This is a genomic window from Achromobacter sp. Root170, assembly GCF_001428165.1.
GTDB classification, from domain to species: domain Bacteria; phylum Pseudomonadota; class Gammaproteobacteria; order Burkholderiales; family Burkholderiaceae_B; genus Achromobacter; species Achromobacter mucicolens.
Map to the genome: position 1 here is coordinate 53,801 of NZ_LMHN01000018.1, position 57,035 is coordinate 110,835.

The 57,035-nt window shown below is 64.2% G+C and carries 53 protein-coding genes (2 of these 53 running past the window's edge); 41 read left to right on the forward strand and 12 right to left on the reverse strand.

The genetic code is table 11. The features are described 5' to 3' along the window. The 3 genes in view from ASD87_RS23315 to ASD87_RS23325 are tightly spaced (each overlapping or abutting the next) and all read left to right on the forward strand, a layout consistent with a single transcriptional unit that may run on beyond the window. Positions 1-1,365 carry the 3' portion of a flippase gene (locus ASD87_RS23315; RefSeq protein ID WP_056327104.1) on the forward strand. It extends 81 nt beyond the left edge of the window, so the window shows 1,365 of its 1,446 coding nt (coding positions 82-1,446); the start codon falls outside the window, past its left edge; the stop codon is at positions 1,363-1,365. Next, entirely contained in the window at positions 1,362-2,684 is a 1,323-nt protein-coding gene (locus tag ASD87_RS23320) for an O-antigen ligase (protein ID WP_056327106.1), read from the forward strand. The genes ASD87_RS23315 and ASD87_RS23320 overlap by 4 nt, the downstream gene beginning before the upstream one ends. After that, entirely contained in the window at positions 2,590-3,771 is a 1,182-nt protein-coding gene (locus tag ASD87_RS23325; RefSeq protein ID WP_162256805.1) for a glycosyltransferase, read from the forward strand. Before ASD87_RS23320 ends, ASD87_RS23325 begins: the two co-directional genes overlap by 95 nt. Before the next feature lie 27 nt (positions 3,772-3,798). On the opposite strand, the gene ASD87_RS23330 is transcribed toward ASD87_RS23325, so the two are convergent. Next, positions 3,799-4,728 (reverse strand): LysR substrate-binding domain-containing protein, encoded by a 930-nt coding sequence (locus ASD87_RS23330; protein ID WP_056327110.1) that lies wholly within the window; start codon positions 4,726-4,728, stop codon positions 3,799-3,801. A gap of 95 nt (positions 4,729-4,823) precedes the next feature. Here ASD87_RS23330 and ASD87_RS23335 point away from each other — a divergent pair, with 95 nt between their 5' ends. The 5 genes from ASD87_RS23335 to ASD87_RS23355 all read left to right on the forward strand — a co-directional run bounded on the left by ASD87_RS23335 (position 4,824) and on the right by ASD87_RS23355 (position 8,130). After that, the gene (locus tag ASD87_RS23335; protein ID WP_056327112.1) at positions 4,824-5,990 is read left to right on the forward strand and encodes a mandelate racemase/muconate lactonizing enzyme family protein; all 1,167 of its coding nucleotides are present in this window, start codon (positions 4,824-4,826) and stop codon (positions 5,988-5,990) included. Between the two features lie 303 nt (positions 5,991-6,293). Further along, positions 6,294-6,599, forward strand: coding sequence for a DUF4148 domain-containing protein (locus ASD87_RS23340; protein ID WP_056327114.1), 306 nt, complete (start codon positions 6,294-6,296; stop codon positions 6,597-6,599). An 85-nt stretch (positions 6,600-6,684) separates the two neighbouring features. After that, positions 6,685-6,990, forward strand: a complete 306-nt coding sequence (locus ASD87_RS23345; RefSeq protein WP_056327115.1) for a DUF4148 domain-containing protein — start codon at positions 6,685-6,687, stop codon at positions 6,988-6,990. Positions 6,991-7,074: 84 nt separating this feature from the next. Further along, complete coding sequence (locus ASD87_RS23350) at positions 7,075-7,380, forward strand: DUF4148 domain-containing protein (RefSeq protein ID WP_056327117.1); 306 nt, start codon at positions 7,075-7,077, stop codon at positions 7,378-7,380. 150 nt (positions 7,381-7,530) lie between these two features. Continuing rightward, complete coding sequence (locus tag ASD87_RS23355; protein ID WP_056327119.1) at positions 7,531-8,130, forward strand: TetR/AcrR family transcriptional regulator; 600 nt, start codon at positions 7,531-7,533, stop codon at positions 8,128-8,130. A gap of 97 nt (positions 8,131-8,227) precedes the next feature. On the opposite strand, the gene ASD87_RS23360 is transcribed toward ASD87_RS23355, so the two are convergent. From ASD87_RS23360 to ASD87_RS23370, 3 genes are all read right to left on the reverse strand, one after another. Next, positions 8,228-9,082 (reverse strand): hypothetical protein, encoded by an 855-nt coding sequence (locus tag ASD87_RS23360; RefSeq protein WP_056327121.1) that lies wholly within the window; start codon positions 9,080-9,082, stop codon positions 8,228-8,230. Between the two features lie 243 nt (positions 9,083-9,325). Continuing rightward, the gene (locus tag ASD87_RS23365; protein WP_056327123.1) at positions 9,326-9,943 is read right to left on the reverse strand and encodes a TetR/AcrR family transcriptional regulator; all 618 of its coding nucleotides are present in this window, start codon (positions 9,941-9,943) and stop codon (positions 9,326-9,328) included. A gap of 163 nt (positions 9,944-10,106) precedes the next feature. After that, entirely contained in the window at positions 10,107-12,281 is a 2,175-nt protein-coding gene (locus ASD87_RS23370) for a malate synthase G (RefSeq protein WP_056327125.1), read from the reverse strand. A gap of 237 nt (positions 12,282-12,518) precedes the next feature. Here ASD87_RS23370 and glcC point away from each other — a divergent pair, with 237 nt between their 5' ends. Then, complete coding sequence (gene glcC / locus ASD87_RS23375; protein ID WP_056327127.1) at positions 12,519-13,283, forward strand: transcriptional regulator GlcC; 765 nt, start codon at positions 12,519-12,521, stop codon at positions 13,281-13,283. Positions 13,284-13,329: 46 nt separating this feature from the next. Here glcC and ASD87_RS23380 read toward each other — a convergent pair whose 3' ends face one another. The 5 genes from ASD87_RS23380 to ASD87_RS23400 form a co-directional block, all read right to left on the reverse strand. Then, entirely contained in the window at positions 13,330-14,448 is a 1,119-nt protein-coding gene (locus ASD87_RS23380; protein WP_056327129.1) for a saccharopine dehydrogenase family protein, read from the reverse strand. 204 nt (positions 14,449-14,652) lie between these two features. After that, positions 14,653-15,048, reverse strand: coding sequence for a DUF4148 domain-containing protein (locus ASD87_RS23385; RefSeq protein WP_082586414.1), 396 nt, complete (start codon positions 15,046-15,048; stop codon positions 14,653-14,655). A 360-nt stretch (positions 15,049-15,408) separates the two neighbouring features. Beyond that, entirely contained in the window at positions 15,409-15,813 is a 405-nt protein-coding gene (locus tag ASD87_RS23390) for a DUF1090 domain-containing protein (protein WP_056327133.1), read from the reverse strand. 115 nt (positions 15,814-15,928) lie between these two features. After that, on the reverse strand, positions 15,929-16,855 hold the full coding sequence (gene ubiA / locus ASD87_RS23395; protein ID WP_056327135.1) for a 4-hydroxybenzoate octaprenyltransferase: 927 nt from the start codon (positions 16,853-16,855) through the stop codon (positions 15,929-15,931). Positions 16,856-16,974: 119 nt separating this feature from the next. Further along, complete coding sequence (locus ASD87_RS23400; protein WP_056327137.1) at positions 16,975-18,171, reverse strand: PLP-dependent aminotransferase family protein; 1,197 nt, start codon at positions 18,169-18,171, stop codon at positions 16,975-16,977. A 143-nt stretch (positions 18,172-18,314) separates the two neighbouring features. Here ASD87_RS23400 and ASD87_RS23405 point away from each other — a divergent pair, with 143 nt between their 5' ends. The 15 genes from ASD87_RS23405 (at position 18,315) to rfbC (ending at position 34,034) form a co-directional block, all read left to right on the forward strand. Beyond that, positions 18,315-18,800, forward strand: coding sequence for a GAF domain-containing protein (locus ASD87_RS23405; RefSeq protein WP_056327139.1), 486 nt, complete (start codon positions 18,315-18,317; stop codon positions 18,798-18,800). A 344-nt stretch (positions 18,801-19,144) separates the two neighbouring features. Then, positions 19,145-20,059, forward strand: coding sequence for a 4-hydroxy-tetrahydrodipicolinate synthase (gene dapA, locus ASD87_RS23410; RefSeq protein ID WP_056327142.1), 915 nt, complete (start codon positions 19,145-19,147; stop codon positions 20,057-20,059). Between the two features lie 101 nt (positions 20,060-20,160). Continuing rightward, positions 20,161-20,946: a sterol desaturase family protein gene (locus tag ASD87_RS23415; RefSeq protein WP_056327145.1), complete on the forward strand. Its 786-nt coding sequence runs from the start codon at positions 20,161-20,163 to the stop codon at positions 20,944-20,946. Continuing rightward, complete coding sequence (locus tag ASD87_RS23420) at positions 20,946-21,854, forward strand: fatty acid desaturase (protein ID WP_056327146.1); 909 nt, start codon at positions 20,946-20,948, stop codon at positions 21,852-21,854. Before ASD87_RS23415 ends, ASD87_RS23420 begins: the two co-directional genes overlap by 1 nt. Before the next feature lie 35 nt (positions 21,855-21,889). Continuing rightward, positions 21,890-23,815 (forward strand): StlD/DarB family beta-ketosynthase, encoded by a 1,926-nt coding sequence (locus tag ASD87_RS23425; protein ID WP_056327148.1) that lies wholly within the window; start codon positions 21,890-21,892, stop codon positions 23,813-23,815. After that, complete coding sequence (locus ASD87_RS23430; protein WP_056327150.1) at positions 23,812-24,708, forward strand: hypothetical protein; 897 nt, start codon at positions 23,812-23,814, stop codon at positions 24,706-24,708. The genes ASD87_RS23425 and ASD87_RS23430 overlap by 4 nt, the downstream gene beginning before the upstream one ends. A 124-nt stretch (positions 24,709-24,832) precedes the next feature. Further along, positions 24,833-26,116, forward strand: coding sequence for a putative Na+/H+ antiporter (locus ASD87_RS23435; protein ID WP_056327152.1), 1,284 nt, complete (start codon positions 24,833-24,835; stop codon positions 26,114-26,116). A 205-nt stretch (positions 26,117-26,321) separates the two neighbouring features. Beyond that, entirely contained in the window at positions 26,322-26,645 is a 324-nt protein-coding gene (locus tag ASD87_RS23440; protein ID WP_056327154.1) for an FmdB family zinc ribbon protein, read from the forward strand. A gap of 16 nt (positions 26,646-26,661) precedes the next feature. Then, the gene (locus ASD87_RS23445; RefSeq protein ID WP_056327155.1) at positions 26,662-27,327 is read left to right on the forward strand and encodes a DUF502 domain-containing protein; all 666 of its coding nucleotides are present in this window, start codon (positions 26,662-26,664) and stop codon (positions 27,325-27,327) included. A 36-nt stretch (positions 27,328-27,363) separates the two neighbouring features. After that, entirely contained in the window at positions 27,364-29,151 is a 1,788-nt protein-coding gene (gene aspS / locus ASD87_RS23450; RefSeq protein WP_056327158.1) for an aspartate--tRNA ligase, read from the forward strand. Positions 29,152-29,397: 246 nt separating this feature from the next. Further along, complete coding sequence (locus ASD87_RS23455; RefSeq protein ID WP_056327159.1) at positions 29,398-30,261, forward strand: endonuclease/exonuclease/phosphatase family protein; 864 nt, start codon at positions 29,398-29,400, stop codon at positions 30,259-30,261. After that, the gene (clsB, locus tag ASD87_RS23460) at positions 30,258-31,469 is read left to right on the forward strand and encodes a cardiolipin synthase ClsB (protein WP_056327161.1); all 1,212 of its coding nucleotides are present in this window, start codon (positions 30,258-30,260) and stop codon (positions 31,467-31,469) included. Before ASD87_RS23455 ends, clsB begins: the two co-directional genes overlap by 4 nt. 71 nt (positions 31,470-31,540) lie before the next feature. Then, positions 31,541-32,593 (forward strand): dTDP-glucose 4,6-dehydratase, encoded by a 1,053-nt coding sequence (gene rfbB, locus ASD87_RS23465; protein WP_056327162.1) that lies wholly within the window; start codon positions 31,541-31,543, stop codon positions 32,591-32,593. Then, entirely contained in the window at positions 32,590-33,483 is an 894-nt protein-coding gene (gene rfbA / locus ASD87_RS23470; RefSeq protein ID WP_056327164.1) for a glucose-1-phosphate thymidylyltransferase RfbA, read from the forward strand. Before rfbB ends, rfbA begins: the two co-directional genes overlap by 4 nt. Then, positions 33,483-34,034 carry a dTDP-4-dehydrorhamnose 3,5-epimerase gene (gene rfbC / locus ASD87_RS23475; RefSeq protein WP_056327166.1) on the forward strand — a complete coding sequence of 184 codons (552 nt, stop codon included), beginning with the start codon at positions 33,483-33,485 and terminating at the stop codon, positions 34,032-34,034. The genes rfbA and rfbC overlap by 1 nt, the downstream gene beginning before the upstream one ends. 8 nt (positions 34,035-34,042) lie before the next feature. Here rfbC and ASD87_RS23480 read toward each other — a convergent pair whose 3' ends face one another. The 3 genes from ASD87_RS23480 to ASD87_RS23490 all read right to left on the reverse strand — a co-directional run bounded on the left by ASD87_RS23480 (position 34,043) and on the right by ASD87_RS23490 (position 36,959). Beyond that, positions 34,043-34,918, reverse strand: a complete 876-nt coding sequence (locus ASD87_RS23480; protein ID WP_056327168.1) for a DMT family transporter — start codon at positions 34,916-34,918, stop codon at positions 34,043-34,045. 13 nt (positions 34,919-34,931) lie between these two features. Further along, entirely contained in the window at positions 34,932-36,290 is a 1,359-nt protein-coding gene (locus tag ASD87_RS23485) for an MFS transporter (protein ID WP_056327170.1), read from the reverse strand. A 99-nt stretch (positions 36,291-36,389) separates the two neighbouring features. Beyond that, a complete protein-coding gene (locus tag ASD87_RS23490) occupies positions 36,390-36,959 on the reverse strand; it encodes a carbon monoxide dehydrogenase subunit G (RefSeq protein WP_056327172.1) in 570 nt (189 codons plus the stop codon). A 507-nt stretch (positions 36,960-37,466) separates the two neighbouring features. Here ASD87_RS23490 and ASD87_RS23495 point away from each other — a divergent pair. From ASD87_RS23495 to ASD87_RS23575, 17 genes are all read left to right on the forward strand, one after another. After that, positions 37,467-38,258 (forward strand): ABC transporter permease, encoded by a 792-nt coding sequence (locus ASD87_RS23495; protein ID WP_056327174.1) that lies wholly within the window; start codon positions 37,467-37,469, stop codon positions 38,256-38,258. After that, the gene (locus ASD87_RS23500) at positions 38,248-39,636 is read left to right on the forward strand and encodes an ABC transporter ATP-binding protein (RefSeq protein ID WP_056327176.1); all 1,389 of its coding nucleotides are present in this window, start codon (positions 38,248-38,250) and stop codon (positions 39,634-39,636) included. The genes ASD87_RS23495 and ASD87_RS23500 overlap by 11 nt, the downstream gene beginning before the upstream one ends. Positions 39,637-39,667: 31 nt before the next feature. Then, complete coding sequence (locus ASD87_RS23505) at positions 39,668-41,554, forward strand: bifunctional 2-polyprenyl-6-hydroxyphenol methylase/3-demethylubiquinol 3-O-methyltransferase UbiG (RefSeq protein WP_056327178.1); 1,887 nt, start codon at positions 39,668-39,670, stop codon at positions 41,552-41,554. Between the two features lie 754 nt (positions 41,555-42,308). After that, positions 42,309-42,953 (forward strand): glycosyltransferase, encoded by a 645-nt coding sequence (locus ASD87_RS27685; RefSeq protein WP_369818590.1) that lies wholly within the window; start codon positions 42,309-42,311, stop codon positions 42,951-42,953. Positions 42,954-42,967: 14 nt separating this feature from the next. Continuing rightward, positions 42,968-44,026, forward strand: coding sequence for an acyltransferase (locus tag ASD87_RS23515; RefSeq protein WP_162256806.1), 1,059 nt, complete (start codon positions 42,968-42,970; stop codon positions 44,024-44,026). Then, positions 44,013-45,275 carry a hypothetical protein gene (locus ASD87_RS23520; RefSeq protein ID WP_056327184.1) on the forward strand — a complete coding sequence of 421 codons (1,263 nt, stop codon included), beginning with the start codon at positions 44,013-44,015 and terminating at the stop codon, positions 45,273-45,275. Before ASD87_RS23515 ends, ASD87_RS23520 begins: the two co-directional genes overlap by 14 nt. A 63-nt stretch (positions 45,276-45,338) precedes the next feature. Then, positions 45,339-46,400 (forward strand): glycosyltransferase, encoded by a 1,062-nt coding sequence (locus ASD87_RS23525; protein WP_082586417.1) that lies wholly within the window; start codon positions 45,339-45,341, stop codon positions 46,398-46,400. Then, on the forward strand, positions 46,397-47,638 hold the full coding sequence (locus tag ASD87_RS23530) for a glycosyltransferase family 4 protein (protein ID WP_056327188.1): 1,242 nt from the start codon (positions 46,397-46,399) through the stop codon (positions 47,636-47,638). The genes ASD87_RS23525 and ASD87_RS23530 overlap by 4 nt, the downstream gene beginning before the upstream one ends. 1 nt (position 47,639) lies before the next feature. Beyond that, positions 47,640-48,506 (forward strand): SDR family oxidoreductase, encoded by an 867-nt coding sequence (locus ASD87_RS23535; RefSeq protein WP_056327190.1) that lies wholly within the window; start codon positions 47,640-47,642, stop codon positions 48,504-48,506. Positions 48,507-48,525: 19 nt separating this feature from the next. Beyond that, complete coding sequence (locus tag ASD87_RS23540; protein ID WP_056327192.1) at positions 48,526-49,536, forward strand: polysaccharide biosynthesis protein; 1,011 nt, start codon at positions 48,526-48,528, stop codon at positions 49,534-49,536. After that, positions 49,529-50,656: a non-hydrolyzing UDP-N-acetylglucosamine 2-epimerase gene (wecB, locus tag ASD87_RS23545; protein WP_056327194.1), complete on the forward strand. Its 1,128-nt coding sequence runs from the start codon at positions 49,529-49,531 to the stop codon at positions 50,654-50,656. The genes ASD87_RS23540 and wecB overlap by 8 nt, the downstream gene beginning before the upstream one ends. 22 nt (positions 50,657-50,678) lie before the next feature. After that, positions 50,679-51,728 (forward strand): glycosyltransferase family 4 protein, encoded by a 1,050-nt coding sequence (locus ASD87_RS23550; protein WP_056327195.1) that lies wholly within the window; start codon positions 50,679-50,681, stop codon positions 51,726-51,728. Positions 51,729-51,913: 185 nt separating this feature from the next. Then, a complete protein-coding gene (locus tag ASD87_RS23555) occupies positions 51,914-52,516 on the forward strand; it encodes an acetyltransferase (RefSeq protein WP_056327197.1) in 603 nt (200 codons plus the stop codon). 87 nt (positions 52,517-52,603) lie between these two features. After that, positions 52,604-54,463 carry a nucleoside-diphosphate sugar epimerase/dehydratase gene (locus ASD87_RS23560; RefSeq protein ID WP_056327199.1) on the forward strand — a complete coding sequence of 620 codons (1,860 nt, stop codon included), beginning with the start codon at positions 52,604-52,606 and terminating at the stop codon, positions 54,461-54,463. Next, positions 54,460-55,332 carry an NAD-dependent epimerase/dehydratase family protein gene (locus ASD87_RS23565; RefSeq protein WP_200952227.1) on the forward strand — a complete coding sequence of 291 codons (873 nt, stop codon included), beginning with the start codon at positions 54,460-54,462 and terminating at the stop codon, positions 55,330-55,332. Before ASD87_RS23560 ends, ASD87_RS23565 begins: the two co-directional genes overlap by 4 nt. A 137-nt stretch (positions 55,333-55,469) precedes the next feature. Continuing rightward, positions 55,470-56,507: a lipopolysaccharide heptosyltransferase I gene (gene waaC / locus ASD87_RS23570; protein ID WP_056327202.1), complete on the forward strand. Its 1,038-nt coding sequence runs from the start codon at positions 55,470-55,472 to the stop codon at positions 56,505-56,507. Position 56,508: 1 nt separating this feature from the next. Continuing rightward, positions 56,509-57,035, forward strand: the 5' portion of a protein-coding gene (locus tag ASD87_RS23575; protein ID WP_056327204.1) for a 3-deoxy-D-manno-octulosonic acid transferase. Its footprint extends 763 nt past the window's final position; only the first 527 of its 1,290 coding nucleotides appear in the window; it begins with the start codon at positions 56,509-56,511; the stop codon falls past the right edge of the window.

Genomic DNA, 57,035 nt, shown 5'->3' on the forward strand with positions numbered 1-57,035 from the left:
CTCATCCGCGAGTTGGGGGATGCCCGGTTTGGGCTGTTGACGCTGATCTGGGCAGTCGTCAGCTACTTGAGCCTGTTTGACCTGGGACTCGGCCGTGCGTTGACGCAGCATCTTGCAGTGATGCTCGAAGGCAAGGAGCGTCGGCGCGTGGGCGCTCTGGTTGTTACCGCAATCTCAGTGATCGCGCTCTTCAGCATCGTTGCGGGCGCATTGATGGCTGCGGTGGGCCCCTGGGGGCTGGGATTCATCAGCGCCGTGCCTGACCAGGCGGAAGTGCTCAATGCCATCTGGATCATGGCGCTGGCCATGCCCGCTGTCGTGTTGACCGCGGGCTTTCGAGGGATTCTGGAGGCCAGGCACGCGTTCGCGATCATCAATCTGATCAGGCTGCCGATGGGCCTGTTGACCTTTTTGGGGCCGCTGGTCGTGGTGCTTTATGGCCCGCCCCGGCTGGACGTGATAACGATGGTTCTGGCCGGTGGGCGCGTGGTGACGTGCGCATTGCATGCGTGGTACGCGAAGCGCTACCTGCCGGACGATGTGGGGCCCTTCAAATTCGACAAGTCACTGATTCGGCCGCTATGCAGTTCAGGGGGGTGGATGACAATCAGCAATATCGTCAGTCCCGTCATGAGTTACGCTGATCGGTTCATTGTGGGCGCTGTTATCTCGTCGGCGGCCGTTGCTTATTATGTTACGCCGCAAGAGTTGATCACCAAATTGTCGATCCTGCCAGGCGCCTTGACGGCCGTGTTGTTCCCGGCCTTGGCGGCGCAGATTGCCCGGCAGGACAAAGCGGTAATGCCGTTGATAAACAAGGCAGTGGGCTGGATTTTCCTGACCCTGTTGCCCATTACGGTGGCCATCGCGATTTTTGCCAAAGAACTTTTGACGTTGTGGGTGGGCGAGTCCTTTGCGTCGCAAAGCTATGTGTTGCTGCAGATATTCTCGGCGGGCATGTTCATTACCTGTATTGCTCAAATTCCCTTCACCGTCATCCAAGGCGCCGGAAAATCGCACTTGACAGCCATATTTCATCTGATCGAGGTGCCGCTATTTCTGGGAGCGCTGCTTCTTCTCTCGCGAAATTATGGTCTGACGGGAGCCGCCATTGCGTGGTTTCTCCGTGTCGCGGTTGACGCCGCTTTGATGTTCTGGGGCGTCAAGCTCGTGCTGAACCGGTCGATGTTCACCAGTGCGAAGCTTCGACTGCTTTCAATTTCGGGCCTGGCGGTAGTGGGGTTTGTGGGAGCGCTCGTGCCCAGTCCATCCGTCCGTGCCGCCTGGCTGGTTGCGATTGTCGCATTGGTGCTATTGATTGCTGTGCGCGGCAGCGCGCGTTTCGGCCGTGGGAGCAGGGCATGACTCAGGATATGGCGTTGCCTTACCGTTTCGACACGCGGCTTGCGTTGTTTGTCATCCTGCTTCCGTTCTTTCTGTTGTTTGTCGGCGATATACAGGTGCCCGTCGGCGTAAGCACGATGACCGTCCCGATGGGATTATTCATTGTCCTTCCGCTGCTGCTCACCGCAATTGCGCTTCCCCGGATTGTGATTCCCACGCCCGCCATATTGCTGGCGGGAACGGTATTTTTTGGGGCGGTTGGCGTGGCGATGACGCCCGAGGGCGCATATATGCGGGCGGCCGCCGGTGCCTTGCCGATGATCTATGCAATTTGCACGTTGATCTTTTACGCGCAGTTTCATCAGTACATCAAGCAGGATTGGATCGTGCGCATGATGCTGGCCGGAGGCGTCGTGCTGGCACTCGCCGTCATCGTGCTGTTCTACATCGCTGCGTATAGTCCGGGCGATTATTACGCGCGTAAGTTGTTCATCGCGACGCCGCTTGGCAGATCGAATTATCTTGCCGCCTTTCTCGTATTTTTGTTTGCACTTGCGTCGGCTAGAATGCGCGTGCTGCGGTGGCTTTTTGCGATCGCCATTTTGTGCACGATGTCCCGCGGCGGTGCCATCATATTGGCGTTGTACCTCGTTGCGCTACTGCTGGACAGGAAGCGGCTGCTGTGGCTCGTATGGGTCGCGCCGGTGGTCGGGTTCGCGCTGGCGATTCTATTTTTTTCGATTGATGGTCAAAACCAGCTTCGTGACTATGGTGGGCCGTTTGCCAGCGAACTGAGCTCCGCGGTAAATCGGCTGTTGCTGTGGGCGTTCAGCTTCGACCTGTGGCTTCAGCACCCTTGGTTCGGCATTGGCCCCAATACATTCAGGACGTTCATCGAGGCTAACCCGGGTATCGAGGACGTCTGGGGGACGCATAACTCCATCCTCCAGCTGCTTCTGAATTACGGACTATTCGGGGCCGTATTGTATGGATGGTACTTGCGGCTAATCTATAGGCACTTGGTCCGGGCAGAGCAGACGTCGCCGTGGTTCCGCTATCTGCGCGTGGTTTTTGTTGTACTGCTGGTGTTTTCCCTGTTCGAGCCCCTGGTGGGTTCGGCAGCATTCGAAGTGTTGCTTGTATTCATGTTGATTCTGGCACTGACACACGCCCTCCCCGCCGGCTCGGGAAGACTGATGATAATTGCGATAAGTTATTCAGAAAATGGAAATATTGCTATCCGTTGTGATTCCCACGCACAATCGCTCCAAGTATGCGATTCATGCGGTTCGCTCCATACTGGCCATCGGGGATCGCAGCCTGGAACTGGTTGTCAGTGACACCAGTACAGACGGACTGCTCGAAGAGTTGGTTCGCCAAGGTGATAATCCGCCCTGCGATGATCCCCGCTTCAAATATTTGCGGCCCGCAGAAAAGCTGGATATGACCGGGAATCACAATAATGTGATCGGCGCCGCCTCCGGAGAGTTTGTCTGCCTGATCGGCGACGACGACACCATTACGGAAGACGCGTTGCTGGCGGCGCGGTGGGCCAAGGAAAATCAGATCGACGTTATCGCGCCGAAGGTCATGTCGAATTACGTGTGGCCGGATTTCAGGTCCAAGATTTTTGGCGCGGGGCACGCCGGCAGGTTGTATCTGCCGAGCCGGATCGGACCCGTGGTTGTTCGCGAGTCTGCCGACAGCCTGTCCGCAGCCTTGTTGAATGCCGCCCAGGGCACGGACGGCCTTCCCAAGATCTACCACGGGATCGTGCGGCGCAGCCTGCTCGAAAAAATGAGGACGCTGTCTGGCGCCTTTTTCCATGGATCCAGCCCCGATGTGTCCGGCGCGATCGGCTTGGCGCTGTGCGGTGGCCGGTTCGTGGAGATCGACTATCCCTTGACCATTCCCGGCGCATCGGGCGGCAGCAATACAGGCCGCAGCGCCATGAACCAGCACAAGGGAAAGCTGGGCGTCGAATCGCAAACCAAGGCGTTCGTAAGCGCCGGTTGGACGGAAGGGGTGCCGCGCTTTTTTTCCGTTGAAACCGTCTGGGCGCATGCGGCGCTGGAAACCATCGCAAAGATATCCCCGGCCGAGGTGTCGCGATTCAATTTCGCGCGGTTGATCGCCGTGTGCCAGGCGTTGCACGGCGAGTACGCTTCCGAAATTGAGCAGGCGATTCCGCTGGCCGCAGGCATCGTCGGCATGCCACGGTCTGATTTCCTCAAGAAAGTGGCTTTCGAGAAAAGGCGTTATCGCCGCCAGCGGCTCGTCAGGCTCCTGCGCCGGGCATTGCGTCCCACGGTTGCCGGCGGGCGGGAGTATACCGGGGCCATCGATACGGTGGCTCAGACGCCGGCGGTGCTCAAGGCGCACATGGCGGGCCGTCATTGGAGTTGGGACAAGGCGGTCAAGCGCTGACCCGCCAGACGCTGCTGGTGGCGGCGGCTACTTTTTCCCGGGGGCCGGCGTCGGTTGTTCGCCGGCCGGGAGAAAGGCCTGCACCAGAAAATCAATGAAGGCGCGCGCGCGGGCCGTCTGATTGCGGCGCTGCGGATAGTAGACGAACAGGTCGGCCGACGGCAGCGCGAAATCGGGCAACACCACCCGCAGCCGGCCGCTTTCCAGGTATTTGGCCAGATCCCATTCCGACCGGATCAGGATGCCGTGGCCATCCAGCGCCCAGCCCAGAACGATGTCACCGTCGTTGCTGGAAAGCCCACCTTCGACCTTCACCACTTCCACGCTGTCTTGATGCGTGAAGCGCCAGACGCCGTGCGCTTCGTCGTTTTGCCGATGAAGAATGCATTGGTGATGGGCGAGGTCGGCAAGGGTGGCCGGCGTGCCGTGCGCCTTCAGGTAGTGAGGCGAGGCGCAAAGAAAGCGGCGATTGGTCATGATGCGCCGCGCGGCAAGACGCTTGTCGGGGAGTTCGCCGAAGCGGATGGCCAGGTCGAAGCCGCCTTCCACCAGGTCGATGGGACGGTCGGTCACCTCCAGTTCGACCTGGACCTGCGGATAGCGCCTTGCAAAGTCCGAGACCAGCGGCGCGATGGTCGTGCGGCCGAAACCGAGCGTGGCATTGACCCGGATAAGGCCGCGCGGTTGCGCGCTGCTGCTCGACACCACGTCCTCCATTTCCCGCAGGTCGGCAAGGATCCGAGCCGCGTAGGTCAGATAGGTTTCGCCTTCATTGGTCAGACTGATGCTGCGCGTCGTGCGGTTGACCAGCCGCACGCCGAGGCGCTTTTCCATCAGCGCGAGCCGCTTGGTGGCCGCGGGAGGCGTCAGGTCCAGCTGCCGCGCCGCCGCGGACAGGCTGCCCAGCCGCGCGATCAGCACAAAGAATTGCAGCTCTGAGGCAAGGTCCGCTTTCACTGGAAGTTAATAATCAAATGAACTTGGGTGAATTCTAGGGCAGGGATGCGCCACTAATCTATCGATTCACGATGCGCCCCAACTGGAGACAAGCCATGAGAATCGTCGATATCCGCGAGCAGACCCTGCCCATCAGTTCACCTATCCGCAACGCCTACATCGATTTCAGCAAGATGACGCTGAGCCTGGTCGCGGTGATCACCGACGTGATCCGCGACGGCAAGCCGGTGGTCGGTTACGGGTTCAACTCCAACGGCCGCTATGGCCAGGGCAAGCTGATGCGCGAGCGCTTCATCCCGCGCGTGCTGGAGGCGGACCCGGATTCGCTCGCGGATGCCACGGGGCGCAACCTGGACCCGCACAAGGTCTGGGATGCGATGTTCAGGAACGAGAAGCCCGGCGGCCACGGCGAGCGATCGGTGGCGATCGGCACGATCGACATGGCCGTGTGGGATGCGGTGGCGAAGATTGAAGGCAAGCCGCTTTTCCAATTGCTGGCCGAACGCTACGGCAATGGCCAGCCGGATCGGCGCGTGTTCGTCTACGCCGCAGGCGGGTACTACCATCCGGGACAGGACCACGCCAAGCTCAAGGACGAGATGCGCAGCTATCTGGACCGCGGCTATACGGTCGTGAAAAAGAAGATCGGCGGTGCATCGCTGGACGAAGACCTGCGCCGGATCGACTCGGTGCTCAGCGTGCTGCAGGACGGCCAGAAGCTGGCTGTCGACGCGAACGGGCGGTTCGATCTGGACACGGCGATTGCATACGCCAAGGCGCTGTCCCAGTACGATCTCTTCTGGTACGAGGAGGCCGGCGACCCGCTGGACTTCGAACTGCAGGCGACGCTGCGCAACTACTACGACAAGCCCATGGCGACGGGCGAGAACCTCTTTTCGATGCAGGATGCCCGCAACCTGATCCGCTACGGCGGCATGCGCGCGGACCGCGACTATCTACAGTTCGATTGCGCGCTCAGTTACGGGCTGGTGGAGTATCTGCGCACATTGGCGATGCTTCGTCAGCACGGCTGGTCTGCCAGCCGGTGCGTGCCGCATGGCGGGCACCAGATGTCGTTGAACATCGCGGCGGGCCTGGGGCTTGGCGGCAATGAAAGTTATCCGGATCTGTTCCAGCCGTTCGGCGGGTTTCCAGATGGCGTGAAGGTGGAAGCTGGCCATGTGACGATGCCCGATCTGCCTGGCATCGGCTTCGAGGGCAAGTCCGATCTGTATGCCGTCATGCGCGCACTGTCGGCGTGACGCAGGGCGGGGCGGCTCCGTTGGCTGAGTCGCCGGACCGCCCGGCGCAGCGTTGCGCGTGCCGCCGGGGCCCTACAGGCTGTGTTGCCAATCCGCCCCACGAAATAAATTGTTTCACTTAAACTGCTTGCGCTGTCTATCTAGTAGTAGGTAAGATTCATCCATCGACGCAGCGCACCCCACAAAACCGCCCGGCGCCGAACCCAGAAATACAGTAGGACCGCTTTTTTATTTCGCTCGACATCTACCTACAAGTAGATAGCTAACTGAAACGCACACTTTAACTTATCTCGGAGATTGACCATGAAGACCCTCGTATCCGCCCTGATTCTTTCCGCTTCGTTCATCGGCGCCGCCCAAGCCGGCGAACTGGACTACCCGCCTGCCCTGGACACGCACAGCACGGTGACCCGCGCTCAAGTCCAGCAAGAACTGGCCGCTGCCCGTGCCAACGGCGCACTGGCGTTTGGTGAAGAAGGCTACGCCGCCGCCCCGATCGCTTTCGCCGGTGACAAGACCCGCGCCCAAGTGAAGCAAGAACTGGCTGCCGCCCGCGCCCAAGGCCTGACCGACAGCGGCGAACTGGACTACCCGCCCGTTCAAGGCTGATATTTTTTCGACCGCTTATCTATCTATAACTAGATAGCCGTAACCCAACTTCGACGCAGCAACTCACATTGACTGGAGCATTCTCATGAAGACCCTCGTATCCGCCCTGATCCTGTCCGCTTCCTTCATCGGCGCCGCCCAAGCCGGCGAACTGGACTACCCGCCCGAACTGAACACCCAAAGCACCGTGACCCGCGCTCAAGTGCAGCAAGAACTGGCCGCCGCCCGTGCCAACGGCGAACTGGCGTTTGGTGAAGAAGGCTACGCCGCCGCCCCGATCGCTTTCGCTAGCGACAAGACCCGCGCCCAAGTGAAGCAGGAACTGGCTGCCGCCCGCGCCCAAGGCCTGACTGATGGTGGCGAACTGGATTACCCGCCCGTTCAAGGCTGAATTTTTCCGACCTCTTATCTATCTACAACTAGATAGCACCAACGCAACTTCGATATAGCAACTCACATTGACTGGAGCATTCTCATGAAGACCCTCGTATCCGCCCTGATCCTGTCCGCCTCCTTCATCGGCGCCGCCCAAGCTGGCGAACTGGACTACCCGCCCGCCTTGAACACGCAAAGTACGGTGACCCGCGCTCAGGTGCAGCAAGAACTGGCCGCCGCACGCGCCAACGGTGAACTGGTGTCGGGCGAAGAAGGCTACGCCGCCACCGCGTATGCCCACGCCGGCGACAAGACCCGGGCCCAAGTGAAGCAGGAACTGGCCGCCGCCCGCGCCCAAGGCCTGACCGACGGCGGCGAACTGGACTACCCGCCCGTGCAAGGCTGAAGCAGATGGCAATCGAAGCGGACCCCGGGAACGGGATCATTCCCGGCCGGGGTTCGCTGGCACTGTCGGCGGCTTGAGCGGACCTCTCGGCAATACCGATCAGGGACCGTCCCAATGACGAGCCGACCTATTAGTAGGTAATATGCAGCCATGGATACCCCGACTTCCAACACCACTCGCGAATTGCTTCTGGCGCATGCCGAGAAGCTGATCCGCATGCGCGGATGCAACGGCTTCAGCTACCGCGACCTGGCTGAGCATGTGGGCGTGAAGACGTCCAGCATCCACTACTACTTTCCGGGCAAGGACGACCTGCTTTACGAAGCCGTCGAAGCCTACAGCACGCGCGCACTTGGCGCGGTGCGCGGAATCGATACCACGCTGCCGGCGCAGGCGCAGCTTGAGAAATACCTCTCGATGATGGAATCGGCCGCGTGCGGTTCCGGTGAACTCTGTCTGGGCGGCATGCTGGCCGCCGACGTGATGAGCCTGTCCGAGCGGGTCCGCGGCGCGTTGCAGGGATTTTTCCGCGCGCACGAAGCGTGGTTGGCCCGCGTGCTGGCCGAAGGCGCGGCGCAGGGCACCTTGAAGTTTTCCGGAACGCCCGAAGCCGCGGGGCGCGCCGTGTTCGCGACGATCCAGGGCTGCCTGCTGGTGTCGCGACTGTTTCAGCAGCCCCCGGCCCTGTGCGAAGCGATCAGCGCGCTTTACGTCGAATGCGAAGGCAAGACGGCGGGACACGCAGCCTGAACGTTGTGCTTCGGCACCCGCCTTTCACTGATTCACGGTCGCCTTGCGCTTGCAGGCGGCCGTTGTCATTGGGCCCGCGGGTCTCGTAGCAGCGGTTCTACGCCAACGCGCGCGCCATGTCGGTACTGGTGCGTTGCTGCACGCCAAGATCCCGCATGCGATGCAGAAAACCGGCCTGCGCGTTGGCAAAACCCGCGACCGGGCTCATGCAGTCGGTCAGCAGCACGATGCGCGACAGGTTGCCGCCGGGCAGATGTTCGGCCAGGTGCTCGACGGTGGCCTTCACGCAGTGGCTGCCCGCTTCGCCCGCCACAAGAATCAGATCCGCGCGGTCCAGCGAATCCAGCAAGCCGCGGTTGAGCTGGCTGCGCGGGTCGTCGGCGTCCGGCACTTCGGCCATTAGTGCGCTGTAGTGTTCCGTCCAGGGGTTGGCGCCTTTGGGCACCTTGCGCACGATGAACTGGCGGTCTTCCTCCCAGCGGCCGTAGGCGGCGCGCACGTCGGCATGCACGTTGTGGCCCCAGGTGCCGATTTCGCAATGCACCGGCCAGGCCATCAGGGTGTAACGGCCGCGAGCTTCTAGTTCGTCCAGGTAGTTCAGGGTGCGCGGCACGTCGTCATCATGCCGGGGCACGAATTCACCCGCGCGCAACTGCGCCGCCGTGATCGGCGTGAAGGGCGGCACCGGGTCGCCGTTGCCCATGCGCCAGAAGGTGGGGTGCGCGATATCCAGCCGGTGGTGCGAATCGAGCGTGACCGTGATCGACGAGAGCGCGTGAGCGGTGGCGTCGATGAAGCGCGCCAGCCGCTGCATGTCCGCATGCGCGCCTGCGATGGGCAGCGCGGGCTCGACCGCCGATCCGGTCAGGGGATCGGTGGGCCGATAAGCGTCGGGCAGGTCGCAAAAATCGTTTTGCGGGTCGACGATCAGCAGATGAATGGAGCGCGTCATGGTGTGTGGGGCGGAGTGGAAGCCGGACGGTATTCCCGGGCGCCCGGACTCAGAACAGCACTAGATGGTCGGCGCGGTCGGGCAACTGGCGCAGCAGCGCGCGCCACTGGCGCCAAAGGACGGAGGATACGCCTAATGCGCCTATCGGAATGAGAATCCACATGGCCTGCTCCTGTCAATATTCGCACGGTCGTGCGAAATTTAGCGAAAGTAAATGCCGGGACGGAGCCGGCGAGGTGGGGACTACTCGATGTACTTGAAGCTGCGGTACGTGGAAATGAGGCGTTCGTAACCTGCCTTCACGCGCTCGTGCGCCTTGGGGTCGCGAAGGAACCGAGCGTCGTGCATCAAGCCGATCATCAGGCTGTAGACCTCGAACACCAGCTGCTGCGGATCGGTGTCGGGACGCAGATGCCCGGCCTCCAGCGCTTGGTTCACTGTGCGCACCATGGCGGCGCGCCAGCGTTTCAGGTTGTGTTCCAACACCGAGCGTAGCGGGGAGTCGACGTCGTCGTATTCAAATGCGCCGGCCACGTAGATGCAGCCGGTAAGCGTCTCGACATTGCTGGCGCGGTCGATCCACAGCGAAACCAGGGCATTCAGGCGCGGCAGACCGCGCGGGTACGCCATGGCCGGCGTGAAGACGGCTTCGACGAAGCGCCGGTCGTATTCATCCAGCACCGCCTGCTGCAGGGCTTCCAGCGAGCCGACGCGCGAGAACACGCCGCTCTTGCTGATGCCGAGCCGTTTGGCGACCTGGCCCAGCGAAAGGCTTTCCATGCCTTGCGCGGCGGCCATGTCGAGCGCCGTGTTCACGATCGCCGCGAAGGTGAGTTCGCTTTTCTCGGTTTTTGCTGTCATGGCGGGAATTTAGCACGATCGTGCGAAAAGGTCGCTGCCTTTAATTCGGGGCGGATGGTAGCGTGAGATCCGGCTTGCGCGAACGCCTTGGCGGGCAGTGTCAGCCGAAAAAAAAAGTCGGACGGCAATGCCGTCCGGCGTGGTCACGCTTGCACAGCCTGGATCAGGCGCGCGCGGCCTTGTACTCCAGGCGGTACTTGTGCAGCAGCGGCTCGGTGTAGCCGTTGGGCTGCGTCAGCCCTTCGAACACCAGCGCGCACGCGGCCTTGAACGCCAGCGAGGTGTCAAAGTTGCCTGCCATCGGCTGGTAGAGCGGATCGCCCGCGTTCTGCCCGTCGACGATCTTGGCCATGCGCTTGAAGGTCTCCATGACCTGATCGCGGTTCGTGATGCCGTGGCGCAGCCAGTTGGCGATGTGCTGGCTGGAGATGCGCAACGTGGCGCGGTCTTCCATCAGCCCCACGTTGTGGATGTCGGGCACCTTCGAGCAGCCCACGCCCTGGTCGATCCAGCGCACCACATAGCCGAGAATGCCTTGCACGTTGTTGTCCAGCTCTTGCTGGATGTCGGCGGCGGACCATTTGGAAGGATCGCCGACCGGCACGGTGAGCAGGCCATTCAGAAGCTCGTCGCGCACGCTGTCGAGCTGGGTGCGTTCGAGTTCCTGCTGGACCGCCTGCACGTCGATCTGGTGGTAATGCAGCGCATGCAGCGTGGCGGCCGTGGGCGAGGGCACCCAGGCGGTATTGGCGCCCGCCTTGGGATGCGCGATCTTCTGTTCGAGCATGGCGGCCATCAGGTCGGGCATGGCCCACATGCCCTTGCCGATCTGGGCGCGGCCGCGCAGGCCGGCGTCCAGCCCGACCAGCACGTTGTTGCGTTCGTAGGCGGTGATCCATGCGCTGGACTTCATGTCGCCCTTGCGCAGCATGGGGCCGGCTTCCATCCCCGAGTGCATTTCGTCGCCGGTGCGGTCCAGAAAGCCCGTGTTGATGAACGCGACGCGCGAGGCAGCGGCTTCGATGCAGGCCTTCAGGTTGACGCTGGTGCGGCGCTCTTCGTCCATGATGCCCATTTTCAGGGTGTTGCGCGGCACGCGGATCAAGTCTTCGACGCGGTCGAAGAGCTCGCTGGCGAACGCGGCTTCGGCGGGGCCGTGCATCTTGGGCTTGACGATGTAGACCGAACCCGTGCGCGAATTGAGCTTCTTCTGGCGGTCCTGCAGCGCGGCCAGGCTGGTGACGACGGCGTCCAGGATGCCTTCGGGAATTTCCTGGCCGTCGCGGTCCAGCACGGCCGGGTTGGTCATCAGATGGCCCACGTTGCGCACGAACATGAGCGAGCGGCCATGCAGCGTCAGCGCCGAACCGTCCGGCCGCGTGTAGTTGCGGTCTGCGTTGAGCTTGCGGGTGAAGGTCTTGCCGCCCTTGGTGACGTCCTCGGTCAGATCGCCCTTCATCAGGCCGAGCCAGTTGCGATAGATCTGGACCTTGTCGTCGGCGTCGACAGCCGCGACCGAGTCTTCGCAGTCCATGATGGTGGTCAGCGCCGCTTCGACAACCACGTCCTTGACGCCCGCCGCGTCGGTGCTGCCAATGGTGCTGGCGCGGTCGATCTGGATCTCGAAATGCAGGCCGTTGTTCTTGAGCAGGATGGCCGTGGGGGCGGACGCATCGCCCTGGTAGCCGACGAATTGCGCGCCGGACTTGAGGCCGGTTGCGCCGGTGGCAAGCGCCACGCGCAGCTCACCGCCCTCGACCGTGTAGCCCTTGGCATCGGCGTGCGAGCCCTGTGCAAGCGGCGCGGCGGTGTCCAGGAAGCTGCGTGCGCGCGCGATGACGGCCGCGCCGCGTTCCGGGTTGTAGCCGCGGCCCGTGTCGCCGGGCGTGGCGGGGATGGCGTCGGTGCCGTACAGGGCGTCGTACAGGCTGCCCCAACGCGCGTTGGCCGCGTTCAGCGCATAACGGGGATTGGACATCGGCACGACGAGCTGCGGGCCGGCCTGCTGCGAGATTTCGGTGTCCACGTTGTCGGTGGTGGCGCGCACGGTGGCCGGTTGCGGCAGCAGATAGCCGATGCCTCCAAGGAACTTGCGGTAGGCGGCCGGATCCGTAATGGGACCAGGATGGGCGCGGTGCCAGGCGTCGAGCTCGGCCTGCAGGCGGTCGCGCTCGGCGAGCAAGGCCCGGTTCTTCGGCGCCAGATCGTGCACCAGGGCTGCAAAGCCTTGCCAGAAGCCGTCGACATCCAGGCCGGAGCCGGGCAGCGCTTCCTGTTCAATGAATTGACTGAGATTGGCCGCCACTTGCAGGCCGTGGTGCTGGATGCGTTGAGTCATGCGGATCTCTGGCGATAAGTAAGGCAGACCGGCGCGCCGCGCCGGGTGAGGGGTGCTGACATCATCGTCCGCGCCCGCGCCGATGTCCATACGAAAACCAGCTGGTCATACCAGTTTGTGAGGCGAGCGTCAGGCGAAGCGCCGATTTTTGTGGTTTGATATCAGCCACTTACCGAGGCAAGGCCGAGCCGCGCAAGCGTCGACCGCGCATGGTCATACCACTGGTGCGGAGATTGCATGCACGCGGAAATCGAAGAAAAGCCCCGTCAGGTGGCCGATGAAGTCGCCGAACGGATAGAGCGCCTGATTCTGGATGGCGTGCTCAAGGCGGGACAGGCCCTGCCGTCCGAGCGGCGCCTGACCGAAAAGCTGGGCGTGTCGCGCACGGCGCTGCGCGAGGGACTGAAGCTGCTGCGCGCGCGCGAGATCATCCACACCGCGCAAGGCAAGGGCTCGTTCGTGGCGCAAATCTCGAAGGTGGACGCCGGCCCGCTGATGCATCTGTTCAATTCGCAGCCGCGCACGCTGTATGACCTGCTGGAAGTGCGGTCGTTGCTGGAGGCCGAATCGGCGCGGCTGGCGGCCATTCGCGGAACCGAGGCGGATTTCATCATGATCCGGCGCCGGTATGACGAGATGGTGTCCGCGCAGGGCGCCGCCACCGACACCGCCACCCACGCGCATCTGGACCATGCCTTTCATCTGGCGATCTGCGAGGCCTCGCACAATCCCGTGCTGGTGCATACGCTGCAATCGTTGACGGATCTGTTGCTGGGGTCGGTGTTCGCCTGCGTGAACAACCTGTATCACCGCGAACCGGAAAAGCGGCAGATCGACCGGCAGCACACGCGGCTTTTCAATGCCGTGATCGGGCGCCAGCCCGAGCAGGCCCGCAAGGCGGCGGCGGACCATGTGGATAGCGTGCGCCAGAGCCTGGCGGACATCGAGCAGGAAGAACAGCGCCTGGTGCGTGCGACGCTGCGCCTGGAAGGCTGGACGTAACGCCGCACGCACGAAAGCGCGGGTCGCGCGTGCGGCCCCCGGAGCGCTAGCGGTCGGCTACCGCGCAGCCGGCCAGCGCCAGGGGCTTGCCCGCATAGATGCGGCCGAAGCGGTTGGTGAGGAGCGCGTCCAGACCGATGGCCTCTTGTCCCACAAAGCCCTGCTGCGCCAGCACCCCGTGCGCCACCAGATCGAGCGCGGCGCAGATGCCGGCAGCGGTGGACAGCTGGATCGCGCTGAGCCGATGGCCGTCCACCTCGGCGCCGAACACGCGGATCGGATACGACTCTTCTTCCAGGCGGCCATGCCGATAGCCGGAGGCCGATGCCTGGATGACGATCACGTCCTGCTCGGTGGTGGGGATGGCCGACTCGAAGATGTCCTTGAGCAGATCGCGGCGATCACGCAGGCGCAGGTCATTGAGCAGCAGCTTCATGATGCTGCAATGACCGGGGTAGCGCACCGACTTGTAGTCGACGTTGCGGGCGCGCCCCAGCAGCGTGGCGGGCAGGGTACCCAGACCGCCGGAGGTGTTGAAGGCCTCGTACTCGACGCCGTCCAGCGCAAAGGTTTCGTAGCCTTCCAATGCGGGCACGCTGGTCAGTTGCCCGTCGACGATGGCCTCGCACGGATTGCAGTATTCGTTGATGAGCCCCTCGGTGCTCCACGTCAGGTTGTAGCGCAGGCTGTTGGAGGGATAGCGCGGCAGTGCGCCGACCCGCATCCGCAGGTCCAGCAGGGTGTCGAAACGGCGGGCGAGCGCGTTGCCGACGATGCCGATGAAGCCGGGCGCCAGGCCGCATTGCGGCATGAGCACGGCGCGCGCCTCGTTGGCGAGCGCCTGGATCGCATGCGTGCTGGCGACGTCTTCGGTGAGGTCGAAGTAATGCACGCCGGCCTTGGCACATAGGCCCGCCACCGCGACTGCGCGATGAAAGGGCAGCGCATTGACCACGGCGTAAGCGCCTTCGATGCAACGCGCCACGCCGGCATCGTCGCTTACCTGGCGCGTTTCGCAGCCCAGTTCAGCCAGCACGGCAAGGCGGCCGGCGTCCTGGTCCGCGACCAGAACCGAATAATCGCCGCTGCGTTCCAGCATCAGCGCGATCGCGAAACCGATTTTTCCGGCACCCAGCAGAACGATGGGTTTGGTGTGCGTGGACATGATGCTGCTCCTGCAATGAGAGGGAAGGGAAGTGGCCTCAATCCTATGCGGGAGTGCTGTCGATTTGTAGCAGCAAAAATGTCGAATCGGTTTTAAGTAACGTCGATATGACTTATTTATTTGTCGAAACGTCAAACAAAAAGCCCTCTGGCTTGTGGCCAGAGGGCTGCCTGGTTGTGATTCACGGCCGGCGCGGCCCGTGGATCAGCTGCCCAGGTGGGGGGGATAGTCCATGTTGCCGAAGGTCACCAGGCCTTCGGTCTTGGCTTGCGCCAGTTGCGATTCAACTTGGGCGCGGGTCAGCGTCGAGGCGGAAGCCGAAGCCGCGACGGGCGGGTAGTCCATGTTGCCGAAGGTGACCTGGCCGGCATTCTTGGCCTGGGCCAGTTCAGCTTGCACTTGCTGCGAGGTCAGGCTGCTGCGTTGGGCGATGGGGGCGGGGTAGCCTTCTTCGCCAAAGGTGTATTGGCCCGAAACCTTGGCTTGTTGCAGCTCGGCTTGAACTTGAGCGCGGGTGGTGGCTTGGTCGGCTTCGGCGGCTTGGGCGCCGGCGGCCAGAACGGACATGGACAACATCAATGCGGTAGCAAGGGTTTTCATGGCAGACCTCCGAGTCTTGTGAGCTTGGGATTCGAGCCTCAGACCTAATTGCCTGGGGCTCGCTTGCTGTGTCCCGATGAGAGGCATTCTGTGCCTAAACAACCCTGGGATAAACCCTTATTCCTTGAAAACATCTTTCCATAATCATGGCTAATCGACATGGATTGTCCATGTTGACGCCATGGGTGGCGATATTTCCACCGGATGACGTGTCAGATTTTCGGCAGCGCGCCGGGGGCTGGCGGGTGCAGCGAAGACAGGGGGAGGGGGCCAGAAGTCGGCCAGAAGGAGATGGCCGGAAGTCGGCCGGAAGGAGGTGGCCAGCGCGGCGAGCCGCCCTGGCCAGCAGACTGCGGCGGATCAGCGGTTCAGATCGGCCAGTGCGTCGTTGTATTCGGCCTGCGCTTCGTCGAGTTTGCGTTGGGCCTTGTCGATCTTGTCCTGCTTGCCCTTGGCCTTAGCCTCTTTCAGCTCTTGCTGGCGCTCAGTGACCTTGGATTGCTTCTCGCGCACGTCGGCCTCGCGCTGCGATTGCAGGCGGCTGTCGGTGCAGCTTGCCTTGGCCTCGGACAGCGCCTTGCGCAGACCCGCCTCGCGGCGTGTGTTGTTCTGCGCCTGCGCGGCGGCGATGTCGTTTTCGATGTGGCAGAACTTGGCCGCGCAGCCGCGCAGCGGTGCGCAGTCGGTGGCGGCCTGTGCCGGCAATGCGGCAAAGAGGGCGCACGCGGCGGCGGCGACAGTCAGGGATTTGAACGATGCGGGCATGCGGTGACTCCGTGACGTGGGCGGAAAGGCCATCATCGCCCGCGCGCGGCAATCCCGCAAACAGGCGGCCAAAGCGGCAAGCGCCACGGCCGGGCGCCGTGGCGTTTGCCGGGGATCAGCGGATCAGCGCACCCGCCAGCGCGGCCACGACAAGCAGCGCGCCCAGCCACAGGTTGGCGCGAAAGAGCATGAAGTTACGGTCGGGACGCTGAATGTCGAAGACTTTCAATTGCCACGCGAGGTGCGCCGCCACGGCGATCATGCCCACCTGATAGGCCCACGACAGGCCCATCGCATGCCCGCCCCAGGCCCACAACAGCACCGTGCCCACGTAGAAACCGCCGATCCAGAGCTTGCCCTGGTCGCCAAAGCGCATGGCGGTCGAGTGCAGGCCCAGGCTGCGATCGTCGCGCACGTCCACGTAGGCGTAGATGCTGTCGTAGCCTACCTGCCACAGCACGGCGCCCATCCACATGGCGATGGCGGCAAGCGGCACATGGTTCTGCGTGTCCGACCAGGCCATGAGCATGCCCCAGTTAAAGCAGATGCCCAGCACGACCTGCGGCCAGTACGTGACGCGCTTGCACAGCGGATAGATGAAGACGAAGGGCAGAACCGCCACGGCTAGCCAGCGGCTCATGTCGTTCAGGAAAAAGAGCAGCGAGCCGCAGACCAGCAGTTGGCCGAGCAGGAACCAGATGGCGTTCTTCATCGACAGCTGGCCGCTGGTCAGCGGACGGAAGCGCGTGCGTTCGACGTGCTTGTCGAAGTTGCGGTCGCACATGTCGTTGACGGTGCAGCCGATGCCGCGCATGAGCAGCGCGCCCAGCGAGAACACGATGAGGCGTTTGAAGTCGGGCAGGCCGCCCGCGGCCTGGACCAGCGCGGCGATCGCCGGCAGCAGGGTCAGCCAGGTGCCGATGGGACGGTCCAGGCGGCACAGGCGGGCATAGGGACGCCATGACTTCGGAAGCCAGCGTTCGACCCAGTCGGTGAAGACGATGTCACTGAGGTCGGCGGGGGAAGGTTGCGAAGCGCTCACTGTCTCGGTCAAAAGAGGTCGGGAAAGCCGACAGCATAAAACAACGGCCGGGCGCTGCGCCCGGCCGATCGGTGATCAACGCATCCGCGCCGCCCCTGCGGGGACGGCCGCGGACGTTGTCATTCCGCCTTCAGCAGCTTGCCCAGGATGGCGATGCCGGTGCGGATCTTGTCTTCCGGCACGGTCGCGAAACTGAGGCGCAGCGTGTTTCGCTTGCCTTCGCCGCTGTAGAACGGCGCGCCGGGCACGAAGGCCACGTTCTGCGCGATGGCTTTTTCGAGCAGCTTGGTGCTGTCGATGTGCTCGGGCAGCGTCAGCCAGATGAACATGCCGCCTTCCGGCTTGGTCCAGGTGACAGTGGACGGGAATTCCTTTTGGATGGCGTCCAGCATGCAGCTGCCCTGGGCGCGGTAGATCTCGCGCACGTTCGGCAGGTGTTCGGCCAGGAAGCCGTCCTTGACGATTTCGTACACGGCCATCTGGGTCAGCGTGGGCGTGTGCAGGTCCGTGGCCTGCTTGGCCTGCACCAGCTTGTTGATGAGGGCGCGGCCGCCAACGATGTAGCCCAGGCGCAGGCCCGGCGCCAGCACCTTGGAGAACGTGCCCAGGCGGACGACGTTTGCGCCGTATTCCTTGGCAAGCGCGATCAGGCCGGGCTGCGGCTCGCCGGCGTAGCGCAGTTCGCCGTAGGGATCGTCCTCGACGATGGTCAGGCCCAGTTCGGCGGCGCGCTTGACCAGCGCGATGCGGCGTTCCAGGTTGAGCGTGCGGCCCGTCGGGTTCTGGAAGTTGGGCAGGGCGTACAGGAAGCGGGCGCCGGCGGCCAGTTCGGGCGTGATCGCTTCGGGGATCAGGCCGCCTTCGTCGGTGGGCACCGGCACGAAGTTCGGCTGGTACAGGCTGAACGATTGCAGCGCGCCCAGATAGCTGGGGTCTTCGACCAGCACCTTGCTGTCCTTGTCGATGAGCACCTTGCCCAGCAGATCCAGCGCCTGCTGCGAGCCGGAGACGATGAGGACCTGGTCGGGGGCGACGTCGGCGCCGGACGCGGTCAGTTCATCGGCGACCCACTTGCGCAGGGGCGCATAACCTTCGGTGGGGCCGTATTGCAGGGCCGCGCGGCCGTTGGTGGACAGGACCTTGTCGAATGCCGCACGCACCACTTCTACCGGAAAGCCGCCGGGCGCGGGCAGACCGCCTGCGAACGAAATGACTTCGGGGCGCTCGGTGACCTTGAGAATCTCGCGGATGGCGGAGCTGGTGAGTTGCAGGGCGCGTTCCGAAAAGGAAAACGCAGGTTCGATAGGCTTGTCCATGGAGTGCTTCTTGATCAAGAAGGGTGGGTCGGGTGATACGGTTGACAACAAAGTATTGTCCCATACGGTAACAGCCCGGCCCCTTTATCGGGGGGAACCCCTAAAATCACCTGCATCGATAACCGCCTGTACAGTTACATTCCATGTTCGAAGCCGCTCCAATCGTCGCCGAGTCCAAAGCCGCCCTGTATGCCGAACTGACCGTCCAGGCGCGTGCGCTGCTGCAAGGCGAGCCCGACCGCATCGCCAACGCCGCGAACCTGAGCGCGCTGGCGTTCCAGGCCCTGCCCGAACTGAACTGGGTGGGGTTTTATTTCTTCGACGGCACGGAACTGGTGCTGGGCCCCTTCCAGGGCAAGCCCGCCTGCGTGCGCATTCCGCTTGATCGCGGCGTGTGCGGCGCAGCAGCCAGCCAGCGCCAGACGCAACTCGTGCCGGACGTGCATGCTTTTCCCGGCCACATCGCCTGCGACGCGGCTTCGCGTTCGGAAATCGTGGTGCCGCTGGTGCACCGGGGCGAACTGATTGGCGTGTGGGACGTGGACAGCCCCGTGCCGGACCGCTTTGACGAAGACGACCGCAAGGGCATGGAAGCGCTGTGCCAGGTGTTTCTCGCGACGCTCGGCTGATTGCCCTCCCGCGGCCACCGGATTCGGCCGGAAATGCCTGTCGTTGACACCGCCGCGCCCGCCCGGTAGATTGCTGCATCCGCCGCCTATCGCGTCCCCGCTCATTCATGATTCATCAGGCCCACCAGACTGCTAGCCACCTCCGCGCCCTTGGCGTGGTGATGGCTGCCGCCGGCCTGAAATCCAAAAAACAGCCGCTCATCTGACCGGAGCATGCTGTTCCGTCAGATGGGCGACGGAACAGCGGCCTGCCGGCAGCGCTTTGGCGCACCCGCGCGCACCCCCACTGATATCCCGAGCACTTCTGTACGGTCCCCCAACGGTCCATACGAAGGAGTGTTCTCATGCAATCGAATCAATCTCTGTTCCAGGGTGTCTGGGTGCCCCTGGTCACGCCGTTTTCGGGCGGCCATGTCGACGGCGGAGCCCTGCGCCGCCTCGTGCGTCACTATCTGGCGGCGGGCGTGGACGGTCTGGTCGTGTGCGGCAGCACCGGCGAGGCGGCGGCCCTGGACGATGCCGAGCAGCTCGCCGTGCTGGACGCGGTGCTGGCCGAAGCCGGCCCGCTGCCCATCGTGATGGGACTGGCCGGCAATCACCAGGGCCATGTGCTGCAGCGGCTGTCGGCCTTCGGCACGCGGCCGCTGGCCGGCATCCTGGCGCCCGCGCCGTACTACGTGCGCGCGGGCCAGGAAGGCGCCGCCGCCTACTTCCGCTGCCTGGCCGATGCCTCGCGGTTTCCGCTGGTGCTCTACGACATTCCGTACCGGACCGGCACCACGCTGGACACGTCCACGCTGCTGGCGCTGGCGGCGCACCCGAATGTCGCCGCCATCAAGGACTGCGGCGGATCCCTGGAAAAGACGGTGGCGCTGATTGCCGATGGTCGGATGAACGTGCTGGCGGGCGAAGACCTGCAGTCGCTGTCCGCAATGTGCCTGGGGGCCACGGGCATGATCGCTGCCGCCGCGCACGTGCGTCCCGATCTTTTCGTGGCCATGCACCGCGCGGTGCGGGCGCAGCGGCTTGACGAAGCCAGGACCCTGTTTCATGCGTTGGCGCCGGTGATCCGGCTGACGTTCGGCGAGCCGAATCCGGGGCCGCTGAAGGCGCAACTTGCCCGCCAGGGGCTGCTGTCGAACGAATTGCGCCTGCCCATGCTGCCGGCCAGCGCGGCGCTCGCGGCGCAGCTGGATGCCGCGGTGGATGCGCTGGATCGGCAGTTTCCGGCGGGTGGGCCGGCGCTGCGCGCGGCATGAGCGCTTTGTGGCGTCCGGATTCAATTGGTAATACTTGCCCTACCGGGAAGCTGACGGATTGCTTATGATGCGGCCATTCTTCGGGGTGAAACAAAACCTTCATGGGCCAAGCTTTTGAAGCCTTGTCCGCCTGGCAGGTCATGCTGGCGGGGCTGCTCTTTTTCGGCGGCATCTACCTGGTCTTTGGCGCGGCCACTTGGCTGCTGACGCGGCACATCCTGCCGGCCCTTGGCCTGGGCCGGCCGCTCGATCCGCGGCCCCTGGCGCCGGGACAGCTGCGGCGCGAACTGGCGCAGTCGGGTCTGTCGATCCTGCTGTTCGGCACCGGCATGATCTTTCCGTGGGGCCTTTTGCAACTGGGTTGGGCGCGCCTGGACCCGGACGCGAGCTGGCAGCAGATCGTGCTGGAAATCCTGGCGCTCGTGGCCTGGAACGACGTGCATTTCTGGATCAACCACCGGCTGCTGCATACGCGGCTGCTGCGCCGCTTTCACCTGCCGCACCACCGCTCGGTCGTGACCACGCCGTTCTCGACCTACAGCTTTCATCCCATCGAGGCGCTGATGCTGGGCAACGTGATCCTCTTGCCGATGGTGGTGCATGATTTCAGCTTCTGGTCGCTGCTGTCGGTGCCGCTGTTCAGCCTGTTCTTCAATTGCATCGGCCACGCCAACTACGATTTCTTTCCCAAGGTGTCGTACGCGCACTGGTTTGCCGCCAGCCGGCGGCACCATCTGCACCATGCCTGCTACAACGGCAACTACGGCTTCCAGTTCACCTTCATGGATCGCCTGTTCCGCACGCGGCTGGGGGCGGACGCCGCCGAGCGCCAGTTGCAGGCCCACCGCCAGCGCGAGTCCGGCGCGGGCCTGCGAGGCTCCGCATAGTGGCGCCAAGTTTGGGCCCGCGGCGCACGCTGCCCGCGCTGCGCAATCGGCGCGATTGGCAGAGCCTGGCCTACCTGGCCGCGCTGCCCCTGCTTGCGGGCTGGCAGTGGTTCCACGGGTTCTGGTGGCCGGCCTACGCGCTGATGCTGTTCCTGACGCTGGGCATCGGCGTCATCCATCACAATCACACGCACTTGAGGATGTGGCGCGGCCGCCGCGCCAACCGCATCACCGATTTCTGGATCACGTTGCTGCAGGGCCATCCGACGTTCGTGTTCTACCCGGCCCACGTCGCCAATCACCACCGCTTCAAGCACGGCGCGCATGATGTGGCGCGCACCTATCGGTTTGGCGGCGATACCAACCATCTGTGGGGCTACCTCATCCATCCGGTGCAGGCGGCCTGGGTGCTGTATCCGTTGTTCTTTGCGTGGCTGGGCCGGTTGCGCCGGCATTGGCCGGGCGCCTGGCGCTATTGCATGGCGCAGTACGGCGCGTGGCTGGGCCTGTGGGCCGGTCTCATCGCCGTAAATCCTGCCAAGGCGCTCGTGTTCGTGATCGTGCCGCAGCTTCACGGCCTGCATTGGCTGCTGGCCACCAACTATCTGCAGCACGCGCACGCGGACGGCGGACCGCGGCAGGTGGCGGGCCTGAACTATGCACGCAATTTCGAGGGGCTGGTCAATCCGCTGCTCTTTAACATCGGCCTGCACACTGCGCACCACGAGCACCCGCGCGCGCACTGGTCCGAACTGACCCGCCTGCATCGCGACCACTACCGCGGCCGCGTGCGCGCCGAATTGAACGAGCGCGGCCTTGCGCCCTACATGTTCCGCGTGTTCGTGCTGGGCGCCTTCGTCCCCAGGTTTCGCAGCCGTTCCTGCATGGCGCCCGAGCACGTCCGCTAGCGCCGCACTCCCCCTTTTTCAACCAGAGATCCGTCATGCCCATTGCGTTTCATCGTGTCTACCTGGAGAGCGCCGGTTATTTCATGCCGGGCGAGCCCGTGTCCAACGAGGCCATGGATGACTACATCGCCCCGCTGAACCGCATGTCCAGCCGGATCAAGACCCGCATCCTGGCCGAGAACGGCATCAAGCAGCGCTACTACGCCATCGACCCCGAGGGCGCGACCGTGTTTTCCAATGCGCAGCTGGCGGCCAACGCCATCCGCGATTGCCTGCGGCGCCACGACACCGACCTGTCGGCCATATCGATGCTGGCCAGCGGTTCGTCCGGGGGCGATGCGCTGATGCCGGGGTTTTCCAACATGATCCAGGGCGAGCTGGCCGCGCCGCCCATGGAAACGCTGTCGGTGCATGGCATCTGCGCCGCGGGTGTGTCGGCGATCCAGGCGGCCGCGCAAGGCGTGGAACTGGGCGCGCATGCCAGCGCGCTGGCGGTCGCCAGCGAATTGCCGTCGCGCCTGTTCAAGCGCTCGCGCTTTGCCGCGCGCGGCTACGACGCCGACTTCGACGCGCACTTTCTGCGCTGGATGCTGTCGGACGGGGCCGGTGCGGTATTGCTGGGCAACAGCGGACGGCCGTTGCCCGGCGCCTCGCAGGGCGTGCGGTTGCGCCTGAAGTGGGTGCATCAGCGCTCGTTCTCGGGCGACTATCCCGTCTGCATGCAGCTCGGGCTGTCCGCCGACCGGAGCAAGGGGCATCTGGACTACCCCTCGTGGAACGGGGCTGAAACCGACGGTGCGCTGTCGCTGCGCCAGGACATCCGCCTTTTGCCGCATCTGTTCGACATCGGCATCCACGAGTACGCCAAGCTGGTGCGCGACGGATGGGTGGATCCGGACCAGGTCGATCATTTCCTGTGCCATTACTCGTCCGAGAAATTCATTCCCGTTGTGGAAGACCTGATGGAGAAGGCCGGGCTGGTGATCCCGCGCGAGCGCTGGTTCAGCAATCTGGCGTGGCGCGGCAACACGGGCGCGGCATCCATCATGATCATGCTGGCCGAGTTCCTGGAGACGCGCGAGGTCAAGCCGGGCGAGCAGATCTTCTGCTACATCCCCGAATCCGGGCGCTTCATGGCGGCCTACATGCTGCTGGAAGCCGAAGCGGTGCACGCAACGCCCGCAGTGGCTGCCGGTGCACCCGCCGCGGCCGCGCGCGAGGATGCCGGGTCCGCCGATGCCGACGCGATCGCGCCGCCGCATGATCCCGACATGGCGCCGCAGGGCCTGGGACAACTGTTGACCGAGCTGGCGGCGATCTGGCACGACTACCGCTCGCGCGTATGGCGCACGCCGGTGATCCGGCGTCTGCGCAACCGGCAGTTCCAGACCGCGGACTACCTGGCGTGGATGGAGAACTGGATTCCGCAGGTGCGCGAAGGCAGTAAGTGGATGCGCGAGGGCGCCGCGTCGCTGACCGAGCAATACGCGCCGCTGGCCGCGCTGATCGACATGCACGCGGGCGAGGAGCAGAACGACTTCCAGATCCTGTTCCAGGACTATCGCAACGCCGGCGGCGCGGTGGACATCATCGACGCCTTGCGCCGCAATCCGGGCGGCGAAGCGCTGAATGCCTATCTGCACAGCCTGGCCGCCACGCGCGACCCCATCGGCCTGTTGGGTGCGATCTACATCATCGAAGGCACGGGGCAACGCATCGTGCCTGCGCTCTTGCCGCTGCTCAAGGCCAGCCTGAAATTGCCGCCTGACGCCTTCCGCTTCCTGGAGTACCACGGCCACAACGATGAGCACCATCTGGCGCGGTGGCTGTCGGCGGTGGAACTGGCGCTCGATTGCGACGAGGATGGGCGCGCCGAACAGCGCATCGTCGACACCGCGCGCCGCACGGCGGCGCTTTACCTGATGCAGTTTCATCATGTGATGGAGGCGGATGCGGCATGAAGAAGGAACCCGAATTCCTTGCCCGGGAACACGATCCGGCAGACCCCAGCCCCTGGCTGGCCCTTTACCTGGATCGCAGCACGCCGCTGCCGGACAAGGTCAAGAAAGCGTGGCTGACGGATTCCAGCTGCGCGTCGCGGCAATACCTGCTGCCGTTCCTGCGGCCGATCGCGCGCGCCTTCATCATCCTGATCCAGATCGTCAAGACGTTCCTGCCGCGCCGCTGGTCGCATTCTCGGCTGCTGCACCGCATCCTGGCCTGGGGCTTGAAGCGGTTCGTGTCGCCCGAGGCGAACTGGCTGATTTTGCGGCACTTCCATCTGGGGGCGCAGGCGCTGTCGTTCATCGCCGCGAACTCGCCGGTGCCCATCAGCACGACGCCGCTCGAGCCGATGACGATCGACGATCTGAAGGACGACCTGTTCGTCAAGCACGACCTGAACCTCTTTAACTTCGTCATCCGGCTGAACCAGGCGCTGCGCGACGCGGGCGTGGAGATGCATGCCCCGCAGACGGTGGATTATTCGATGCTGCGCGATCCGCCGATCCGGCTGGAGGACATGCCGCAGGGCAAGCTGAACTTCCTGGACCTGCAAAGCGCCATCGAGCTGTTCACACCGCTTTACCAGCTTTTGCTGACCGACAACGATTTCTGGCGCGCGGCCAATTCGCTTCAGCTTGATGAGACCGTGGGCATCTATGCGGCCAAGCTGCTGGGGGCCCCGCAGCACCTCATCCTGGTCAACAACAACCATCCGCTGGTGCCGATGTCCACGCTGCGCGCGGGCTACCGGCTGGTGCTGCACGGGCTGTCCACGGAAATGCTGCACAGCCTGCTGATGGAGATGAAGGCGGCGCAGGCGGGCGCCGAGCCGCCGGCCCCGATCGCGTAGAAAAGGCGGCAGGGATCAGTGTTGACCCTGCGTTACACGGGCCGGGCGCTGGGCTATATTGCGACGCTTGTCTTACAAGCCCGGCGGCGCCAGTAGCCGCCCGGCACCCTAGGAAATGCCGCAAATGCCTCAGACGCTAGAGGTCATCGCCACCATCCTGTTCGCCGTGGCGGTCCTCCATACTTTCTCGGTTCCCTTCTTCGCGCGGCTCGCGCATCGAGGGGGGCCGCACGCGGGCTTCTGGCATCTGTTCTCCGAGGTCGAGGCCGTCTTCGGCGTCTGGGCGTTCGCGCTGATCGTGACCATGGCCGCGCTGGCCGGGCCGGCGACCGCCATCGACTACATGGACACGCGCAACTTCACGGAGCCGCTGTTCGTCTTCGTCATCATGGTCGTGGCGGCCAGCCGGCCGATTCTTGAGATGGTGGGGCTGCTGGTGCGCATCGTCGCGCGAGCCCTGCCCATGCCGCGCGAGCTGTCCACCTTCTTCGTCGTGATGGCCATGGTGCCGCTGGGCGGCTCGTTCATCACCGAACCGGCCGCGATGACGCTGGCCGCGATCCTGCTGCGCGACGCCTACTTCCGCAGCAGCGGCCGGGCCGGTTTCAAGTACCTGACGCTTGGCGTGCTGTTCGTGAACGTGTCCATCGGCGGCGTGCTGACGTCCTACGCGGCGCCGCCCGTCCTGATGGTGGCGGGCACGTTCGGCTGGGATTCGGCGTTCATGCTCCAGCACTTCGGCTGGCGCGCGGCGCTGGCGGTCTGCCTCAATGCGGGGCTGCTGACGTTCATCTGCCGCAAGGCGCTGCTGGAAGGCGCGGTGGGCACGCGTGGCGGCGTCGATGCGCCGGATGGCGCGGGCAAGCGCGCGCCGGTGCCGGCCATCGTGATCGCGGTGCACCTGGTGTTCCTCATCGCCATCGTGCTGACTGCGCATCATCCGGCCATTTTCCTGGGCCTGTTGATGATGTTCATCGGGTTCTCCGAGGCCTACAAGCGCCACCAGGACCGCCTGATGATCAAGGAGGGCCTGATGGTGGGCTTCTTCCTGGCCGGACTCGTGGTGCTGGGCGGACTGCAGAAATGGTGGCTGCAGGACCTCTTGGGAGGGCTGGAGCCTTTCGTCCTGTTCTGGGGCGCGACCGCGCTCACGGCCATTACCGACAACGCGGCGCTGACCTATCTGGGTTCGCTGGTGGAGGGCACCAGCGAGGCCTGGCGTTACATGCTGGTGGCCGGCGCGGTCACGGGCGGCGGGCTGACGGTGATCGCCAATGCGCCGAACCCGGCCGGCTTCGCGATCCTGAAGAACCATTTCCCGGACGGCAGCATCTCGTCCGGGCGCCTGTTCCTGTGCGCCCTGGGGCCGACCCTGGTGGCGGCCTTGATGTTCCTGCTGCCCGTGTAGCGAGCCGCCCGCCTGCCCGGGCGGTCTGCCCCACGGGCGCGGCCCGGGGCCTGCACGCCGGGCCGGACTCCGACGCTTTATGAAAAACCGCTAAAATTCAAGACTTTCCCGTATTTTTCTAGCCTGGCCCAGCGTCCGCGCCCCGCGCCCGCGCGCGGCGGCAGGCCGATTTTGATATGCCCGGCTTTTCGCCTGGGAGTCCTCGATGCCCATCTATGCCTACAAGTGCAGCGCCTGCGGCCATGCCAAAGACGTCTTGCAGAAGATCTCTGACGCGCCGCTTTCGGAATGCCCCGAATGCGGTCAAAGCACGTTTTCCAAGCAGGTGACCGCGGCTGGATTCCAGCTCAAGGGCTCCGGCTGGTATGTCACGGACTTCCGTGGCAACGGCAGCGGCGGCAGCCAGGGCGCAGCGCCCGCGGGCGCGTCAGCCCCGGCTGAAAGCGCCGCATCCGCCGCCGCGCCTGCCGCGGCGCCGGCAGCCACGCCCGCCCCGGCGGCGCCTGCTGCCGGCAGCGCCGCTTCCTAGAGCGCTCGCGATGCGAATGCGCGTCATCAAGAAGTACTTCATCACCGGGCTGTTGATCTGGGTTCCCCTGGTCATCACGGTGTGGGTACTGGGGCTGCTGGTCGCCACCCTGGAAGGGTTCGTGCCTGGCTTTCTGTCCTCCGAATCGCTGTTCGGCCTGGACATTCCCGGTTTCCGCTTCGTCCTGGTGATCGCGGTGGTGCTTCTGACGGGCGTGTTCGCCGCCAACCTGATCGGCCGCACGATGGTGGACCAGTGGGAAAGCCTGCTGGGCCGCATCCCGCTCGTGCGCTCCATCTACAACTCGGTCAAGCAGGTCAGCGATACCGTGCTTGCCCCCAACGGACAGGCGTTTCGCCGCGCGGTGCTGGTGCAGTATCCGCGCGCGGGGGCCTGGACCATTGCTTTCGTCACCGGCACGCCCAGCGGTGAAGTGGCCGACAGCCTGCCTGGCGACCACATCAGCGTGTATGTGCCGACGACGCCCAACCCCACGTCCGGCTTTTTCCTGATGATGCCTCGCGCCGAGGTGATCGACCTTCAGATGAGCGTGGACGCGGCCTTGAAGTACATCGTTTCCATGGGCGTTGTCGCCCCGGCCCCGGCGGCAACGCCCGTGGTCCGGCCGGCTACGCTCGCTCCGGCGCCGGGCGTGCAGGACGCACCCCGCGCCGATTCGTAACCCTTACACACCAAGCACAAAACGGAGTCATCCCGCATGCGTACCTGCTACACCGGCCAGGTTTGCCGTGACCATCTCGGCCAGACCGTCACCCTGTACGGCTGGGTGAACCGCCGCCGCGACCACGGCGGGGTCATCTTCATCGACCTGCGCGACCGCGCGGGCCTGGCGCAGATCGTGTTCGATCCGGACAACGCCGCTTTCGCCACCGCCGAGCGCCTGCGCAATGAATTCTGCATCCGCGTCACCGGCCTGGTGCGCGAGCGTCCGGCGGGCACGGCCAACGCCGAACTGGCCTCCGGCGAAGTCGAAGTGCTCTGCAAGGAAGTCGAGATCCTGAACGCGTCGGTCACGCCGCCGTTCCAGCTGGACGACGACAACCTGTCGGAAACCACCCGCCTCACGCACCGCGTGCTGGACCTGCGCCGCCCGCAGATGCAGCGCAACCTGATGCTGCGCTACCGCGTGTCCATCGAAACCCGCAAGTTCCTGGACGAGCTGGGCTTCATCGACATCGAAACCCCGATGCTGGCCAAGAGCACGCCCGAAGGTGCGCGCGATTACCTGGTGCCCTCGCGTGTGAACGCCGGCCACTTCTTCGCGCTGCCGCAGTCGCCGCAGCTGTTCAAGCAGATGCTGATGGTGTCGGGCTTTGACCGTTACTACCAGATCACCAAGTGCTTCCGCGACGAAGACCTGCGCGCTGACCGTCAGCCGGAATTCACCCAGATCGATTGCGAAACCTCGTTCCTGAACGAGATCGAAATCCGCGAGATCTTCGAGAACCTGATCCGCCACGTGTTCAAGGTGGTGCAGGGCGTCGACCTGCCGTCGCCGTTCCCGATCATGCCGTGGACCGAAGCGATGCGCCGCTACGGCTCGGACAAGCCCGATCTGCGCGTGCAACTCGAGTTCACCGACATCACCGACGTGATGCGCGACGTGGACTTCAAGGTGTTTGCCGCCGCCGCCACGGCGCCCGGCAGCCGTGTGGTCGCCCTGCGCGTGCCGGGCGGCGCCGAAATGTCGCGCAGCGAGATCGACGCCTACACGCAGTTCGTCGGCATCTACGGCGCCAAGGGCCTGGCCTACATCAAGGTCAACGAAGTGGCCAAGGGCCGCGACGGCCTGCAATCGCCCATCGTCAAGAACCTGCACGACGCCGCGCTGGCTGAACTGGTCAAGCGCACCGGCGCCCAGGACGGCGACATCATCTTCTTTGGCGCGGACCGCGAGAAGGTCGTCAACGACGCCATCGGCGCGCTGCGCGTGAAGATCGGCCACAGCGAATTCGGCAAGAAGACGGGTCTGTTCACGGCCGGCTGGAAGCCGCTGTGGGTGGTCGACTTCCCGATGTTCGAATATGACGAGGAAGACGGCCGCTACACCGCCGCCCACCACCCGTTCACCAGCCCCAAGGACGGCCACGAAGACTTCCTGGAATCCGATCCCAGCAAGGCGTTCGCCAAGGCCTACGACATGGTGCTGAACGGCTGGGAAATCGGTGGCGGCTCGGTCCGTATCCACCGCGAGGAAGTGCAGAGCAAGGTGTTCCGCGCGCTGAAGATCGGCGCCGAGGAAGCCCGCGAGAAGTTCGGCTACCTGCTGGACGCGCTGCAGTACGGCGCGCCTCCGCACGGCGGCATCGCCTTCGGCCTGGACCGCATCGTCACCATGATGACCGGCGCCGAATCGATCCGCGACGTGATCGCCTTCCCGAAGACGCAGCGCGCCCAGGATCTGCTGACGCAAGCGCCTTCGGAAGTCGACGAGAAGCAACTGCGCGAGCTGCACATCCGCCTGCGCAACGTCGAAAAGGCGTAACCACTTCCGAAGCGTCCTTGACGCTTCGGAAGCGGGTGTCTGACACCCAGGTGCGGGGCTCTCGGATTGAAGGGCCTCTCGCGGGGGTGTCAGACACCGGTGCCGAGCTCGCGCCGTCGCAAAGATGGGACGGCCGGCTGAAATGGAGTAATCTGGCTAACGCCGCCAACCACGGCGGCGGCTGGCCAGAGGACCTTCCGGGACCCGGCCGGCAGTTCCCAAGATTTGAAAGGCGCCATTGCTTCCATGTCGCTCATCCGAGTCGTCAGCTACAACATACACAAGGGCCGTTCGGCACTAGGCCGGCGCGACTCCCTGAATGAACTTCGCCTGGGCCTGTATGGCCTGCGCCCAGATCTGGTCTTCCTGCAGGAGGTCCAGGGCCGCAACGAGCATAAGTCGCTGCTCGACGCGCAGCACGAATCCCTTGCCGCGGCCTTGCGGCTGGATGTGGCCTACGGCCGCAACGCCGTGCGCCATGCCACCGATCATGGCAACGCGCTGCTCTCGCGCTATCCCATCATCGACCACGAAAATCTCGACATTTCCGATCACCGTCTCGAACAGCGTGGACTTCTGCACGCGCGCGTCGAGGTCGGGGATCGTGCCGTGCATTGCTTCGTGGTGCATCTGGGCCTGTTCGCCGGCAGCCGCAGCCGCCAGATCCTGGCGCTGACCGAGCGCATCAAGCGCATGGTGCCCGATGGCGAACCCATCCTCATCGCCGGCGATTTCAACGACTGGAACGACAGGCTGGCGCCGATGTTCGTGCAGCAACTCGGGTTGTACGAAGTGTTCTCGCATGCCCCGCGCAGCCATGGCGGCGATCTGCCGCGCCTGCGCGACTCGGTCAAGCGGCTGTCCAACGCCTTGCGCGGACTGCCCAATAGCGGCGTCTCGGTCATGGAGCGCACCAACCAGCTTGGCATGGGGGGAAGCTCGTTGCTCGCGCCGCCGCCGCGAACGTTCCCGGCGGTGTTTCCCTGGTTCCGCCTGGACCGCATCTACCAGCGCGGCTTCGCGGTGCGCAGCGCCCGCGTGCTGCGCGGCCGCGAGTGGGCCAAGCTGTCCGATCACTCCCCCTTGCTCGCGGAGCTGGAACTCCCGTGAAGGACGAGCAGGACAGGCTGGAATGGGTGCCGGGCAACGATATCCGTCTGCTCCAGAATGGCGCCGACTTCTTTCCCGCGCTGTGCGCGGCGATCGATGCCGCCACCGTGAGCGTGCATTTGGAAACCTACATCTTCATGATCGACCGCACCGGCGCGAAGGTGCTGGAGTGCCTGGCGGCGGCCGCGCGCCGTGGCGTGAAGGTGCGCGTGGTGCTGGATGGGTTTGGCAGCGCCTTGCATGGCGAGCGCGTGCGGGTCGCGCTGACCAATGCAGGCGCGCAGTGCCGCATCTTCCGGCCTGAGCCGCGCTGGTTTGCGCGGTACGTGCCGTCGCGCAGCCGCCTGCGGCGCCTGCATCGCAAGGTCACGATCATCGATGGCCGCATGGCGTTCATCGGCGGGATCAACGTCATCGACGACTACGACGATCTGGATCCGACCGACGGCCTGACGGGACCGCGGTTCGATTTCGCCGTGCAGGTCGAAGGCCCGCTGGTCACGCAGGCGGCCCACGCGCAGGAACTCTTGTGGGTGCGCCTGAACTGGGCGCGTCTGCGGCGCCATCCGCGCGACTGGCATCGCCTGCAGCTGCTCAAGCCGCGCGACGTTCCCGCGCCGCCAGGCGGCATGCTGCGCGCCGCGCTGGTGCTGCGCGACAACCTGCGCTTTCGGCGCACGTTCGAGCGCGCCTATCTGTTCGGCATCTCGCGCGCGCGCCGCGACATCCTGATCGCCAATGCCTATTTCTTTCCCGGCGTGCGCTTTCGCCGCGCGCTGGCCAAGGCCGCGGCCCGCGGCGTGCGGGTGCGTCTGCTCTTGCAGGGCAAGGTCGAGTACCGGATGCAGTACCACGCCACGCGTTCGCTGTACGACAAGCTTCTGCGCGACGGCATCGAGATCTACGAGTACATGCCGGGTTACCTGCACGCCAAGGTCGCGGTGATCGACAACGTGGCCACCGTGGGCTCGTCCAACCTGGACCCCTTCAGCCTGCTGCTGGCGCGCGAGGCCAACGTCGTGGTCGACAGCCAGCCGTTCGCGTGGGACCTGCAGGAACGCCTGGAAACCGCCATTCGCGAGGGCGGGCGCTTCATCCGGCCGCTGGACTATCAGCGCCGGGGATTCGTGCGGCGTTGGATCGACGCGGCGTCCTATGCGCTCTTGCGGATCGGCGTGGCGTTCACGGGAACGTCGGACAAATACTGAGCACGGGCGCACGCCGGCGCGGCAGTAAACTACCCGCTTTGGAGGCCTGCCCTCCGATCAGGCACAACGCAATGAGCATTCTCGTCACCGGAGGCGCCGGGTTCATCGGATCCAACTTCGTGCTGGATTGGCTGGCGCTTGGCGATGAGACGGTCGTCAATCTGGACAAGCTGACCTACGCCGGCAACCGCGCCAATCTGGACAGCCTGGCGCACGACGCGCGCCATGTGCTGGTCGTGGCGGACATCGCCGACACGCATCGGGTGACCGAGGTGCTGCGCCAGCATCGTCCGCGCGCCATCATCAATTTTGCCGCCGAAACCCACGTCGACCGTTCAATCGCGGGCGCGGGCAATTTCGTCAGGACCAATGTCGGCGGCACGTTCGGTTTGCTGGAAGCCGCCCGCACGTTCTGGAGCGAACTGGACGGCGCCGCGCGCGATGCATTCCGGTTCCTGCATGTGTCGACGGACGAGGTCTACGGCTCGCTGGCACCGTCCGATCCGGGCTTTACCGAAACCAGCCCCTACCAGCCCAACAACCCCTACGCCGCCAGCAAGGCGGGCGGGGACCATCTGGTGCGCGCGTGGGCGCAGACCTACGGACTGCCGGTGCTCATGACGCACTGTTCGAACAATTTCGGCCCCCGGCAGTTTCCCGAAAAGCTGATTCCCCTGATGATCCATCACGCGCTGGCGGGCAAGCCACTGCCCGTTTACGGAGATGGCCTGCACGCGCGCGACTGGCTGTATGTCGCCGACCATTGCGACGGCTTGCGCAGGGTGCTGGAACGCGGCCGGCCTGGCGAAACCTACAACCTGGGCGCGGGTAACGAGCGCACCACGCTGCAGGTCGTGGAGGCGGTGTGCGCCTTGCTGGATGTGTTGCGGCCGCGGCCCGATGGCAGGGCGTACCGCGGCCTGATCGCGCTGGTCGCCGACCGGCCCGGCCACGATCGCCGCTACGCCATCGATGCGCACAAGGCGCGGCAGGCGTTGGGTTGGCAGCCCGCCGAAACGTTTGCCTCGGGCCTGGAAAAGACCGTCCGGTGGTATCTGGATCATCCGCAGTGGCTGCGTGATGGGGCAGGGCACGCGCGCCCGGCCGAAGGAGATGCGCCATGACGGCAACGGGCGCGCGCAAGGGGATCATCCTGGCGGGCGGGTCGGGCACGCGGCTGCATCCCGCGACGCTGGCGGTAAGCAAGCAGCTCATGCCCGTCTACGACAAGCCCATGATCTATTACCCGCTGACCACGCTGATGCTGGCCGGCATACGCGAGATCCTGATCATCTCCACCCCCGACGACCTGCCGCGGTTCCGGCAGTTGCTGGGCGACGGCGGGCAATGGGGCCTGTCGCTGGAATACGCGGTGCAGCCGGCGCCCGAAGGCCTGGCGCAGGCGTTTTTGATCGGGGCGGACTTCGTCGGGCAGGCGCCCTGCGCGCTGGTGCTGGGCGACAACCTTTTCTACGGGCACGATTTTCACCAGCTGCTTGCCGGCGCCATGGCGCGTCAGGCGGGCGCCACCATCTTTGCCTATCATGTCCAGGATCCGCAACGCTACGGCGTGGTCGAGTTCGACGCGCACGGCAACGCGCTGCGTATCGAGGAAAAGCCCGCGTCGCCCAAATCGAACTACGCGGTGACCGGACTGTATTTCTACGACAATCGGGTGATCGACCTGGCGCGCCAGATCCGTCCGTCCGCGCGCAACGAGCTGGAAATCACCGACGTGAATCAGGCGTACCTGGAACTCGGGGCGCTCAACGTCGAAATCATGGGACGAGGGCATGCGTGGCTGGATACGGGCACGCACGATAGCCTGCTCGATGCATCGCAGTTCATTGCGACGCTTGAACGCCGCCAAGGCTTGAAGGTGGCATGCCCTGAAGAGATCGCATTCCGTAAGCGCTGGATCGACGCGGCGCAACTGGAAACGCTGGCCCGTCCGCTGGTCAAAAGCGGCTATGGCCAGTACCTGATGAACCTTCTTACCCGGCTGCCTCATTGATGCGCGTGACTCCCTTGTCCCTGCCCGAGGTCCTGCGCATCGATCCCGTGATGCACCGGGACGACCGCGGCTATTTCCTCGAGACCTATGTGCAGTCGGTCTTTGACGCGGCAGCCGGCCGGCCGGTCCGCTTTCTGCAGGACAACCAGTCGCACTCGCGGCGCCATGTCCTGCGCGGCCTGCATTATCAGACGCTGCAACCGCAGGGCAAGCTGGTGCGCGTCACCGAAGGCGAGATCTTCGATGTCGCGGTCGATATGCGGGAAGGATCGCCCACGTTCGGCCAATGGACGAGCGAGATCCTGTCGTCGGAGAACCTGCGCCAGCTCTGGGTGCCCGAAGGCTTTGCGCACGGATTCCTGGTGCTGTCCGAATACGCCAATGTGGTCTACAAGACGACCGCGCCGTACCTGCCGGCGCATCAGCAATGCGTGATGTGGAACGACCCGGCGATTGCGATTGCCTGGCCGGTGCAGGCCGAGCCGATATTGTCCGACAACGACCGCCGCGGCCTCGCCCTGGCGCAAGCGCCGCGGATGGCGCCGGCCTGACCGGGCGTTCAGCGGGGGCGCTTCATCCCGACCAGTCCAAGCGCCAGCGCGGTGCCCACAAGAATGATGCCGGCGCCCGCGAGGATGGGCGCGGTGATGGCTTCGTCCAGGAACCACGCGCCCCAGACCACCCCGAAGATGGGAACCAGGAACGTGACGCTGACCGCGCCGGTCGGGCCTACGTTGGCGATCAGCCGGAAGAACACGATGTATGCGGCGCCGGTGCACACGACGGCAAGCAGGACCGTCGCGCCCCAGGCCTCCCAGGATACCGGCTGTTGCGGCCAGGTGGCCACGGCAGCGGGCAGCAGGACCAATGCGGCCGACACCATGCTGCCCGTTGCGCTGGTCAAGGGGTCCACGCCTGTCAGGAAACGCTTCGTCCAGTTCGCGGCAACGCCGTAGAAGACGGGCGCGGAGACGGCGGCGAGCACGGCAAAGCCCGTGCCGCCGGATTGAAAGTCGAGCTTGTCCCAGACCAGCACCACGATGCCGGACAGACCGATCAGCAGTCCCAGCGAGCGCGTCCACGGCAACCGGTCTTTCAGCCACAGCCAGCCGATCACGGCGCCCCACACCGGCGTCACGGCGTTGGCGACGGACAAAAAGCCCGCGCCCAATGACTGGGCGGCGTACGCGTAAAGCAGGAAGGGCAGCGCGGCATTCAAGGTGCCGACCACGAGAATGGCTTTCCAGCGGCGCGCGATCAAGGGCAGCTTGTTGCGCCAGATCGCGGCGGGCAGGAGAAAGAGCGCGGCCAGTCCCACGCGCAGTTCGATGAGCGCCACCGGCCCGAACTCCGGCACGGCGACACGCATGAAAAGAAAAGAGCCGCCCCAGACGGCGGCTAGAATCAACAGGTCCTGCAGATCGCGGCGTTGCATGTTCAGCTCTGAATCAACCGTGGCTGCGGCTCGTGACCAGGTTTCTCATTTTCACCCGGTGCGCCAGCACCGCGCATGTGAGGGACAGGACAATACACAGGATCAGGCCGGTGCGCACGCCCGAGAGCACCGTGCTGTGGGAAATCAGGATGCCGACCACGGCGGTGCCCAGCGCGCTGCCGATGGCGCGCGTCGTCTGCACCAGCGCCGAGGCCACGCCCACGTCGCGCCGCTCGCTGAGCATCTGCATGAAAAGCGTCAGGTTGGGCAGCAGAAAGCCCAGTGCACAGCCGTTGACGAAGAATGCGCCAAGAATCCACCACGCCGACGTGCCTGGCGAAATCAGCAGCACCATCAGCGATCCGGCCGCGAGCAGGACGCCGCCGAACACCATCAGGCGCTGCGGTTCGGTCTGCTTGGGAAACATCCGGCCGTTGATGATGCTGCCCACCGAGATCGCGGCCACCAGCGGCGTCAGCAGTAGTCCCGCCTGACTGGGCGTATAGCCCAGCACCTGTTGCAGCAGCAACGGGCTGTAGAAGATCAGGATGAACATCACCGCACCGACCATCATCGCCGCCACGTTCAGCAGGCGGGGTTCGCGACCTGAGAGCACGCGCAGCGGGAAGATGGGCGACTTCACGCGGCGCTCGGTGGGAATCAGGATGGCGATGGCGGCGGCGCCGACCAGCGCCAGCGTCAGGCCGAGGATCGGGTGCGCGTGTTCGCCGCTGGCAAAGGCAAGCTCCAGCGCGGCCAGCGGCGCGCCCACGGCCAGCACGAGCAGGATGGCGCCAAGCCAGTCGATCTTGCGGCTGCCGTCATGGATGGGCCGGATGCGCGGGAAATATCGCGCCAGGAGGAAAAACGCGCCCGCGGCCGCGATGGGCGAGATGAAGAACGCGGCGCGCCATCCCAGGGCCTGCGTGGCCGCGCCGCCCAGCACCGGACCGATGCCGCTGGCCATGGCGAAAGCGGCGGACACCAGCGCCATCCATCTGACCCGCTGCTTGGCGTCGGGGAACAGGTCCGCCGGCGCGGCGAAGGCGGTGGCGATCATCATGCCGCCGCCCACCCCCTGCAGGGTGCGGAACACGATCAGCTGCGTCATGGACTGCGCCAGGCCACAGGCAATGGAGCCAAGCGCGATGATGAGCACCGACACCAGCATCAAGGGCTTGCGGCCGAACATGTCGCCCAGCCGGCCAAAGATCAGGATGGAAGCCGCCGTGGCAAGCAGATAGCCCGTGCCGACCCAGGCGTACAGCGCCATGCCGTTCAGGGCCTCGGCCACGCGTGGCAGCGTGGTGCTGATGATGGTGGAGTCCAGGGCGGCAAGCACCACGGTGGCCGACACCCCCGCCATCGCCATCAGCAAGTCCCGTCTTGAGCGTGCGGGATCAGTGGCTGGCTGAGCGGGTGGCGGCGGCGGAGTCATGCCGCCTAGGATATCACCGGCACCCTAGGGTTATCACTTGTAAAAAGCGTGGTATCCCCAGAATACGGCGATCACCAATACGACCAGCATCCAGGACCAGCGGGAATTGGACAGGCCCCGCGGTTCGGGCTCGGGCGGCGGTGGCGGGGGCGCCAGACGCGGCTGGGCCGCCATGTGGTCGATGAAGGCAGTGAAGAACTTGTCGACGATTTTCTCGGCGGCCTTCAGGAGCACGCCTTCCCCGCACTCGCCCAGCTTGCCGCCTGCCATGCCGGCAACGGTGTAGGCCACGCGGGTGCCCTCGTCCTTGGTGGTCAGGTTGACCTGGGCCGTGCCGATCGCCAGGCAGGCGGCCCGCCCCTTGCCTTCGAACACCAGCGTGCAGCTGTTCGGGGCGTTGACATCGGAGAGCAGGATCTCGCCGTCGTAGTCGGTGTCGATACCGGCGATCTTGGCGCGCAGCGTGACCGCGTATTCGGTCGGACTGCGCATGGCGACTTCCACACACCCCGGAATGCACTTCTGTAACACTCGCGGGTCGGTCAACGCATCCCAGGTCTGGTGCTGCGTCGAAGGAATCCATTGGGCATCGGCAATGCGCATGGCTGTCTCCCTGTTCCAACAGTGTTGTGAATCCATTGTGGACCGGTCTGGAGAAAATAGCCACGAGACGGCGGCAGTGCCAGGTCTCAGTAATAGTGAGACGTACTATTGTTTGTAGATCTGAATGAGTAATACCGTCGGAAAATCCGCTTCGGCCTGCGTTTTCAGCATGTTATGATGTTCAGTTGCACTAAAACTTAGTATGCGCACCTTGCGCCCTGAGGTTTCGTCCGTTCATTTTGAATAATTTGCAAAACCAATGTTGCGAATAATTTGCTGGTTGTAATTTGGACGCCCGGGCTTTAAAGCGATAGGTCGGCAGCATATTACGGCGCTTTTTTCCTGATGAATCAGCCTCTGAATGGCCGCTCCCGGGTTTTGGCGGCGTCAGTAATGCAATTATTTCCAATAACTTTATGTCCGCCCCGGATTTCGTAAGAAGCGGGACGGTCAAGTGGGATAGGTAGTGTGAATCCTCATCAGGCACAGCGTGTATCTCCGGCTGCGATGTTCGACAGCATCTGGAGCAATCGAAAGCTCGCGGTTCAAATGTGCAAGCGGGAAGTCCTGGGCCGCTATCGCGGCTCGATCTTCGGGCTGGCGTGGTCTTTTTTTACGCCGCTGCTCATGCTGACTGTATACACGTTTTTCTTTACCGTAGTGTTTAAGGCTCGCTGGGGCGTCAGCCAGGATGCCAGCCACGCGAATTTCGCGGTCGTGCTGTTCGTGGGGCTGATCGTTCACGGGCTGTTTTCCGAGTGCATCAGCCGCGCGCCGGGCCTCATCCACAGCAACGTGACCTACGTGAAAAAGGTCGTCTTTCCCTTGGAGATCTTTCCGTGGGTGGCGATGGGCGCGGCGCTCTTTCACGCGGCGATCAGCGTGTGTGTGCTCTTGATTGCTCAATTGGTGCTCAGCGGCTCCATCAGCTGGACGGCGATATTTTTCCCGGTCGTGCTGATGCCGCTGCTGATGGTGACCATGGGATTTGCCTGGTTCCTGTCGGCAACGGGTGTTTATGTGCGCGACATCGGCCAGACGATCGGCCTGTTGATGTCGGTGCTGCTGTTCGTCTCTCCCGTGTTCTATCCGATTTCAAATCTGCCGCCCAAGGTGCAGATGGTTGTGATGCTCAATCCCCTTACCTTGATTATTGAAGAATCCCGCAAGGTGCTGCTTTACGGTGAATTGCCGAATTGGGGCGCGCTTGGTATTTATGCAGCCATCAGCATGGTGATTGCGTGGGCAGGTTTTTGGTGGTTCCAGAAAGCGCGCAAGGGGTTCGCTGATGTCCTCTGATGGCAATGTCATTCGCGTAGATCGGCTGAGCAAGTGTTATCAGATCTACGATCGGCCGCATGACCGGCTGAAGCAGTTTGTCGCGCCCCGTCTGCGCAGCATGCTTGGCCGGCCGCCGGTCAACTATTTCCGCGAGTTCTGGGCATTGCGCGACGTGTCCTTCAATGTGGGCCGCGGCGAGACTGTGGGCATCATTGGCCGCAATGGCTCGGGCAAGTCCACCCTGCTGCAGATGATCTGCGGCACGCTGATGCCGACCTCGGGCACCGTGGAGACGCAAGGCCGCGTTGCCGCTCTGCTGGAACTGGGCGCGGGATTCAACCCCGAGTTCACCGGGCGCGAAAATGTGTTTCTAAATGCGATGGTTTTGGGCTTGAGTCAGCCCGAAATCGAGGCGCGTTTTGATGAGATTGCGGCATTTGCCGATATTGGCCAGTTTATCGAGCAGCCGGTCAAACATTATTCCAGCGGCATGTATGCCCGCCTGGCTTTCGCTGTTGCGATCAACGTGGATCCGGATATTCTCGTCGTCGACGAAGCGCTGGCTGTTGGCGACGAACCCTTCCAGCGCAAATGTTTTGCGCGAATCGACGCGATCAAGAATCGCGGCGCCACGATTCTGTTTGTTTCGCATTCGGGCGCGGCCATTATCAATCTGTGCGACCGCGCGGTGCTGCTCAATGCAGGCGAACGCCTGTTCACCGGTATTCCGAAGAGGGCCGTCTATTTCGGCCAGAAGCTCGGCAACACCACCAGCGATAAAGCCGTCGAGCTGATCGCGGAAATCCGCCGGATCGACGCCGAGGGCGAGAGCGCGGCCAGTCTGGCCGAGCCGGCGGCCGACGAAGCCAAGCCGGCCGCTGCCGCCGATTCGGTCCCGTCGGGCGGCCTGGAGCCGTTCTTCGATGCGAGCTTCGTGCCGGATACGCTGTCCTACGACGAAGTGGGCGCCAAGCTGTCCGCGCCCATGCTTCAGACATTGGGCGGCGCGCAGGTCAATCACATTCTTCGCGGCCATCGCTACAAGCTCAAGTGCAGCGTGCAGTTCACCGAGGATTGCCCCGCGGTCCGGTTCTACGCGCTGATCCGCACCACGTCGGGTATCGATCTGGCGGGCTGCGCCCACCCCATCCTGGACGAACACGGCATCGACTTCACCGCCGGCACCTCGTTGGACCTGGAATTCGAGTTTGAATGCTCGCTGAACCCAGCAACGTATTTTTGCACCTTCGCCGCTCAGGGCGAAGACGGTTCATTGCATCATCGTATTGTCGACGCGATTGTTTTTCGCGTGATGGCGGACGAGCCGCGTCCGGCTACTGGCCTTTTCGACATCGGATTTCAACCCAGGATCTTGCTGGATGCCGTTTCCGAGTAATCGGCGACGCCTGGCAGGATAGAGAACTGAAATGCATAATCTTCCGACGGATTACAAAGAACACAAGGGAATGCTGTTTCCGGAGACGGACGGCAGTATTCCCGAATTCACGTACACCGATGGCGCCGAGTTCGAACAGCAGATCGAGCGCATCATCGCCGACGCGAAGGATCGCTCGCTGTTTTCCCGCGAATTGGTGGGCGCCATCTGGGACTGGCGGTCCGCCTGCCACCTGTCGCCCGTGCGCGCCAACATCCTGCGCCCGCTCGAGAAGCTGTGCCGGGGCCGCGTGCTGGAACTGGGATCCGGCTGCGGCATCATTACGCGGTATCTAGGCGAGCTGGGCGGCGATGTCGTGGCCCTGGAGGCCTCGGCTCACCGCGCCTCGATCACGCGCCAGCGGACGGCGGACTTGAACAATGTCACCGTCGTCTGCGACCGCATCGAAGATTTCAACGCCGAAAAGAAATTCGACGTCGTGACGATGATCGGCGTATTGCAGTACGCCCGGCTTTTTTCGCATTGCGGCGACCGCGCCGAGCTGGACCTGCTGGCCAATGCCGCGCGCCAGCTCAATGACGACGGCGTTCTGGTCATCGCCATCCAGAACAAGCTGGGCCTGAAGTATTTCTCGGGCTTTCCCGAGCCGAACGTGGACGTGCCCTACTACGGCGTGGAAGGGCAGTACGGGCCCGAGACCATCATCCGTTTCGGGCTGGATGAGCTCAAGGGCATCCTGGGTTCCGTCGGACTGAGCGCGCAGGAAGTGTATTTCCCGCTGCCGGACTATCACATGCCGGTGTCGCTCCTGACCTCGAAGGGGCTGGATCCGAAGGGCCAGTTTGCCGCCCGTCCGCTGTTGACCGGCACGGTCGGCCGCGACCGCGCCCGGCCCGACTGGATCGTGCCGGCTTTCTCGCTGGAGCAGGCCTGGGCCTCGATCCACGAAAACGGCCTGGCCGAAGACCTGGCGAACTCGTTTCTGATCATTGCCGGCAAGTCGGAGCGGGCCGTGGCCGCGCTGCGCGAAGCGCAGGATCTTGCCTGGCACTACAGCGTCGAGCGCCACCCGGCGTTTGCCACCGCGAAGCGCTTTTACCTGGACGGCGGCGAAGTCCGCACGGCGCGGGACCGCGTGACGCAGGAAGCCGCGCCGGCGTTGCCGGTAAGCCATTCGATCGACGATGGCCCGTATCTGAAGGGCAATCTCTGGTGGCTGGGCCTGGTCAAGGTGCTGAACACGCCGGGCTGGTCGGCGATGGACGTGTGCAACTGGGCGCGGCCCTGGATCGACGCGATCTGCCGCGAGGCGGATCTGGGCCCGGCGGTGTCGCTGTCTCTGGACAAGTCGGTGCCCGGCGCCCTATTCGACTGGACCCCCTTGAACTGCATGGAAGTCGCGCCCGGCGAGCTGGCCTTCTTCGACAAGGAATGGAAGCTCGAATCGGACCTGACGCTGTCCTACGTGATCCTGCGTGGCCTGTTCGGCAGTCTGGCCAGCGTTTCCAGCTGCGCCCAGCCGGCCGAAGGCACGCCGCTGGAAATCCTGGAACTGTTGCGTGAGTCGTTGCGGATGCAGAGCATCGGCATCACCGATGACCATGTCGAGAAATACATCGCTCAGGAATCCAGCGTGCAGCACTGGATCAACGGCGGCGTTGAAGGCCGCATCGGCGCGCCGTGGGTCAGCTACGTCAAGTCCGCCAAGCTGGTGGTGCGCATCGACGGCCGGCACATGCGCGCGCTGCTCGAAGACGCCAAGGCGCATGACGCGAACCAGCAGGCGGTGATCCAGACGCAGGCCGCGGAGATCGCTGCCATGCGCACGACGCTGGAACAGTATCAAAGCAGGGCGCTTGCGGAAGCTGGCTCCCGGTGGCGGCGTGCGTTCCGGGCGTTGTTTGGACGGTCCGCCTGAGCCTTACGCGGTTTTTGGGGCGACGACGGTAGCGCATGGTTGCGTTGTCGCCATTACAAGAGTGAATGAAATCCCATGTAGCGCCAGGCGGAGGGGAAACCATGAAAAACGTACATGGTCAGCGTTCGCAACAGGCCTGGTTCGACATAAGAGGATTGGCGGGCACACGATGAGAGTTTTGCAAGTTAACGGATACCAGTCGCCGGGACGCCGCTTCAACGGGCTTTCCCTGAAGCCTCATCTCGAGGCGCTTGGTGTTTCGTCCAAGCATTTCGTGTGGGAACAGGACCGTCAGGAAGAAGGCGTCGTGAGCCTGCACGGCAAGCTGCTGCGCAAGGTCAACCGGCTGACGCGAGGCGCCGAGAAAGTGCTGTCGCTGCAATCGCAGCTGTATTCCAACGGCATGCACATGCGCCGCATGGAAGCGTTCCGCGAAGCGGACCTGGTTCACTACCACATCATCCATTCGGGTTTTCTGAGCATGCAGTCGCTGCCGGCGATGACCGCCGAGAAGCCCTCGCTGTGGACGCTGCACGATCCGTGGGCGATGACCGGCCATTGCATTCACCCTTTTTCGTGCCAGCGATGGAAGACGGGCTGCGGCCAGTGCCCCGATCTGAAGACCGATTTTGCGATCCAGCGCGACACGACGGCGCTGAACTTCCGGCTCAAGCGGATGGCCTACCGGCGCTCGAACTTCGAGATCCTGGTGGCTTCGAGCTGGATGGAGAACATGGTCCGGCAGTCGCCCCTGATGGACGGCGTGCCCGTTCACAAGGTGCCGTTTGGCCTGGACCTGGATTTCTTCAAACCCGATGACCAGGCAGCGGCCAAGGCCCGCCTGGGCATCGAGCCGCATCGGCTGGTGCTGTGCTTCCGGTCCGTGGTCAACGATTTCAAGGGCCTGCAGTATGTGATCGAGGCGCTGGACCGCTTGCAGACGCATGTGCCCATCTGCCTCTTGACGCTCAACGACAAGGGCCGGATCGAGAAGTTCAAGGACAGGTTTCAGGTCGTCGAACTAGGCTGGACGAATGACGATAGCGTGATGCAGGACGTCTATAGTGCGACTGACCTGTTCCTCATGCCGTCGCTGGCCGATTCGTTTGGGTTGATGGCGGTCGAGGCGATGGCTTGCGGCAAGCCCACCATCTGCTTCGAAGGGACCGCCTTGCCCGAGGTCGTGTTCACGCCGGAGGCGGGGCTGGCGGTGCCGTCCCGCGATTCGGCCGCGCTGGCGGCGGCGATGGAGCGGCTGATCGGCGATCCGCAGGAGCGGCTGGCACGAGGCGCAAGATCGCGCCAGCTGGCCGAGCAAAACTATGACATACGCTTGCAGGCCGAGCGTATGGTGGATGTTTACGAACGTGTGATCCACGGAAGGCAGTCGGGAAAATGACAACGGCGGATACGTTGACCACCAGGATTGCGGATCCGAAGTCCGACGCGGTGCCTGGCAAACAGAGAGCGGCCTGGGCGGACCTGTGCCGCGTGGTGGCCATCTATGGCGTGATCCTGATTCACTCTTGCGGCGCGGCGTTCTACGCCTTCGGCAAGAGTCCGTTGCCCGACTGGCTGTCGGCCAACGCGCTGGATTCCGCCGTGCGCGTGGCGGTGCCGCTGTTCGTGATGATTTCGGGCGCGATGCTGCTGCGCCCGGGGATGCAGGTGGTCTCGACCGGCAACATCCTGCGCCGGGTGCTGAAGGTGTTCATCCCGCTGGTCTTCTGGAGCGCCGCGTTCCTGTACCGCAACGGTGCGCTGGGCAGTTACGGCGCGGGCCTGCTCGCGATGTTTTCCGAGCCGGTGATGTACCACCTGTGGTTCGTGTACATGATCGTGGGGCTGTATGTCCTGCTGCCTTTCCTGCAGGCAATCTACGAAGTGCTGCGCAGCCGGCCGGCGCTGAGCGTCTATTTCTTCGTGATCTGGTTCGTCGTCACCAGCGTGCCGCAGTATTGGCCGCTGCCGGTCCTGCGGATCATGCAGCTCACCAGCTTTCTTGGGTATGGCGGGTTGTTCATCCTGGGCGGCCTCTTGGCCGGCGTTGACCGCAAGGCCATCCCGCGGTGGGCGTGCATTGCCGTCTATGCCATCTGCTCGGCGATCACGTTCTATCTGACGTGGCGCTTCAGCGAAAAGGCCGGCGTGCCGGTCGAACGCGCCTACGTCTATTTCACGCCTAACGTGGTCATTGCGTCGATCGCGGCGTTTCTGGCGTTCGTGACGGTAGATCTGTCGGCCCGGTCTGCGGCGATTGCGAAATGGCTGAGCGACCGCGCCTTCATCATCTTTTTCGTGCATGTGGTGGTGCTGGAGCATGTTCGCTTCAGCAGCGCGATCCGCATTGCGACGGAGCACCTGCCTGCCGGGCTCGTGATCCTGTTGATTTCCCTCAGCACGTTTTTGATCTGCGGCGTTATCGCGGCCGCGATTCGCCTGATTCCGGGAGCCAGCCGTGTTGCCGGATAACGATTCGATCACCATGGACCATCCGAACGCGCGCAAGGGCAGGATTCTGCTGGTCAGCTACGCCTTCCCGCCCATGCAGGTGCAGATGACGGCAGCGGTCTACAAGCCCATGGCCGCGCTTGCCCGGTCCGGATACGACGTCGACGTCGTGTGCGCGGACTCCTTCTGCGCGGAATTGCCGCTGGACCACAGCCTGCTGCCGTTCGCCGAGAAGACGTTCGGCCGGATCGACCGGCTGCGGCCCGCGAAGAACCTGATGAGCCTCGTGCGGTCTTCCATCCGCAAGCTTGATCGCGTGCCGGACCTGATGACCGTGCTGCGCGAATCCGCGTACAGCAAGCTCATGGACATGGATCTGAGCCAGTACGACGCCGTGATGACCTGGTCGCCGTTTCATTCGGTCAACGCCGTGATGACGCGCGTGAAGAAGGCGCGGCGCAACGTGAAGTGGCTGGCACAGTTCAGCGACCCCTGGGCGGGCAATCCGCTTGAGGTCAGCCGGCTGACCAAGCTGTGGAACGCCCGGCACGAGCCGCGCGCGGTGGCGGCGGCCGATTTCATCGTGCACAGCTCGCGATATTCCCTGGATCTGATGATGCAGGGGCAGCCCGAATCCGTCCGCCGGCGCACCGATGTGATTCCCCATGCTTTCGATGAAGCCCTCTTCCCGCAGCGGCCGAAAGCAAGGAACGATCGCATCGTCATGCGTTATGTGGGCGTGCTGTACGGCCGCCGCTCGCCCGAACCGCTGTTCCAGGCACTGGGACGCCTGTTTCAGCGGCGGCCGGACCTGCGCGGCGTGCTCTGCCTCGAGCTGATCGGCCTGGTGCCGCCCGAGATGCTTGCCACCGAGGCCGCCATGAGCCTGCCGGAGGGCACCGTGCGCGCCGTCGGCAATGTGTCGTTCGTCGAATCGCTGGAGCAGATGTACGACGCGGACATTCTGCTGCTGATCGAAGCCAATGTGCGCCAGAACCTGTTCCTGCCCAGCAAGCTGTCCGACTACATCGGCGCGGATACGCCCATCGTGGGCCTGACGCCGCCGGGCGGTTCCGAGGACGCAATGAAGCACCTTGGCTGCTGGCACGCCCGCCCGTCCGAGGTCGAGGATATCGAGAAGGCGGTCGAGGGCGCCGTGGACCACGTGCTGCGCAAGGACGGGACCGATTGGTGCAATCAGGCCTACCGCGATACATTCAGCGGCAATCGGATCGCGCAGCGCTTTGGCAAGATCCTGGAGGGGCTCTGACGCTGGCTTGCCCGCAGGCAACGCCGGTTCCCGCATATCCATGCCCATAAGCTACTAATCAAAATGGCTGTAGAAGTCGTCTTATACGCACCCAACGTGCATACCGGCGGCGGCCTTGTGCTGCTGCAGGCGCTTTTGGGCGCCTGGCCGGCCGGTTCGCCGCTGCGTCTTTTTCTGGATGCCCGCAACGAACCGCGGGTGCAGATTCCCGAGGGCGCTGCCGTGCATTGGGTGGCGCCGACGGCGCTGGCCCGCCTGAAGGGAGAATTCGCGGCGCGCCGGGCCGCGGGACCAGACGCCATCCTTTTCTGCTTTCATGGCCTGCCGCCGGTGCTGCCTTCGCGCGCGCGCGTCGTCGTGTTCCTGCAGAACCGGAATTACCTGCGCGGGGTGCGGCTGTCGCAGTTTCCGCTGCCCACGCGGCTGCGCCTGATCTTCGAGCGGACAATCGGGCGGTGTTTCCGCCATCGGGTTTCGGAATACGTGGTTCAGACGCCGACCATGCGCCGCGAGGTGCTGGATTGGCTTGGTGCCGCCGAGCGCGTGCCGCCCGTCAGGATCGCGCCTTTCGTGGCCGACATCACCGTGGGCGATCCCGCAGCGCAGGCAGAGCGGACCCGCCAGTGGGATTTTGTCTATGTGGCCGACGGCGTGGCGCACAAGAATCATCGGCGCCTCCTCGAAGCTTGGCGGCTGCTGGCCGAGGACGGTTTGCGTCCGTCGCTTGTTTTGACCCTGGGCCCTCGGGACAAGGTCTTGGCGCAGGAACTTCTGGCCGTGGCAGACCGCCACGGGCTGCGGGTCGAGAACCGGGGCGAGCTGACGCGTGAAGGCGTGGCGGCGCTGTATGCGCAGGCAGGCGCGCTGGTGTTCCCGTCGTTCGGCGAATCGTTTGGCCTGCCGTTGATCGAGGCCGCCAATGCCGGCCTGCCGATCGTGGCGTCCGAGCTCGATTATGTGCGCGACGTGTGCGTGCCCGTCCAGACGTTCGATCCGGGCTCGGCCACGTCAATCGCAAGGGCGGTGCGCCGCCAGCTCGCCGTGCCTAGCCCAATTGTGGCGCCCGACACGCCTGCCCAGTTCTGGGCCCGGCTCCGCGACTCCTCGGGAGCGAGCGCCTCGTGAGAATCCTGATCGTCAGCCAGTATTTCTGGCCGGAACAGTTCTTCATCAACGACTTCGTGCGCGCATTGACGGCGCAGGGGCATGTGGTCGAAGTGCTGACCGGCAAGCCCAACTATCCGGACGGCAAGATCTTCGATGGCTACACCGAGGAGGGTTGCACGAACGAGCAGTGGGATGACGGCACCGTGATTCATCGGGTGCCGCTGCGCACGCGGCGCGCGGGCGGCGGCAAGAATCTGGTCCTCAATTACCTGTCGTTTGTCGTAAACGGGCTGCGCCATGGTTACCGGGCTGTCGGGCACAAGGATTTCGATGTCGTCCTGGCGGTGGCATTTTCGCCGATCACGTCGGTAATCCCGGCTATTTACCTCAAATGGCGCAAGAGGCTGCCGCTGGCGATCTGGATTCAGGATCTCTGGCCGGAAAGCCTGAGCGCGACCGGCTTCGTGCGAAATCGCACGATTCTTGCCGGCGTGGGGATGATGGTACGGGCGATATATGGGGCCGCATCGCTGCTGCTCGTGCAGTCCAAGGCATTCCGCGAGCCCGTTGCACGTCTGGCCTCTGACAGCAAGATCGTCTACTACCCCAATTCAAGTCCCGATCCCCGCGCAACGCCACTGAAGCCTTGCACGTTGCCGGCCTCCCTGCTGGCCACGCTGGAGGATAATTTTTGCGTCGTCTTTGCAGGTAACCTTGGGACTGCCCAATCGCTGCATACAATCCTTGCCGCCGCGCGCAAGCTCAAAGGGCGCAACGATTCCAGAATCGTGCTGGTGGGCAGCGGCAGCATGCTGGGGCGAGTCCGCGACGAGGTGGAGCGAGAAGGCTTATCCAATGTGGTGCTCGCCGGCCGCTTCCCCAACGATCAGATGCCGCATATCTTTGACAGGGCGGGGGCGTTGCTGGTCACTTTAAATAGGGACGCGATCCTGGCGCAGACGATTCCCAGCAAAGTGCAGGCGTATTTGGCCGCGGGCCGACCGATCATCGGCGCGCTGGACGGGGCGGGCGCCGAGGTCATTCGTGATGCGGGCGCCGGACTGGTATGCGCCGCCGAGGATTCGGATGGTCTGGCCGATTGCATAGAACGCCTGCGCGCAATGAATGAGGGCGAGCGCGAGGCGCTTGCCGCCTCCGGCCGCCGGTTCTACCTTGAGCATTATGAGATAACCCGTCAGGTCGACCGATTAGTGAGTATTCTTTCTGAGAAACTCGAATTGAAAGAGAAGGCTTAGCATGAAAATTTTGGTTCTAGGGGTAACGGGCATGCTGGGTAGCGCGGTTTTTTCGCGCTTCAGCGACGATCCGGCATTCGAGACGTACGGGACGCTGCGCGGTGCGGCTGGCCTGCGCCATTTCGATGAGCGCCATCGCAATAATCTGCTGACCGGCGTCGACGTGCTGGATAATGATTCCCTCGTGACGGTAATGGCCCGGGTCAAGCCGGACGTGGTCATCAACTGTGTCGGTTTGATCAAGCAGCTTGCCGATGCCAAGGATCCCTTGGCGGCGCTGCCGGTGAACGCCATGCTGCCGCACCGGCTGTCGCGCCTGTGCGCGCTGGCGTCGGCCCGCCTGATCCACGTCAGCACCGACTGCGTGTTCGATGGCCGCAAAGGGATGTACCTGGAATCGGATCCCTCCGATGCCGAGGACCTTTATGGCAAGTCGAAGTACATTGGCGAGGTGACGTCCGACGTCAACGCCATCACCCTGCGCACGTCGATCATCGGTCACGAATTGGGCAGCAATGTGGCGCTGGTGGACTGGTTCCTGTCGCAACCGGGCCCCGTCAAGGGATTCACGCGCGCCGTGTTTTCCGGCCTGCCGACCACCGAGCTGGCGCGGGTGATGAAGGACTTCGTGATTCCCCGCCCCGAGCTGCACGGCCTGTATCACTGCGCCGTTGCGCCGATCGACAAGTATTCGCTTCTGAAGCTCGTGGCGCAGGTGTATGGCAAGGACATCGACATCATTGCAGACGATCAATTGAAGATCGACCGGTCGCTGGATGCCACGCGCCTCTTGCAGGCGACGGGTTATGTGCCTCCCTCGTGGCCGGAATTGATTCGTGAAATGCACGCGCATCGCCTGGTTCCCTAACGGATTGAATGGTTAATTTATGTTCGACAATAAAGTTCTCATGATTACCGGCGGCACCGGGTCCTTTGGACATACGGTGCTCAAGCGTTTCCTTTCCACTGATGTGCGAGAGATCCGCGTCTTCAGCCGCGACGAAAAAAAACAAGAGGACATGCGCATTGCCTTGGCCGACGACAAGGTCAAGTTCCACATCGGCGACGTGCGCGATTACGACAGCATCGCCCAGGCGATGATCGGCGTGGACTATGTGTTTCACGCGGCCGCGCTCAAGCAGGTGCCGTCCTGCGAGTTCTATCCCATGGAAGCGGTCAAGACCAACGTGCTCGGCACGGAGAACGTCCTGAACGCGGCGATTGCAGCCGGCGTGCAACGCGTGGTCGTGCTGAGCACGGACAAGGCCGTGTACCCGATCAACGCCATGGGCATCTCCAAGGCAATGGCCGAGAAGCTGGTGGTGGCCAAGTCCCGCGTCGCCGTCAATAACGGTCCGGTGATCTGCGCGACGCGCTACGGCAACGTGATGGCCTCGCGCGGCTCGGTGATTCCGCTGTTCATCAGCCAGCTGAAGACGGGCGAACCGCTTACCGTCACCGATCCCAACATGACGCGCTTCCTGATGTCGCTCGAGGATTCGGTGGACCTGGTGCTGCATGCGTTCGAGCACGCCAAGCAAGGCGACATCTTTGTGCAGAAGGCGCCGGCTTCCACCGTCGCCGACCTGGCGGTTGCGCTCAAGGAACTGATTGGCGGTGACAGCCCGCTCAAGGTGATCGGCACGCGGCACGGTGAAAAGCTGTACGAGTCGCTGATTTCGCGCGAGGAAATGGCAAAGGCCGAAGACATGGGCCGCTATTACCGGATTCCCGCCGATAACCGGGATCTGAACTACAAGAAGTATTTCGTCGAAGGCGAAACCGAGATTTCCGAGTTGGACGATTACACGTCGCACAACACGGAGCGGCTGGATGTCGAAGGTGTGAAGAAGTTGCTGTTGAATCTGGAATACATCCGGGGGCAGATCGATGCTTAAGGTCATGACGCTGGTCGGCACGCGTCCGGAACTCATCAAGATGAGCCGCGTCATCGCGGAACTGGATGCGCAGGTCGATCATGTACTGGTGCATTCCGGCCAGAATTACGACTACGAACTGAATCAGGTGTTTTTCGACGACCTGCAGATTCGCAAGCCGGATTATTTTCTGGGCGCAGCGGGCGATACCGCAGCCAAGACGATCGGCGACGTCATCATCAAGTCCGACGAGATCTTCGAACAGGAAAAGCCGGACGCGCTGCTGCTGTACGGCGACACCAACACCTGCCTGGCGGTGATCGCCGCCAAGCGCCGCAAGATTCCGGTGTTCCACATGGAGGCGGGCAATCGCTGTTTCGATCAGCGCGTGCCCGAAGAGCTGAACCGCAAGGTGCTCGACCACCTGAGCGACATCAACATGGTCCTGACCGAGCATGCGCGCCGCTACCTGATCGCCGAAGGCATCCGTCCCGAGACGATCATCAAGACCGGTTCGCACATGCAGGAAGTGCTGGCGTACTACATGGACGACATCCAGAAGTCGGACGTGCTGGCGCGCGAAGGCCTGACCGAAGACAAGTTCTTCCTGGTCAGCGTGCACCGCGAAGAAAACGTGGACACGCCGCAGAACCTGCGCGATCTGCTCGACACGCTGCGCCACCTGGCCGACACGTACGAGTACCCGATCATCGTGTCGACGCACCCGCGCACCCGCAAGCGCCTGGAGGCGTTGGGTGACGCGCTGGACCATCCGCTCATCCGCTTCGTCAAGCCGTTTGGCCTGCTCGACTACATCAAGCTGCAGATGGGCGCATTCTGCGTGCTGTCCGATAGCGGCACGATCACGGAAGAAGCTTCGCTGCTGAACCTGCCGGCCATCACGGTGCGCAATGCGCACGAGCGTCCCGAAGGCATGGACGAGGGCACGCTGATCATGAGCGGCCTGAAGGCCGAGCGGGTGGCTGACGCGGTTCGCGTGGTCACCAGCCAGCATCGCCGCGGCGAGCGCGTGATTCCCGTGGTCAAGGACTACGAAGGCGGCCCGGTCTCCAAGCAGGTCGTGCGCGTGGTGTTGAGCTACACGGATTATGTGAACCGGACTGTGTGGTCGAAATCCTGAACCGTCACCTGACTGCTGAATCATGCCTACAGTGATTTTCTGGTGCATTCTGGCGGCGGCCTTGGGTCTGGCCTGGGTACTTACCGGCGCGCTGCGCCGGTATGCCCTGGCCAGCCGCAGGCTGCTTGACGTCCCGAACAGCCGTAGTTCGCATGTGGTCACCACCCCGCGTGGCGGCGGCGTGGCCTTTGTGCTGAGCTTTCTGCTCGGCCTGCCGGTGCTCGTCTGGCTGGGCCTGCTGCCCGCGGTGACCGCGGTGGCGTTGGGCGGAGCGGGCACGGCCGTGGCCATCATCGGATTTCTGGACGACCGCGGCCATGTCGCGGTCCGCTGGCGGCTGCTGGTTCATTTCGGCAGCGCGGCCTGGCTGATGGCCTGGTTTGGCGGGTTGCCCGCGGAAGCGCTGGGCCAGGCGTCCGCGTTCTGGGCGGCCGTGGCAAGCGTGCTGGGTGTTTTTGCGCTGGTCTGGCTGCTCAACCTGTACAACTTCATGGATGGCATCGACGGCCTGGCTGCGTCGGAGGCGATCTGCGCGGCGGTCGGGGCAAGCGTGATCTACGTTCTGACCGGACACGAAGGCGCCATCGTCGCGCCCCTGCTGCTGGCTGCGGCCGTGGCGGGCTTTCTGTTGTGGAATTTCCCGCCGGCGCGCATTTTCATGGGCGATGCCGGCAGCAGCTTTCTGGGAATCGTCCTGGGTGGCCTGGCGCTGCACGGCGCGTGGCAGCAACCGGCCTTGTTGTGGGCCTGGCTGATCCTGCTGGGCGTCTTTGCCGTGGATGCAACCTGGACGCTCTTGCGGCGGCTTGGACGCGGGGAGCGCGTCTATCTGGCGCATCGCATGCACGCGTACCAGCACGCCACGCGACGCTTCGGCGCGCACAAGCCGGTTCTGCTGACGGTGATTGCGTTGAATGTGTTCTGGCTGTTCCCCATCGCGCTTTGCGTGGCGCGCGGCTGGCTCTCGCCGCTGGCAGGCGTGCCTTTGGCGTATGGCCCTTTGCTGGCGCTTGCGATAGGCTGCAAGGCGGGCGTGCCCGAGAACCCCGGGCACCATCCGCAGGCGTCATAAGACGGCACTGAGGAAACCTCCGTTATGTGTTTTTCCCGGTCCGCTTGATTGCCGGCCGTATTGCTACACTTTCATTTCGAGTCTTGGATTGAGACCACGAAGACCAAACGCCCACAATGACGAGCGGCATGAGTTTCCGGCAGATGCCGCTCGGTTGGGGTGACAAAAAGGGACAATAAGAGACGATGGCGAGATCGCTAGTGATTATCGGGGCGGGCATGCACGGACGCGCGGTGGCCGAGGCCGCCGAGCTCAGCGGCCATTGGCAGGAAATCCTGTTTGTGGACGACCGCTGGCCCGCCTTGCAGGAGAGCGCGGGCCGCAAGGTCGTGTCCAATCTGGCGGGCCTGAGCAGCCTGAGCAGCCTGAGCAGCCTGAGCGGCTTGGCGGCCGATCAGGCCCAGGCGATTGCGGCAGTCGGCAATAACGCGTTGCGCGCCGGCTGGGTCAAGGCGATCGAAGCCGCGGGCTTGCCCCTGGCGACGGTGATTCATCCGGCGGCCTGCGTCAGTCCCAGCGCCACCATCGAGGCAGGAACCGCGATCCTGGCGATGGCGATGGTGGGTGCGAGCGCCTATATTGGCTCGGGGTCCATCCTGAACGCGCACAGCACCGCGGATCACGATACCCATCTGGAAAACTATGCGCACCTGGGCACCGGCGTGCATCTGGCCGGCGGCGTGAAAGTCGGCGCCGGCGCGTGGCTTCAGGCGGGCTGCTGCGCGGGCTATGGCGTGGTCGTTCCCCCGGACACGGTGTATCCCCCGGGAACCGCTTTGAGCAATTGATTCGCCTTGTCCGAATTTGTTGTCAATCCTTTAACTGAACGTCGCTGGACGTAAACCGTGCCATTACCCATCGCTTTTCGTTCCCTCATGGTGTTTCTGTTCGACCTGTTGGCGGCCCTCGTCGCCTGGGTGGGGGGCTTTCTACTGCGCTTCAATTTCGAATGGCCGGTGGGTTATGGCAACCAGATGCTGTTCGGCCTGCCGCTGCTGCTGATCGTGCACGCGATCGCTTGCCGTTGGGCCGGTCTTTATCGCGGCATATGGCTCTTCGCCAGCCTGCCCGACCTGAAGCGCGTCCTGAAGGCCGTGGCGGTCTCGGCGATCGCGCTGCTGATCGTCGCCAACCTGGTTCCCCCCTCGTTTTCGATTCCCCGCTCGCTGTTCCTGCTGTACCCGCTGCTGCTGCTCCTGTTCATGGGCGGCGGCCGGGCGGCGTGGCGGATGTGGAAGGAGCACCGGCTGTACGGCGGCCTGATCGCCCAAGGCAAACCCGTGGTGCTGGTGGGGGCGGGCATGCGCGCCGCTTCGCTGGTGCGCGAACTTGAGCGCAGCCCGGACTGGCAGGTCGTCGCGCTGGTCGACGACAACCCCAAGAAGTGGGGGCGGGAACTGGGCGGTTATCCCGTCGTGGGATCGCTGGATCGCCTGCCCAGCGTGTTGCAGGAGTTCAAGGCGCGGCACATCATCCTGGCCATGCCGGGCGCGGCGGCCGACGTCAAGCGCCGCGTGACGGAGTTGGCCGTGCATTCGGGCGCGCAGGTCTTCGTGCTGCCCGAGGTGGACGACTTGATGAGCGGACGCGTCGCCATCAGCCAGATGCGGCCTGTCGAGATCGAGGATCTGCTGGGCCGCGACCCGGTTGAGATCGACTCGGCCCACGTCAGCACTCTGTTGCGGGGCACCACCGTGCTCGTGACCGGGGCCGGCGGGTCGATCGGCAGCGAGCTTTGCCATCAGCTCGTGCGCTTTGCGCCGGCGCGCGTCGTGCTGGTCGAAACGAGCGAATACGCGCTCTACAAGATCGAACAATGGTTTTCCACGCATTGGCCGGGCGTCAGCCTGGTCACGCTGGCGGGCGACGTGAAGGACGCCGACCGCATGGACGAGATCTTTGCGCGCTACCGGCCGCAGGTGATCTTCCACGCCGCCGCGTACAAGCATGTCCCCCTGATGGAGGTCGACAACGCGTGGCAGGCAGTGCGCAACAACGTGGGCGGCACGCTGGTCGTGGCCCAGTGCGCGCAGCGGCACAAGGCTGAACGCTTCGTCCTGATTTCCACCGACAAGGCGGTCAACCCCACCAATGTCATGGGCGCAACCAAGCGCCTGGCCGAGATGGTGTGCGAGGCCTTCCAGGCCGAAAAGGGCGGGACGCGCTTTGGCATCGTCCGATTTGGCAACGTGCTGGGCAGCACCGGCAGCGTCATCCCGAAATTCCATCAGCAGATCCAGCACGGCGGGCCGGTGACGGTCACGCATCCTGACATCACCCGCTATTTCATGTCCATTCCCGAAGCCGCGCAGCTGGTGCTGCAGGCGGCCGCCATGGGAGACGGGGGCGAGATCCATGTGCTGGACATGGGGTATCCGGTCAAGATCGTGGATTTGGCACGCAACATGATTCGCCTGTCGGGGTACGACGAAGAGCAGATCCGGATCGAGTTCACCGGGTTGCGGCCGGGCGAAAAGCTCTATGAAGAATTGCTGGCCGATTGCGAACAGACGCGGCCGACGCCGCATACCAAGTTGCGCATCGCCCGCTCGCGGCCCGTGCCGCCGGCGTTCCTGCGTGAATTGACCGAATGGCTCGAAAGCAGCAAGACCTACAGCGACGAAGTCGTGCGCGCCGGGTTGTTGCGATGGGTGCCGGAGTACACGCCCAAGGCGCATGAGGCCGGGTCCGGAGCGATGGCGGACGTTTCCGCGCGCACGGAGGCCTCGTCATGATGGCCGTCACCGATACGCGTCGCGTGGGCGTGCTGGGCGCGACCAGCCTGGTGGGCGCCGCGCTGCTGAGCGAACTGAAGGCCCAATCATTCGCGCCCATCGCCTATTCCCGCCGGCGCGCCGCGTCCGCGGACGATGGCGTCCAGTGGCGCGCGCTTCCCGAGGCCGGCGGCAAGCCGGAGTCGGTGTTTGGCGAACAAGACATTCCGGTATGGGTGTCGCTGGCGCCCATCTGGATCCTGCCGCAGTATTTCGACGCGCTGCGCGCCAGCGGGGCCAAGCGAATCGTCGCCCTGTCCTCGACCAGCCGGTTCACCAAGACGTCGTCTTCGGTTGAATCCGAACAGGCCCTGGCGCGCAAGCTGATCGACGCCGAGGCCGCGCTGATCGCCTGGGCTGAAGCGGCCGGCGTCGAGTACGTGATCCTGCGTCCGACCCTGATCTACGGGGGCGAGCACGACGGCAACATTTCCGAAATTGCCCGTTTCATCCGCCGGTTCGGCATGTTCCCGGTGTTTGGCGCCGCGCGCGGGCTGCGGCAGCCCGTCAAGGCCGCCGATATCGCGGCGGCAAGCGTTGCGGCCGTTACCGCGCCGGCGGCGGCCAATCAGGCGTACAACCTGTCGGGCGGCGAAACCCTGCAATACCGGCAGATGGTGGCCCGGGTGTTCGCGGCGATGGGCAAGCGCCCGCGCATCCTGACCGTGCCGCTGGGCATCTTCAAGCTTGCGCTGGCCGGCGTGCGCCTCGTGCCGCGCTACCGGCACTGGTCGGTCGGCATGGCCGAACGCATGAACGAAGACCTGGTGTTCGCGCATGACGACGCTCAGCGCGACCTGGGCTATCGGCCATCAAAGTTCGAACCCTAGGCAAGGCACCGGGCGCGCATGGATCCGGCGGTTTGTTGTAAATTGCCGGAATTCGCGGGATTTTCCATTGCCTTTCAATTGGTCCAAGCAACCGTGATCGACGCTTGCACACGGCCTGAACCATTGCATTCTTCTTGATGCCCACTCGCATTCTCATTGTCCGCACGTCTTCCCTGGGCGATCTCGTCCACATGCTGCCGGCGATCACGGATATCGCCCGGCATGTGCCGGACGCGCAGATCGACTGGGTCGTCGAGGAAGCGTTTGCCGAGATCCCGACGTGGCATCCCGCCGTCAACGAAGTCATCAAGGTCGCGCACCGGCGCTGGCGTAAGTCGTGGTGGTCCGCCCAGGTGCGGGCCGAGCGCCGCGCGCTGCGCGAGCGCCTGCGCGCCGTGCGCTACGACGTCGTCCTGGACATGCAGGCCCTCTTGAAATCGGCCTGGCTGGTGCGCCAGACGCAGGGCGTCAAGCACGGGCTGGACTGGCGGTCGGCGCGCGAACCGCTGGCCTCGCTGTTCTACAACGTGCGTCATCGCGTCGAGTTCTGGCAGCCCGCCGTGATCCGGCAGCGCAAGCTGGCAGGCCTGACGTTCGGCTACCAGCACGCCGGCCTGCCGGATTTTGGATTGCAATCCTTTGCGCGACAGGCCACGCAGGCCCCCGAGCCGGTCGTGGAAGTGGGCAGCAGCGGCCTGAACGCCGCCGAGCTGCCCCGGCTGCACCACCTGGACACGGACCGCGGCTATGCGGTGATCATGCCGTCGGCCAGCCGCGACGACAAGCTGTGGCCCGAAGAGGACTGGCGCGTGGTGTTCCGCCGCCTGCGCGAGGCCGGCTGCACGCTCAAGCTGCTGGCGGGCAACGAACAGGAAGCCGAACGCGCCCAGCTGCTGGTGGCCGGCATGGAAGGGGCCGAGGTGATGCCCCGCATGGACCTTACCGCGGTGGCCAAGCTGCTTGCCGGCGCGCGCCTGATGGTGGGGCTGGACAGCGGCCTCACGCATCTGTCGGCCGCGTTGGGCCGTCCCACGATCGGCATCTACCGCGCATCCACGCCGGTACGCACCCCGCTGGTCGGATCCAACTACACCGCCAGCTTGGGCGACCGCGGCGCCTCGCCGTCGCGTGAGGCCGTCATGGCCTCGGTCGAGCAGGCGCTCGCCGCGCAGTGACATGAACCGCGGCGTCTACACGCTGGCGCTGCGGACCCTCGCGCCGCTGATCTGGCTGTGGATGGCCCGCCGCGCCAAACGCGCAGGCGGCCGCTGGGAAATCTTTTCTCCCGAGCGTTTCGGCCGCGCCGAGCCCGCCTCGCAGTCACCGGACGACCCCGTCTGGGTGCATGCCGTCAGCCTGGGCGAGACACGGGCCGCGCTGCCACTCTTGAACGCGTTGCTGGCGCAAGGCCTGCCTGTGTTGCTGACGCACACGACGGCGACGGGCCGCGCCGAGGGCGAGCGCCTTTTCAAGGACGCAATCGCCCAGGGACAGCTGCGCCAAGCCTGGCTTCCCTACGATTTTCCGGGCGCGACCCGCCGCTTCATGGCGGCGCACCGTCCGCGCTGCGGTCTGCTGATGGAGCGCGAGATCTGGCCGAATCTGCTGGCAGCGGCCCGGCAGGCCAAGGTGCCCATGGCGCTCGTCAGCGCGCGCTATTCCGCGTCGTCGCTACGGCAGGCGCGCCGGATGGGCAGCGTGAT

Coding starts and splice junctions, on each gene's coding strand:
- ASD87_RS23535 (WP_056327190.1), top strand. CDS start 47,640: ATGAAAATTTTGGTTCTAGGGGTAACGGGCATGCTGGGTAGCGCGGTT.
- ASD87_RS23445 (WP_056327155.1), top strand. CDS start 26,662: ATGCGCGTCATCAAGAAGTACTTCATCACCGGGCTGTTGATCTGGGTT.
- ASD87_RS23370 (WP_056327125.1), bottom strand. CDS start 12,281: ATGACTCAACGCATCCAGCACCACGGCCTGCAAGTGGCGGCCAATCTC.
- ASD87_RS23415 (WP_056327145.1), top strand. CDS start 20,161: ATGGGCCAAGCTTTTGAAGCCTTGTCCGCCTGGCAGGTCATGCTGGCG.
- rfbB (WP_056327162.1), top strand. CDS start 31,541: ATGAGCATTCTCGTCACCGGAGGCGCCGGGTTCATCGGATCCAACTTC.
- ASD87_RS23335 (WP_056327112.1), top strand. CDS start 4,824: ATGAGAATCGTCGATATCCGCGAGCAGACCCTGCCCATCAGTTCACCT.
- ASD87_RS23555 (WP_056327197.1), top strand. CDS start 51,914: ATGGCGAGATCGCTAGTGATTATCGGGGCGGGCATGCACGGACGCGCG.
- ASD87_RS23525 (WP_082586417.1), top strand. CDS start 45,339: ATGGCTGTAGAAGTCGTCTTATACGCACCCAACGTGCATACCGGCGGC.
- ASD87_RS23385 (WP_082586414.1), bottom strand. CDS start 15,048: ATGAAAACCCTTGCTACCGCATTGATGTTGTCCATGTCCGTTCTGGCC.
- ASD87_RS23430 (WP_056327150.1), top strand. CDS start 23,812: ATGAAGAAGGAACCCGAATTCCTTGCCCGGGAACACGATCCGGCAGAC.
- ASD87_RS23400 (WP_056327137.1), bottom strand. CDS start 18,171: ATGGACAAGCCTATCGAACCTGCGTTTTCCTTTTCGGAACGCGCCCTG.
- waaC (WP_056327202.1), top strand. CDS start 55,470: ATGCCCACTCGCATTCTCATTGTCCGCACGTCTTCCCTGGGCGATCTC.
- ASD87_RS23435 (WP_056327152.1), top strand. CDS start 24,833: ATGCCTCAGACGCTAGAGGTCATCGCCACCATCCTGTTCGCCGTGGCG.
- wecB (WP_056327194.1), top strand. CDS start 49,529: ATGCTTAAGGTCATGACGCTGGTCGGCACGCGTCCGGAACTCATCAAG.
- ASD87_RS23455 (WP_056327159.1), top strand. CDS start 29,398: ATGTCGCTCATCCGAGTCGTCAGCTACAACATACACAAGGGCCGTTCG.
- ASD87_RS23360 (WP_056327121.1), bottom strand. CDS start 9,082: ATGACGCGCTCCATTCATCTGCTGATCGTCGACCCGCAAAACGATTTT.
- ASD87_RS23425 (WP_056327148.1), top strand. CDS start 21,890: ATGCCCATTGCGTTTCATCGTGTCTACCTGGAGAGCGCCGGTTATTTC.
- ASD87_RS23500 (WP_056327176.1), top strand. CDS start 38,248: ATGTCCTCTGATGGCAATGTCATTCGCGTAGATCGGCTGAGCAAGTGT.
- ASD87_RS23350 (WP_056327117.1), top strand. CDS start 7,075: ATGAAGACCCTCGTATCCGCCCTGATCCTGTCCGCCTCCTTCATCGGC.
- ASD87_RS27685 (WP_369818590.1), top strand. CDS start 42,309: ATGGACGGCGTGCCCGTTCACAAGGTGCCGTTTGGCCTGGACCTGGAT.
- rfbA (WP_056327164.1), top strand. CDS start 32,590: ATGACGGCAACGGGCGCGCGCAAGGGGATCATCCTGGCGGGCGGGTCG.
- ASD87_RS23405 (WP_056327139.1), top strand. CDS start 18,315: ATGTTCGAAGCCGCTCCAATCGTCGCCGAGTCCAAAGCCGCCCTGTAT.
- ASD87_RS23380 (WP_056327129.1), bottom strand. CDS start 14,448: ATGTCCACGCACACCAAACCCATCGTTCTGCTGGGTGCCGGAAAAATC.
- ASD87_RS23560 (WP_056327199.1), top strand. CDS start 52,604: ATGGTGTTTCTGTTCGACCTGTTGGCGGCCCTCGTCGCCTGGGTGGGG.
- ASD87_RS23480 (WP_056327168.1), bottom strand. CDS start 34,918: ATGCAACGCCGCGATCTGCAGGACCTGTTGATTCTAGCCGCCGTCTGG.
- ASD87_RS23345 (WP_056327115.1), top strand. CDS start 6,685: ATGAAGACCCTCGTATCCGCCCTGATCCTGTCCGCTTCCTTCATCGGC.
- ASD87_RS23485 (WP_056327170.1), bottom strand. CDS start 36,290: ATGGCGATGGCGGGGGTGTCGGCCACCGTGGTGCTTGCCGCCCTGGAC.
- ASD87_RS23540 (WP_056327192.1), top strand. CDS start 48,526: ATGTTCGACAATAAAGTTCTCATGATTACCGGCGGCACCGGGTCCTTT.
- aspS (WP_056327158.1), top strand. CDS start 27,364: ATGCGTACCTGCTACACCGGCCAGGTTTGCCGTGACCATCTCGGCCAG.
- ASD87_RS23365 (WP_056327123.1), bottom strand. CDS start 9,943: ATGACAGCAAAAACCGAGAAAAGCGAACTCACCTTCGCGGCGATCGTG.
- ASD87_RS23440 (WP_056327154.1), top strand. CDS start 26,322: ATGCCCATCTATGCCTACAAGTGCAGCGCCTGCGGCCATGCCAAAGAC.
- rfbC (WP_056327166.1), top strand. CDS start 33,483: ATGCGCGTGACTCCCTTGTCCCTGCCCGAGGTCCTGCGCATCGATCCC.
- ASD87_RS23320 (WP_056327106.1), top strand. CDS start 1,362: ATGACTCAGGATATGGCGTTGCCTTACCGTTTCGACACGCGGCTTGCG.
- ASD87_RS23505 (WP_056327178.1), top strand. CDS start 39,668: ATGCATAATCTTCCGACGGATTACAAAGAACACAAGGGAATGCTGTTT.
- ASD87_RS23550 (WP_056327195.1), top strand. CDS start 50,679: ATGCCTACAGTGATTTTCTGGTGCATTCTGGCGGCGGCCTTGGGTCTG.
- ASD87_RS23340 (WP_056327114.1), top strand. CDS start 6,294: ATGAAGACCCTCGTATCCGCCCTGATTCTTTCCGCTTCGTTCATCGGC.
- ASD87_RS23390 (WP_056327133.1), bottom strand. CDS start 15,813: ATGCCCGCATCGTTCAAATCCCTGACTGTCGCCGCCGCCGCGTGCGCC.
- glcC (WP_056327127.1), top strand. CDS start 12,519: ATGCACGCGGAAATCGAAGAAAAGCCCCGTCAGGTGGCCGATGAAGTC.
- ASD87_RS23495 (WP_056327174.1), top strand. CDS start 37,467: ATGTTCGACAGCATCTGGAGCAATCGAAAGCTCGCGGTTCAAATGTGC.
- dapA (WP_056327142.1), top strand. CDS start 19,145: ATGCAATCGAATCAATCTCTGTTCCAGGGTGTCTGGGTGCCCCTGGTC.
- ASD87_RS23565 (WP_200952227.1), top strand. CDS start 54,460: ATGATGGCCGTCACCGATACGCGTCGCGTGGGCGTGCTGGGCGCGACC.
- ASD87_RS23355 (WP_056327119.1), top strand. CDS start 7,531: ATGGATACCCCGACTTCCAACACCACTCGCGAATTGCTTCTGGCGCAT.
- ASD87_RS23490 (WP_056327172.1), bottom strand. CDS start 36,959: ATGCGCATTGCCGATGCCCAATGGATTCCTTCGACGCAGCACCAGACC.